At 61.6% G+C, this 57,671-nt stretch carries 41 protein-coding genes (2 of these 41 cut by a window edge); 17 read left to right on the top strand and 24 right to left on the bottom strand.

Annotation, left to right across the window (positions count from 1 at the left end):
- Both C8D82_RS04685 and C8D82_RS04680 read left to right on the top strand, forming a co-directional pair.
- On the top strand, positions 1-102 hold the 3' end of the coding sequence (locus C8D82_RS04685) for a hypothetical protein (RefSeq protein ID WP_116883112.1). It extends 756 nt beyond the left edge of the window; 102 of the gene's 858 nt are visible here — the last part of the coding sequence; its start codon lies beyond the left edge, outside the window; the stop codon is at positions 100-102.
- Entirely contained in the window at positions 99-356 is a 258-nt protein-coding gene (locus C8D82_RS04680) for a PqqD family protein (protein WP_116883111.1), read from the top strand. The genes C8D82_RS04685 and C8D82_RS04680 overlap by 4 nt, the downstream gene beginning before the upstream one ends.
- A gap of 10 nt (positions 357-366) precedes the next feature.
- On the opposite strand, the gene C8D82_RS04675 is transcribed toward C8D82_RS04680, so the two are convergent.
- Genes C8D82_RS04675 through C8D82_RS04665 form a run of 3 tightly spaced genes read right to left on the bottom strand, consistent with a single transcriptional unit; the run spans position 367 to position 4,618 of the window.
- Entirely contained in the window at positions 367-2,841 is a 2,475-nt protein-coding gene (locus C8D82_RS04675; RefSeq protein WP_116883110.1) for a beta-galactosidase, read from the bottom strand.
- 12 nt (positions 2,842-2,853) lie between these two features.
- A complete protein-coding gene (locus C8D82_RS21050; protein ID WP_165832828.1) occupies positions 2,854-3,555 on the bottom strand; it encodes a type II secretion system protein in 702 nt (233 codons plus the stop codon).
- Positions 3,556-3,580: 25 nt separating this feature from the next.
- The gene (locus tag C8D82_RS04665; RefSeq protein WP_116883118.1) at positions 3,581-4,618 is read right to left on the bottom strand and encodes a sialidase family protein; all 1,038 of its coding nucleotides are present in this window, start codon (positions 4,616-4,618) and stop codon (positions 3,581-3,583) included.
- Positions 4,619-4,783: 165 nt separating this feature from the next.
- Here C8D82_RS04665 and C8D82_RS04660 point away from each other — a divergent pair, with 165 nt between their 5' ends.
- The 4 genes from C8D82_RS04660 to C8D82_RS04645 all read left to right on the top strand — a co-directional run bounded on the left by C8D82_RS04660 (position 4,784) and on the right by C8D82_RS04645 (position 10,587).
- The gene (locus C8D82_RS04660) at positions 4,784-5,641 is read left to right on the top strand and encodes a helix-turn-helix transcriptional regulator (protein ID WP_116883109.1); all 858 of its coding nucleotides are present in this window, start codon (positions 4,784-4,786) and stop codon (positions 5,639-5,641) included.
- Positions 5,642-5,766: 125 nt separating this feature from the next.
- Positions 5,767-6,816, top strand: coding sequence for a LacI family DNA-binding transcriptional regulator (locus C8D82_RS04655; protein ID WP_116883108.1), 1,050 nt, complete (start codon positions 5,767-5,769; stop codon positions 6,814-6,816).
- 42 nt (positions 6,817-6,858) lie between these two features.
- Positions 6,859-7,584, top strand: coding sequence for a prepilin-type N-terminal cleavage/methylation domain-containing protein (locus tag C8D82_RS04650; protein ID WP_116883107.1), 726 nt, complete (start codon positions 6,859-6,861; stop codon positions 7,582-7,584).
- A 12-nt stretch (positions 7,585-7,596) separates the two neighbouring features.
- Positions 7,597-10,587, top strand: coding sequence for a 1,4-beta-xylanase (locus C8D82_RS04645; protein ID WP_116883106.1), 2,991 nt, complete (start codon positions 7,597-7,599; stop codon positions 10,585-10,587).
- A 14-nt stretch (positions 10,588-10,601) separates the two neighbouring features.
- Here C8D82_RS04645 and C8D82_RS04640 read toward each other — a convergent pair whose 3' ends face one another.
- The 4 genes from C8D82_RS04640 to C8D82_RS04625 form a co-directional block, all read right to left on the bottom strand.
- Positions 10,602-11,993 carry a glycosyltransferase family 2 protein gene (locus C8D82_RS04640; protein WP_165832827.1) on the bottom strand — a complete coding sequence of 464 codons (1,392 nt, stop codon included), beginning with the start codon at positions 11,991-11,993 and terminating at the stop codon, positions 10,602-10,604.
- A gap of 179 nt (positions 11,994-12,172) precedes the next feature.
- Positions 12,173-15,289, bottom strand: coding sequence for an efflux RND transporter permease subunit (locus C8D82_RS04635; RefSeq protein WP_116883104.1), 3,117 nt, complete (start codon positions 15,287-15,289; stop codon positions 12,173-12,175).
- Between the two features lie 12 nt (positions 15,290-15,301).
- Positions 15,302-16,417, bottom strand: a complete 1,116-nt coding sequence (locus C8D82_RS04630; protein ID WP_116883103.1) for an efflux RND transporter periplasmic adaptor subunit — start codon at positions 16,415-16,417, stop codon at positions 15,302-15,304.
- On the bottom strand, positions 16,414-16,905 hold the full coding sequence (locus tag C8D82_RS04625; RefSeq protein ID WP_116883102.1) for a MarR family winged helix-turn-helix transcriptional regulator: 492 nt from the start codon (positions 16,903-16,905) through the stop codon (positions 16,414-16,416). The genes C8D82_RS04630 and C8D82_RS04625 overlap by 4 nt, the downstream gene beginning before the upstream one ends.
- A gap of 275 nt (positions 16,906-17,180) precedes the next feature.
- On the opposite strand from C8D82_RS04625, the gene C8D82_RS04620 reads away from it, so the two are divergent.
- Positions 17,181-18,239, top strand: a complete 1,059-nt coding sequence (locus C8D82_RS04620) for a Gfo/Idh/MocA family protein (RefSeq protein ID WP_116883101.1) — start codon at positions 17,181-17,183, stop codon at positions 18,237-18,239.
- A 24-nt stretch (positions 18,240-18,263) separates the two neighbouring features.
- A complete protein-coding gene (locus C8D82_RS04615; RefSeq protein WP_116883100.1) occupies positions 18,264-19,049 on the top strand; it encodes a sugar phosphate isomerase/epimerase family protein in 786 nt (261 codons plus the stop codon).
- Positions 19,050-20,851: 1,802 nt separating this feature from the next.
- Here C8D82_RS04615 and C8D82_RS04610 read toward each other — a convergent pair.
- The 10 genes from C8D82_RS04610 to dnaA all read right to left on the bottom strand — a co-directional run bounded on the left by C8D82_RS04610 (position 20,852) and on the right by dnaA (position 37,296).
- Positions 20,852-23,167, bottom strand: coding sequence for a glycoside hydrolase family 95 protein (locus C8D82_RS04610; RefSeq protein ID WP_116883099.1), 2,316 nt, complete (start codon positions 23,165-23,167; stop codon positions 20,852-20,854).
- Positions 23,168-23,281: 114 nt separating this feature from the next.
- Entirely contained in the window at positions 23,282-23,950 is a 669-nt protein-coding gene (locus C8D82_RS04605; RefSeq protein WP_116883098.1) for a hypothetical protein, read from the bottom strand.
- A gap of 59 nt (positions 23,951-24,009) precedes the next feature.
- Positions 24,010-25,584, bottom strand: a complete 1,575-nt coding sequence (locus C8D82_RS04600; RefSeq protein ID WP_116883097.1) for a 3-phosphoglycerate dehydrogenase family protein — start codon at positions 25,582-25,584, stop codon at positions 24,010-24,012.
- 102 nt (positions 25,585-25,686) lie between these two features.
- Complete coding sequence (locus C8D82_RS04595; RefSeq protein ID WP_116883096.1) at positions 25,687-26,538, bottom strand: metallophosphoesterase; 852 nt, start codon at positions 26,536-26,538, stop codon at positions 25,687-25,689.
- Positions 26,535-28,631 carry a GreA/GreB family elongation factor gene (locus C8D82_RS04590; protein ID WP_116883095.1) on the bottom strand — a complete coding sequence of 699 codons (2,097 nt, stop codon included), beginning with the start codon at positions 28,629-28,631 and terminating at the stop codon, positions 26,535-26,537. The genes C8D82_RS04595 and C8D82_RS04590 overlap by 4 nt, the downstream gene beginning before the upstream one ends.
- A 146-nt stretch (positions 28,632-28,777) precedes the next feature.
- Positions 28,778-29,710: a hypothetical protein gene (locus tag C8D82_RS04585; protein ID WP_116883094.1), complete on the bottom strand. Its 933-nt coding sequence runs from the start codon at positions 29,708-29,710 to the stop codon at positions 28,778-28,780.
- A complete protein-coding gene (purT, locus tag C8D82_RS04580) occupies positions 29,707-30,891 on the bottom strand; it encodes a formate-dependent phosphoribosylglycinamide formyltransferase (RefSeq protein WP_116883093.1) in 1,185 nt (394 codons plus the stop codon). Before purT ends, C8D82_RS04585 begins: the two co-directional genes overlap by 4 nt.
- A gap of 27 nt (positions 30,892-30,918) precedes the next feature.
- Positions 30,919-33,450 (bottom strand): BatD family protein, encoded by a 2,532-nt coding sequence (locus C8D82_RS04575; RefSeq protein WP_116883092.1) that lies wholly within the window; start codon positions 33,448-33,450, stop codon positions 30,919-30,921.
- Positions 33,451-33,452: 2 nt separating this feature from the next.
- Entirely contained in the window at positions 33,453-35,804 is a 2,352-nt protein-coding gene (locus tag C8D82_RS04570; protein WP_116883091.1) for a vWA domain-containing protein, read from the bottom strand.
- 109 nt (positions 35,805-35,913) lie between these two features.
- Positions 35,914-37,296 carry a chromosomal replication initiator protein DnaA gene (dnaA, locus tag C8D82_RS04565; protein WP_116883090.1) on the bottom strand — a complete coding sequence of 461 codons (1,383 nt, stop codon included), beginning with the start codon at positions 37,294-37,296 and terminating at the stop codon, positions 35,914-35,916.
- An 804-nt stretch (positions 37,297-38,100) separates the two neighbouring features.
- Between dnaA and C8D82_RS04560 the strand changes: the two genes are divergently transcribed.
- The 5 genes from C8D82_RS04560 to C8D82_RS04540 all read left to right on the top strand — a co-directional run bounded on the left by C8D82_RS04560 (position 38,101) and on the right by C8D82_RS04540 (position 40,835).
- Positions 38,101-38,496 (top strand): Fur family transcriptional regulator, encoded by a 396-nt coding sequence (locus C8D82_RS04560; protein ID WP_116883089.1) that lies wholly within the window; start codon positions 38,101-38,103, stop codon positions 38,494-38,496.
- Positions 38,497-38,508: 12 nt separating this feature from the next.
- Positions 38,509-38,889, top strand: a complete 381-nt coding sequence (locus tag C8D82_RS04555) for a desulfoferrodoxin (RefSeq protein ID WP_116883088.1) — start codon at positions 38,509-38,511, stop codon at positions 38,887-38,889.
- 150 nt (positions 38,890-39,039) lie between these two features.
- Positions 39,040-40,254 (top strand): FprA family A-type flavoprotein, encoded by a 1,215-nt coding sequence (locus tag C8D82_RS04550; RefSeq protein ID WP_116883087.1) that lies wholly within the window; start codon positions 39,040-39,042, stop codon positions 40,252-40,254.
- A 22-nt stretch (positions 40,255-40,276) separates the two neighbouring features.
- The gene (gene rd, locus C8D82_RS04545) at positions 40,277-40,438 is read left to right on the top strand and encodes a rubredoxin (RefSeq protein WP_116883117.1); all 162 of its coding nucleotides are present in this window, start codon (positions 40,277-40,279) and stop codon (positions 40,436-40,438) included.
- Positions 40,439-40,466: 28 nt separating this feature from the next.
- Positions 40,467-40,835, top strand: coding sequence for a DUF3192 domain-containing protein (locus C8D82_RS04540; protein ID WP_116883086.1), 369 nt, complete (start codon positions 40,467-40,469; stop codon positions 40,833-40,835).
- A 743-nt stretch (positions 40,836-41,578) separates the two neighbouring features.
- On the opposite strand, the gene C8D82_RS04535 is transcribed toward C8D82_RS04540, so the two are convergent.
- The 6 genes from C8D82_RS04535 to C8D82_RS04510 all read right to left on the bottom strand — a co-directional run bounded on the left by C8D82_RS04535 (position 41,579) and on the right by C8D82_RS04510 (position 50,624).
- A complete protein-coding gene (locus C8D82_RS04535) occupies positions 41,579-43,573 on the bottom strand; it encodes a hypothetical protein (protein ID WP_116883085.1) in 1,995 nt (664 codons plus the stop codon).
- A gap of 23 nt (positions 43,574-43,596) precedes the next feature.
- Positions 43,597-44,283 (bottom strand): prepilin-type N-terminal cleavage/methylation domain-containing protein, encoded by a 687-nt coding sequence (locus tag C8D82_RS04530; protein ID WP_116883084.1) that lies wholly within the window; start codon positions 44,281-44,283, stop codon positions 43,597-43,599.
- Positions 44,284-44,551: 268 nt separating this feature from the next.
- The gene (locus C8D82_RS04525; protein ID WP_116883083.1) at positions 44,552-45,655 is read right to left on the bottom strand and encodes a substrate-binding domain-containing protein; all 1,104 of its coding nucleotides are present in this window, start codon (positions 45,653-45,655) and stop codon (positions 44,552-44,554) included.
- 166 nt (positions 45,656-45,821) lie between these two features.
- Positions 45,822-48,917, bottom strand: a complete 3,096-nt coding sequence (locus C8D82_RS04520) for a beta-galactosidase (RefSeq protein WP_165832826.1) — start codon at positions 48,915-48,917, stop codon at positions 45,822-45,824.
- 17 nt (positions 48,918-48,934) lie between these two features.
- Positions 48,935-49,621: a prepilin-type N-terminal cleavage/methylation domain-containing protein gene (locus C8D82_RS22070; protein ID WP_116883081.1), complete on the bottom strand. Its 687-nt coding sequence runs from the start codon at positions 49,619-49,621 to the stop codon at positions 48,935-48,937.
- 10 nt (positions 49,622-49,631) lie between these two features.
- Positions 49,632-50,624, bottom strand: coding sequence for a LacI family DNA-binding transcriptional regulator (locus C8D82_RS04510; RefSeq protein WP_116883080.1), 993 nt, complete (start codon positions 50,622-50,624; stop codon positions 49,632-49,634).
- Positions 50,625-50,835: 211 nt separating this feature from the next.
- Between C8D82_RS04510 and C8D82_RS04505 the strand changes: the two genes are divergently transcribed.
- The gene (locus C8D82_RS04505) at positions 50,836-52,893 is read left to right on the top strand and encodes a peptidase U32 family protein (protein ID WP_116883079.1); all 2,058 of its coding nucleotides are present in this window, start codon (positions 50,836-50,838) and stop codon (positions 52,891-52,893) included.
- An 8-nt stretch (positions 52,894-52,901) separates the two neighbouring features.
- Here the strand turns inward: C8D82_RS04505 and C8D82_RS04500 are convergent, their stop codons facing one another.
- A complete protein-coding gene (locus C8D82_RS04500; RefSeq protein ID WP_116883078.1) occupies positions 52,902-54,275 on the bottom strand; it encodes an MFS transporter in 1,374 nt (457 codons plus the stop codon).
- A gap of 204 nt (positions 54,276-54,479) precedes the next feature.
- On the opposite strand from C8D82_RS04500, the gene C8D82_RS04495 reads away from it, so the two are divergent.
- The 3 genes from C8D82_RS04495 to C8D82_RS04485 all read left to right on the top strand — a co-directional run.
- Positions 54,480-55,562 carry a GntR family transcriptional regulator gene (locus tag C8D82_RS04495; RefSeq protein WP_165832825.1) on the top strand — a complete coding sequence of 361 codons (1,083 nt, stop codon included), beginning with the start codon at positions 54,480-54,482 and terminating at the stop codon, positions 55,560-55,562.
- Positions 55,563-55,775: 213 nt separating this feature from the next.
- Positions 55,776-57,038: a hypothetical protein gene (locus C8D82_RS04490; RefSeq protein ID WP_133245057.1), complete on the top strand. Its 1,263-nt coding sequence runs from the start codon at positions 55,776-55,778 to the stop codon at positions 57,036-57,038.
- Positions 57,039-57,066: 28 nt separating this feature from the next.
- Positions 57,067-57,671: the 5' portion of a prepilin-type N-terminal cleavage/methylation domain-containing protein gene (locus tag C8D82_RS04485; RefSeq protein ID WP_116883075.1), read on the top strand. Its footprint extends 100 nt past the window's final position; 605 of the gene's 705 nt are visible here — the first part of the coding sequence; its start codon is at positions 57,067-57,069; its stop codon lies off the right edge, out of view.

Genomic DNA, 57,671 nt, shown 5'->3' with positions numbered 1-57,671 from the left:
AACTGGCGCTTCATCGAAGCACTGGACCGGAAGTTCGCGCCGCGCACGTTGAAGGCCCATTTGCAATATCCGCTGCATGAAACGTTGGAGATGGAACCGTGAAGCCGAAACTGACCGTGATGTTCCGGGAGGAGCCGGACCGCACCGGATTTCTGTTCGATATGGACAGCGGCGCTTCTGTGGTACTGAACCGGACCGGCTGCTTCCTGTGGAAGCTGCTGGAAGCGGGAACTCCGCCCGGAGAACTCCCCGGCAGGCTGGCGGAAGCCTGCGGCGGCGCATTGCCCCCCTCCGCCGCCGCCGAAACCGAAGCCTTCCTGAACAGCCTCCGGCAGGGCGGCTGGATCGGGGAGTAGGGCGGAACCGTCACCGCGCCTCCCGGCGCAGCAGCCGGAAATACATCCCCTTTTCCGGCAAAGTGAAACGGAATTCCGGGCCTCCGCCGAGCGGCTCGCCGGTTTCGGCGTCGGTCATCCGGGCTGCTTCCGGCAACGTGACGGTCAGCGTGCCTCCGTCGGAAGCCGGGACCCAGATGCCGAGGTAGGAGGCGTTGGCGTAGATGTAGGTTTCGTCGCGGCTGGCGTAGCGGTGCACTTTCGCCTGTTTCAGCACCGCTTTCCAGACTTCGGCGGGGGGGCGGGGACCGGACCAGTAGAACCGCCGTTCCCCGGCGGTCAGGCGGTTGACCGCATCCGCCGTGGTGACGGGCACACCGTAGAAGTCATTGGGAACGGTCAGCCGGTTTTCCGCCGACACCATACCGGCGCCGTACAGGAACAGGACGTGGCCGGGAAAGGCGGCCAGCGCTTCGCGGATGGCCGGATTCTGCCGGAACTGCGCCGGAAAGACGAGAAGCCGGTAGCCGCGCTTCACTGCCCGGCCGAGGTCGGAGCTGAGCCGGAAGTCGACCGGGACGCCGAGCCGTTCGATGTCGAAGGAGAGGGCGTCGCGCAGCTCCGCACCCCATTTGCCCGCGTGCAGCGACAGGTCGAACACGCTTTCTTCATCCAGGATGACCGCGACTTCGGCGACGGAGCGCAGGTCGCGGCCCGCCGCTTCGCGGTTGATCTTTTCCGTCGCGGCGGCAAACTCCCGGAAGCGGTCGAAGTGGTACCAGTTGTGCGCGAAGTCGTACCAGTAGCCGCCGACGCCCCAGGTCAGCACCCGCCCGAAATCCCGGCGGTACAGTGTCAGCGTCTGCTCTTCGGCCTGCGCGAATCTGAGGCCGGAATTGGCGTCCGCCTGATACCGCTTCGGATCGGCCAGATGGGTCGGCAGGTCCATCTCCGCGAGGAAGAGCTTGCCGTGCGCCTTGATCGATTCGAGCGGCATGCCGAGCGTGCTGCCGCGGTTGCGGTCGTTGTAGCTGTAGGGGCTGCACAGGGTGTCCACATAAGGGGAGTCCAGCAGCCGCCCGAGCGCGTAGTGTCCGGAGTCGAGCATGTGGTACGGAAAACCGGAGAGGTGGTGCGTGTAGTAGCCGTAAAACACTCCGTACAGCAGCCGGTTGCCGGAGGCCGCCTTGACCGCCCTGCCGAAGTGTTCGATCAGCGACACCGTGAATTCGCTGAAGAACCGGTAGAAGTCGCGGACGTTGCCGGTGTCGGCCGGATTCCGCAGGATGTCGCCAGCCTTGCCTGCCAGCCGTTCCTCACGGGTGGGAATCGCGACCGCGCCGAAACCGGAGAGGGCGGTGTGCCATGCGGCGTTCAGCCTGTCGATGGAACCGTAGCGCTGTTTCAGCCAGGTGCGGTAGGCGTCCAGCATCTGCGGCGAAAAGCCGGGGAATTTCTCCTGATGGTAGCCGAAGTTGTTCCATTCTCCGCAGTTGCCGTAGCCGACCCGGACCATGAAAATCCGGTCGGCGTAGGAGCCGGCCGAGAGCTTGCGCACCGCGGTATCGACGATCTTCGTATAGGCGGAGAGCCATGCTTTCGAGGCGTAGGAGGCGTGCGCCCACGGGCCGCCGAGCAGCGGGATTTCGGTGGAGCCGTCGTCGTAGACGATCGATTCGCCCGGGTTATGCTTCGCCCAGTCGCGCGGCATATAGAGCCACCAGCGCACGAAGATCAGTGCTTCCGGGTCCTGAGCGACGATCGAGGCGACCTGTGAGTTGAGGGTGCGCTCGAATGCCGCGTCGTCGAATTTGCCCTCCTTCCAGAGGCTCCACGGCTGGAATACGATTTCGTACAAATGGCGGCTGGCTTCGCCCAGCTCCCGGACGGTGCGCCGGGCGGTGCCCCAGTTCCAGCCGACATAGCCGAAGATGCCGGGGTAGAGGTTGCCGTTGAGCGCCAGCGTCGGCACGCCGGTCACGCCGTTTTCCGCCACCGCCGCCTCGGGGGGCTGCGGTTTCAGGCCGCGGTCGAAGCCGATCGCGGCGACGTCGTTCAGCGCCGGGAGCGGTTTGCCGTCGGAGCCGGTGAATTCCGCCTGCACCCGGACCGGGACGAGGTTGAATTTCGACTCGCTCTTCATCAGCCGGGCGATGTCGGCGTCGTCGAGGGTCAGAACCAGATTCCGGGCGAGCATCCGGTCCTTTCTGAGCTTCACCGGGACGGCGTCGCCGAGCGGCTGCGCGGAACCGTCCGGGAACAGCAGCCTGAACTTCACCGTCAGTTCGCCGTCGCCGTCCCGGTCGCTGGCGAGCAGCGCAAAGCCGGCGGCGTGGCGGGAGGCGCTCAGGATCGCGGAACTGTCGCCCAGTTCAAGGACCTTGTGTCTGCCGTGGCGGTGGGCGTAATTCATATTGAGATAGGTGTCCGGCTTCATCTCCAGCGTGGCGGCGGCGAGGGAGGACGCCGCGAGTACGGCGGTAAGGAATGATGCGGTCGTTTTCATATTGCGGATACCTCAGGGCCGGAAGGGCCAGTATTTTTTCCAGTTGGCGGAGTCGGTGGTCGAAAAATGGAACTGATGGTGGCGGAGGCTCTCGACGTGGCCGTCGAGCTGCAGCATATTCAGCGTGCCGCCGTGGCGGTAATCCTGGTTCAGGCGGGTGAGCTCGCGGGCATAGTAGTCCGAAGTGACCATCCGGCGTTCGTCGGTCCATTTGTCGGTCATGATGTCGCAGAAGGCGTAGGCGGTCGATGGAGATGAAATGCTGCTGAGCTTCCGGCGCGGATAGTTGCCCGGATTCAGGTCCTTGCCGCCGACTTCGAGCGTGTAGCCGTAGTTGTGACTCCAGTGAAGCGCGGTTCCGGAACTGACCGGCGGCGCGGCGGGGCAAAGTGTGATCTTGGCCTTGCGGTCCTGCGCGTCCTTGCCTTTGACGCGGTTCAGGTATTCATAGCCCCAGTTGCCCGCCTCGACGGCGTACCAGTGAATCCCGTTGCCGTCCCGCCCCCCGGACGAGGTTACCGCCGGCGTGTAGTCGTTGAAGTCGTTCATATAGGCGGCGACGCCCAGCCCGATCTGTTTCAGGTTGCCGGTGCAGGACGCCTTATATGCGGAAGCGCGCGCCTTGTTGAGAGCGGGCAGCAGCATACTCGCCAGAATCGCGATGATCGCTATCACGACCAGCAGCTCAATCAGGGTAAAATACCGTTTTTTCATTTCGTTTCTCCTTTCTTGCGATCCGTTACAGCAGGAACTCGTCCGGGAACATGCTGTAGCCGCGGATTTGTCCTTTGTCCATCGCGTCGTCCACGATGTAATTTACGATATAGAGTTCGCCGTCCGGGAACTGCACCCAGCCGGAATAACCGAGGTCGGATTTCGGGGAGCGGTCGAAGTCGACCGGCAGAATCCGGGCGGACGCCTCCTCGCGCTTTTCGCTCAGCACCGATTCGCGGTCGGTCAGCGCCGCGAAGAAGTTCTGGCACCACGAACCGAGCCAGCCCCGGCCTCCCTGCAGGAAGCGGTAGGTGATCATGATGCGCCCGTCCCGCAGGAAACCGGCGACCGGGCGGTGGCAGCCGGGCAGCGGAAAGTCGGTGATTTCGCCCCAGCTTTCGCCGTTGTCGCGCGACAGGACCTTTTTGCAGTCGTAACCGAGGCCGCTGTTTTCGCGCAGGAACGCGGCCAGCACGCCGCCGCCCAGCGGCAGGATCGAGGCCTCGCAGAGCTGGAACCGGTCCGATCTGGCGACGGTCACGTCGTCGCTCCAGGTTTTGCCGCTGTCGTCGCTGTAGCACAGGAACTGGGCCAGGTTGCCGCCGTCCTCGCGGTGGGCGGAGTAGATCCAGCGGCCGTTTTCAAGTTCGAGCAGCTTGTCCGGCACGATGCCGCGCAGCGGAACCGGGGCCGGGGCGCTCCAGCTTCGGCCGTTGTCGCTTGAGAAGTAGAGCAGATTGACCGCTTCACGGGTGCGGGATTCACCGTTGAGCGGCATCTTGTCGACCGAGACGGCGAGGCGGCCGTCGCGCAGCCGGGTGATCCGGGCGCAGTTATAGTAGTAGTCCCGGTTGCGGGTGCCTTCGGTCAGGGGGCGCTTCGGAGTCCAGGTGCGGCCCCGGTCGAAGGAGTCGGCCAGCATGATCCGGGTGTAATCGCGGTTGCCGTGGTGGGTGCATTCGCTGAAAACGCAGACCAGCCGGCCGTCGGCGGCGAGGGCGGCGTCGGGCCAGGCTTCGTAAAGTTCTGGATCGCGGCTGATGGAAAATTTTTCAATGCTCATGTTGAATTTCTCATTTGGTTCAATCATTGGTTGCTGTTCTAATTATACCGGAAAACGCCCGGAAAAGCAATGATAAAAATTGAATTGCAATAATACTTTTTTAACAGGATGGCTTGACAGCTCCCGGTTCCGGGGATATGTTGTCGCCAAAGGGAGGGACGAGCCTTGATTGCCAGTCTGGAACAGATGACGGAGTTTCTGGAGCGCGCCCGGCAACTGCCGGTGGAGCGGCTCTTTTTCGCCGAACCGCAGCCGGAACCGGAGACATGGATTCATCTGCACCCGTGTTTCCGCTTCATCCAGCCGATGACCGGCGAGAAGGAGGTCCGTTATGCGGCGGGAGGCCGGATCGGGACGCGGCTTTTCCATCCCGGCGAGGTGATCATCGGCCGTCCGGGGGCGTGGATCGACGAACTCTGGAATCACGGGCATGAGATGATTTCGGTGGTGTTTTTCGAGAAGTACGTGCGGGCGCTCTACATCGGCCACGACGGCCTGCGCCCTCCGCAGAAGGGGCCGGATGTCTTTTTCCACACCGTGCGCCCTGCCGATGCCGCGATGCACGCGACGATTCAGGCGCTGCTGGCCGCCGGGAGCGATTCGCGGGCGGCCCGCCTCAATTTGCGGGCGCTGCTGGAGATGGTGCTGGAATTGCTGTACCGGGAGCGCGAAACCTCCATCCCGGAGGAGGAACTGCTCTGGAACCGGGTCTTCGATTATCTGCAGTACACGTTCTGCAACGACATTTCGCGCGAAGATATCGCGGCGGGGGCCGGAATCCATCCGGCACGGCTTTCCCGGCTGGTCCGCAGCCGCACCGGGCTTGCCGTGCGCGAATACCTGAACCGGATGCGGCTTGAATACGCGGTGCAGCTGCTGCGGGAAAGCCGGTTGCCGGTCGAGGAGATCGCGGTGCAGTGCGGCTTCAACTATCCGAGCTACTTCATCCGGCTGTTTCGCCGCCGCTACCGGATTTCGCCGGGAGAGTTCCGGCGGCGGAAAGAAAACGGCTTCACCGGTTGAACGGAAACGGCCGGCCGGCGGTCTATCGTTATTTTTTTGATTTTTTCTTGTATCGCTATTGACTTTTTAATATCGATGTATCATAATTAATAATGTGACGGAAAAGATAACGGGAACGGACCATTATGAATAAATCGGAACAGCTTTATTGCGAACTCAAGGGCCAATTGGTGGCTCGCGCGCCGGGCAGCACTTTCCGGACGGTGCGGTCGATCATGGATGATTTCGACGTGAGCCAGGCGACGGTCAGCAGCGCGATCCAGCGGCTGACCGAGGAAGGATTGCTGCGCAAGAACGGGCGCCGGAGCATGGAGGTCACCGACGCGGTGCTCCGCTACCGCAAGGGTGCGAAACCGGTCTACTGCCTCGCGATTCCGCGCTGGCCGTCGGAATACTACAACATGGTCGAACTCTGCTTCATGGAACAGGCGGAACGGCTCGGCTACGAGCTGGAAATCGTCCATTACGACTGGAAGCAGCGGGTGCCGCGCGAGCTGGAGCTTCCCAAGCTGGACGGTCTGGTGGTGATCACCGGGGTTTCGGACATCACCGGAGATGACGTCAGCTTTCTTGACGCGCTGGATGTGCCTTACGTGATTTTCGGGCGTTTCCTGCCCGGTCTGGCGCTGCATTCGGTCAGCAACGACGAGGAGTACACCGGGGCGGTCGCCGCGCATCATCTGTTTGAACTCGGCCACCGCAAGCTGGCGGTGCTGCATTCCGAACCGGAGGGGGAGGGGATGACGGCGCGCACCAAAGGATTCCGCCAGTTCGCGGAATTGCACGGCTGTTCGGTGGAGGTGATCGAGTGTGGAGTAAGGGCTGGAGACGACGCGGTAAGAAAGAGTTATGAATTTATGAAAAAGCGCTTTTCGGAGAAAGTGCCGGAGTTTTCCGCGCTGTTCGTGCTGAGCGATTCGACGGCATTCGGCATCTATCAGGCCTGCCACGAGTGCGGAATCGCGATTCCGGGGCAACTGGGCGTGGTGACCTGCGGCGAGGCGTGGAACCTTGCCTACCGCGCTCCGGCGCTGACCTCGGTCGGGATCGACCATGCCCGGCTGGTGGAGGAGGCGGTCCGCATTCTGAAGAAAAATGTTCCCGGAAAGTTTGAACACGTGCAGGTGAAAGCCGAACTCACCGTGAGGGCTTCGACCGCGCCGGTCGCGTCCTGATCCGGTTCCGATATTGCAACCCTTAATTTTCAAGGAGGAAACATGAGAAAATTTACATTGATTGAATTGCTGGTGGTGATTGCAATCATCGCCATTCTGGCGGGAATGCTGTTGCCGGCGTTGAACCAGGCGCGGGAGAAAGCGAAGTCGGCGCAGTGCGTCAGCAACCTGAAACAGAGCATGACCGGCCAGCAGCTTTATGCGGACGACAACAAGGGGATGATGGTCTGCTACAGCCACGACCCCAAAGATACCCGCTACGGCTATTTCTGGGCGCGGCTGGCATGGGGCAGGGATGCGGACGGACGCAATACCATCAAGGAGGGCGGCGGCTATATCTCGCCGAAGGTGCTGATGTGTCCGTCATCGAAAAAGAACGGCGACTGGTACAGTACTTACGGCATGTTCAACGATAACTGTACCTGGTCTGAACCAAAGCCGCTGGCGGAGGAGATGGGATACTGCTTTTTCCGGCTTGACGCGGAGAACTCCAACAGTTACCTGCTTCCGGGCAGGATGAAAAAGCCGAGCAGCTTCTTCGTGTTTTCGGATTCGATCATTCCGAGCGGAGCCAATGCCGGGCTGGCCTGTTATGTGTTCCGGGCGCGTGAGGCGATGAACGGCGGCGGCATGTATGCGCAGCATGGCAGTCGCGCCAACGTCGGCCACGCCGACGGCCATGTCGCGTCGTACTCGGGGCCGGAGGCGAACAATTCACCGATGAAGGTGACCTATTTTGTGACTCCGAACCTCTCTCTGATGCCCTGACAGGAGAATAAGATGAAACTTCTGATCTGTGTCATGGTGGCCGCCGGGATATTGGGGAGCGCCTGCGCCGCTCCGCTTCAGAGCATCGAACTCTTTACGCCCGGAAAGGACCGGGCCCGGCTGCTGTTTCACCGGCGGGACAACTCGCTGATCTGCAGCGTTCCGGCCACGGGAGCCGGTATCTCGGTCAATCGGGCGGACGCGCCGGAGGCGGCGTACTTCGACTGTCAGGCGAATCCGGCGCGGGAGGTGCCGGAGTTCACCAAAGCGAATTTCCGGGGAAAGGTGTTCCTGCCGCCGGATCAGCCGGTCAGTTCGTTCAATCTGCGGCTGGCTGATGCCGACGGCGAAGTGTTCCAGTTCCGCGCGGCGTTGCCGAAGGGGGACGGGAAATGGCATGAAATCGTATTTCCGGTCGATGCCTCCCGGCCGGAGGCGGGACGTTGGGGCGGCGGGGAGAAAGCGGACGGCAAACTGACCATGCCGGTGAAGTTCCGGGGCGTGACCGGCGATTTCGGAGCGGCGGCGGGAACGTTCGGAATCGGGCGGGTGGTCTGCGACGTGCTCGACAGCAACGCTCCGGTCGCCCCGGAACTGCTGACCGGGAGCGGTTCGCCGATTCATGTATTGAAGGCGGGCGAGGAGGAAGAGCTGACGTTGCGTCTGCGCAATCCGCGTTCCCGCCGGCTGTCGGGAGTCCTGAAGTGGTCGCTTGCCGGCGTGCGCGGCGAACCGCTGGGAGAGGCGGCGGAGAGGATCAGCCTTGAACCGGGGCGGGAAAAGCGCCTGGTGTTGCCGCGCCCTGCCGTTTTCGGCGTTTACAAGCTGAATGTGGAGCTGACCGACGACGATCCGGCGGTACGCCCGTACCGGAAGGAGATGCGGTTCGCCTATCTGATTCCTGCCGGGCCGACGCCGGAGCGGAACGATGGATTTGTGTTCGGCGTCTGTTCGCATCCGCAGCGGCACGGTATTGAGGAACAGCGCAAAGAGGCGATGGCCGCCGGCTGGTGCGGCGCAAAGGCGCTGCGGGAGGATATTGAATGGTTTCGGGTGCAGCCTGCCGAGGGGCGCTGGGAGTTCGGCTCCTTCGACCGGGTGGTGGAGACCTTCGGGGAGTATGGAGTTGAGGTGATGCCGATCTTCGCCTACTGTACCGGCTGGGCCAGAGCGAAGGAGTGGAAGCCGCTGAAACCGGAGTTCTTCCACCGGGAGCGTCCCGATTACGGCCACTGGCGGAAGTTCGTCGGAACTTTCGCGGCCCGCTACCGGGACAAGGTGCGCTATGCCGAAGTCTGGAACGAGCCGGACCTCTACATGTTTGCGAACTTTCCGGAAAACGAGTACGTGCGGATGCTGGAAACCGCATACGATGAGCTGAAGCGGGTCGCTCCGGCGTGGCAGGTGCTCTGCGGCGGCTTCGCATGTCTGCCGGGACAGTCCGGCAAGGCGGGCAATCCGGCGGTGATGCCTGCGGTGATCCGGTCGGGAAAGTACGATATTTTCGCATTTCACGGCCACGGCCTGTTCGGAGGCTACCGCAACCAGATCGAACGGCTTCCTTCCTACGGCAACCGCAAGCCGTGGTTCGCGAACGAGACGGCGGTTTCATCGATGGTTCACGGCGAGGAGGTGCAGGCGCAGACGCTGTTCCGCAAGCTGATCTACTCGTGGGCGAAAGGGGCGGTCGGTTACAACTGGTACGACCTGCGCAACGACGGCTTCGACCCGGCCAACAATGAGCACAATTTCGGGATGCTGACCAACGATTTCCATCCGAAACCGGTCTATGCCGCCTACAATGCGCTGGCGAATCTCTACCGGGGAGGAAAATTCCTGCGTGAAGCCCGGCTCGGCAAGGACCTGCACGGCTACTGGTTCCGGGGACGTGACGGCGGGCTGCTGCTGGCGGCGTGGAGCGACACCGGGGACGAGCGGATTCTGCCGCTGGCCGTCGCCGGAATCACCGGCCGGGCCGAGACGGTCGACCTGTACGGCAACGCGAAACCGCTCCCGGTGGAGAACGGTGCCGCAACCTTTGAAATCGGGTCGGAACCGGCCACGTTGCGGGTGACCGGGCAGGCCGGCGAAATCAAGGTTGCCGGGGCGCTGGTCCGCCCTGTCGGAGAGCCGGAGATTGCGCCGGGCGGCGAAGCCGTGTTTGAATTTGAGCTGTACAACCCGGAACGCAAGGCGCGGGATTATCGCGTCCGGCTCGCGCCGCCTCCCGGCATTTCTTTGGAAACAAAACCGGAAACCTTCCGGCTTGCGCCCGGCGAAACCCGGAGGATCGGTTTTCCGGTCCGGGCGGAGGCGGGGTTCCGGTCGCTGCCCGGCAAGCAAAAGGAGCTGACGCTCTTTCTGGGGGCCCGGAGCTTCCGTTACCGGATCGGTTCGGTCACCCGGATTCCGGGGAAAGGATACCGCCCGGAGCCGGACTTCATGCTCGATGCCGCCGGACAGGTGCACGCACTGGTTCCCAATTCGCCGGAGACCGCCCGTCTGTTCTGGAAGGGGCCGCGGGATCTGTCGGCGAAGGTGTGGCTCGGTCGCGACGGTGATACGCTGCTGCTGAAGGCGGAAGTCGCGGACGACAGACACGCGCAACCTCATTCCGGCGAAGAAGTCTGGAAAGGGGACAATATCCAGTTCGCATTGGTATTGCCCGGCCAGAAAGGCAATTGGGAACTTGGCCTGACCCGGCTGGAATCCGGGAAGAGCGAAGTCCACGTATGGCATGCGCCGCAGACGTTCAGACCGGAAGCCGCCGCCGCGAAGATCGCGCTGGAAACCTCCCGCGATGAGAAGGCCGGGCTCACCGGTTACGAGGCGCGCATCCCGTTCGCCGCCGTCGGCCTGACGGAAGCTGTGGGACGCACGGGATTCCGGTTCAATCTGCTGGTCAACGACAATGACGGCTTCGGGCGCGAAAGTTTTATCGCACTCGCGCCCGGCCTCGGCGAAAGCAAGGATCCAAGTCGTTACCCGGTTGTGAAATTCTAGTCATATCGGAGATTTCAGATGGCGTGCTGATTGGTTGCAGGCTGTGAGGTGGCGGCGGAATGGCTGGTTTCGCGGCCGCGGGTCATCCATTTGGAGTTGCGGACGGAGACGAGACAGTAGGGCCCGATCCAGAAGAGAAAAACCAGTTTGAAGATGGCGAATGTGTAGGCGAAGATTGCTTCGCTGCCGCCGCGTCGGGTGCTGTAGATGAATGCCGGAATCGTGGACCAGGCGATCATGCCGAGAATGAGGCCCTGCAGAAACGCTTCGGGGGCGGCGCAGGCTGCCGCGAGGGTCAGCGGCAGCAGCAGGACCGGCAGAAAGAGCCACATGGTCTGCATCAGCAGATTGAACTGGATGCCGAGATGGAACCAGCTGAACTTCCGGAAAGCGAACCGGTACATCGAACAGGTTTCGCGGACGTCGCCCCGGCCCCAGCGCAACAGCATTTTGCAGGTGGTGCGGTAACTGGAGGGAATGATGGTGCGGGCGACCGCATTGCGCTGAAAGACGATCCGGTGGTCATCGGCGAGCAAAAAGGTGGCGAGGGCGCGGTCTTCGGCGATATGGGCCGGTTCTCCGAAGAATTTCTGGTCCACCCATTGGTCGAGAAACGGGAGCAGCGCGGCGCGGCGGTAGGCGCTGAGCGCTCCGGGAGTGCAGAATACGGAGCCGAGCACGCTTTGGGCGGAGCGCATGATCTCGAAGCCGAATACGAAGTTCACATCCATCATGCGCGGCAGAATGCCGTCCTGAAGGTTCAATACCCGGATGCTGCCCGCCACTCCGGCGATTTTGGAGTCGGCGAAGGGGGAGTTCAGGAGCCGCAGAGTGTCGGGTTCGACTACGGAATCGCTGTCCACGGTCACGATCACTTCAGCACGGGATTGCCGGATGCCGCGGTACAGGGCATGGCGCTTGCCGCCGTTCTTTTCCAGTTTGACGGGGGTGATGCGCCCTCCCGACCGGGCGGCTGCAAGCTTGATCCAGTACCAGGTGTCGTCGGCGCTGCCGTCGTCGATCGCCAGGATTTCAAGTTTGGCGGCGGGATAGTCGCTTGCGAGGACGCTGTCGAGTGCGTTCAGCACCGATTTTCCTTCGTTGTAGGCCGGGACGATCACGGTGCAGGTCGGCAATTCCCCGTCGGAGAGCGTCCGGCGGGGACGGTACCGCAGGCAGGCGAGAAACATCAGGAATCCATAATAGAAGATATTGATCCCGAGCACTCCCAGGCCGAACAGGGCGAAAAGCCGGATGGAATGGAACGCCTCGAAGCTTTCCAATGAAAAACGGGAAAAGGCGATGACGAGGACCAGCAGGACCAGGAACAGGGTGCTGTATTTGATCAGGGTAATCAGTTGTTGCTTTTCGGAATGGGAAAACCGCTTTTTCTGTTGCTCGTTCATGTCTCTCGGCGTCCTTGCACTAAACACTGTTTTGTTATAACCGGTGTTAATATACCGTCGGGAGATTGCTGTGATATTGCAGTCGCATTGCAATACGGCAATCCGGGGGCAGCTGGCCGGAACGACAAAAAAAGGAACCGGGAAATTCCGGTTCCTTTCGTTGTGGCGAGTGTTGGAAATCAGCAGTTCTTGCCGTGTTTCACCCATTCGCGGAAGCGCTGGAACAATGCGTACAGCGCCGGGATGAAGGTGATGCCGATGATCGTCGCCAGCAACATTCCCGAGAAGGTGGTGATGCCGATCGCACGGCGGCTGCCCGCGCCCGCGCCGGTGGCGATCACCATCGGGTACACGCCGATGATGAAGCTCCACGCGGTCATCAGCACGGCGCGGTACCGCTGCCGCAGGCCGTCCTGCGCGGCGTCGAAGATCGATTTGCCGGCTTCGCGCTCCTGCTTGGAGAATTCCACCATCAGGATCGCATTCTTACTGGAGAGCCCGACCAGCATGATCAAGCCGAGCTGGGCGTAGATGCTGAGCGAAATCCCCCAGGCCCAGACTCCGAGCAGGCCGCCGAGCAGCGCGAACATCACGCTGACCATCACCGGCATCGGAATCGACCAGCTTTCATACTGGGCGACCAGGAAGAGATAGCCGAACACCAGGGCCAGCGCCATCAGCCCGACGATCTTGCCTTCGTTGCCGCGCTCCTGATAGCTCATATCGGTCCAGCTGATGCGGTACTCTTTGGGCAGTTTTTCCTTGACCAGCTGCTCGATCTCCTTCATCAGCGCGCCGGAGCTGACGCCCGGAATTGACTGGGCGTTCACCGAGGCGGACATCGACTGGTTGAAACGCTGGATCTGGCGCGGGCCGACCATGTAGGAGACCTTGGCGATCGAACTCAGGGGAACCATCTTGCCGTTGTCGCTGCGGATCATGATCTGGCTGATGTCGGAGAGGCTGGAGCGCTCTTTGGCCTCCGACTGAATCTTCACCTGGAACGAGTTGCCGTAGATGTTGAAGTCGTTCACATACAAGCTCGCGAGTTTGCTCTGCAGCGTGGTGAAGATGCGGTTGATCGGGATGTTCATCGATTCGGCTTTGGCGCGGTCGATGTCCAGATAGAGCTGCGGCGTGCTCGCCTCGAAGGAGCTGAACGCATACATCACATGCGGCATCACCTGTTTGTTGTTCAGGTTGGCCAGCAGCCCGTTCAGGGTGCTCATCAGCTCCTGCGGCGTCTGGTTTCCGGTGGCCTGCAGCACGAAGCTGACGCCGCCGGTCACGCCGAGACCCATGATCGCGGGCGGCTGGAACACGTTGATTTTGGCCGAAGCGATATCGGCGGTCTCTTTCAGAATCCGCTGCTGGATCGCGGCGATCTGGGTGTCGGGAGTCTGGCGTTCATCCCACGGCTTCAGCGTCACAATGCCGAGGCCGACGTTTTCGCCGTTGCCGCCGATGAACGAGAAGCCGCTGACGATGATCATGTCCTTGACGCCGGGCAGGTTCTTGACCTTGTCGTAGAACTGCTTCATCGCCAGGTCGGTCCGGTGCAGCGTCGCACCCGGAGGAAGCTGCACGTCGACCATCAGCGCGCCCTTGTCCTCGGCGGGCAGGAATTCGCTCTGGGTTTTGTTGTAGCGCCAGTAGGTCGCGGCGAAGACCCCGCAGAAGATCAGGATCGTCAGGATCGCCCGCCGCACGAACAGCTTCGACACCGAAACATAGCCGTTACGGGTGAAGTTCAACACCTTGTTGAAGCCGATGAACAGCGGATTGCGGGTCTCCTGATGGGGGCGCAGCAGCAGCCGGCAGAGCGCCGGGCTGAGGGTCAGCGCGTTGACGGTCGAGATCACCAGCGAGATGCACATCGTCGCGGAGAACTGAAGATAGATGGTTCCGACCATTCCCCCGTAGAAACCGATCGGAGCGTAGATCGCGACGATCACGAGGGTGGTCGCGATGACCGCACCGGTGATCTGCTGCATGCTCTTTTCGACCGCTTGTTTGGGAGGCAGATGTTCCTCCTCGATGATGCGCATACAGTTTTCCACCACCACGATCGCGTCGTCCACCAGCGAACCGATCACCAGAATCAGCGCGAACATCGTCAGGGTGTTGATGGTGAAACCGAGCGGGATCAGGAACACGAACGTACCCATCAGCGATACCGGAATCGTGATGCTCGGGATCAGCGTCGCGCGCCAGTCCTGCAGGAACAAGTAGGTGATGCCGACCACGAGGAGCAGCGTGACGATCAGGGTCTCGACGATTTCTTCCATCGTGATGCGGATGTATTCGGTCGGGTCGTAGCCGATCGTATAACTGACGCCATCCGGGAAATACTGGGAAAGCTCCTCCAGCTTGGCGTTGGCGGCGTTGATCACGGAGAGTGCGTTGGCGTCGCTGTTGCGGTAGATGGCCAGAGCGACATTTTCCTTGCCGTTGTAGGTGCTGTTCGCGGCATAGGTTTCCGCGCCGAGTTCGATGCGGGCCACGTCGCGCAGCCGGGTCAACTGGCCCTTCTTGCCGACCTTGATGATGATGTCGCCGAATTCGTCGACGCTCTGCAGACGCCCGAGGGTGTTGACCTTGAGCTGGATGTAGTCGTTGCTGCTTTCCGCGCCGACGGTGCCGGCGGCGGCCTGGATGTTCTGGGTCTGGATCGCGGAGATGATCTCCTCCGGGGAGATGTTCAAACTGGACATACGCAGCGGATCGAGCCAGATGCGCATACTGTATGCGCGCTCGCCCATGATGCTCGCCTCGCTGATGCCGTTGATGCGGGCCAGCGCATCGCGGACGTTCAGCCGGATGTAGTTGGAAAGCTCCAGCTGCGACAGCGAAGTGCCGTCCGTCATGAAGGAGTACATCGCCAGAATGTCGCTGGAACGCTTCCGTACGGTCACGCCGAGCGCCTTCACCTCCTCCGGCAGCGACGGTTCGGCGCGCTGGACGGCGTTCTGCACGTTGACCTGCGCCATGTCGTCGTTGGTGCCGGATTCAAAGGTGATGGTCAGAGAGTAGTTGCCGGAATTGTCCGATGTCGAGGAGAAGTAGATCATATCCTCGACGCCGTTCACCTCCGCTTCGATGATCGCACCGACCGTTTCGGCGATCACCTGGGCGCTGGCGCCGGGATAGCTGGCGGAAACGTTGATGGTCGGCGGTGCGATTTCGGGATACTCCGCGATCGGCACCTGCGTCAGGCAGAGGACGCCGGCAAGCACCGTCACCACCGAGATTACGATCGACAGCTTGGGTCGATCAATGAATATTTGTGAAATCATATTGCTGACCTCTTAGAAGTTTTCGGGCGCGGGAATCGGACGGACCACCGCGCCGGGCTGGGCCTTGTGGGTGCCGTCGACGATCACGGTTTCGCCTTCTTTGGCTCCCGACTTGAGCAGCTGGAAGCTGCCGTTCATATTGCCGAGTTTCACCTCGCGGCGTTCCACCTTGTTGTCGGGCGTGACGATATAGATGTAGCTTCCCTTGCTTTCGGTCATGATGGCCGAGAGTTTCACTGCCGGATAGTTCTCCTTGTTGAGCCGGGAGAGCTGCACGGTGATCGGAGCGCCCGGAAGCAGCTTGCCCTCCTTGTTCGGGAAAGTCGCCCAGATCATCACTGTGCCGGTGTCGGAGTCGATCTTGTTGTCGATGAACGCCACCGTTCCCTGAGACGGGTAGAGGGTATCGTCGGCGAGCACCAGCCGGATGTCCGCGGTCTTTTTCATCGTCGCGACATCGCTGTCGAACATGCTGCGGAAATCCCGTTCGCTGATCGCGAAGGAGGCGTAAATGGGATCGACCTGCACGATGTCCGCGAGCTTCTCGCTGCTGGGGGTTACGTAGTTGCCCTGCGTGTAGGTCACCTTGCCGATACGGCCGGAGATCGGCGCGTAAACTTTGGTATAGGAAAGGTCGTTGCGGGCGTCAAGCCATGTCGCTTCGGCCTCGGCCAGCTGGGCTTTGGTGGTTTTGTAAAGTTTGTCGGCTTCGTCGAATGCGTTTTTGGCGACGGCGTTGGTCTTGTACAGGCCGCTCTGGCGGTCGTAGTTGATCTTGGCGTATTCCAGTTCGGCCTTGATCTGGTCGACCTTGGCTTTGGCGGCCTGTTCTTTGGCGCGGTAGGTGGTGTCCTCCAGCTCGAAGAGCAGGTCTCCCTTTTTGACGATGTCGCCTTCCTTGAAGTTGATCGAGTTGATGTACCCGGAAACCCGGGCCACGAGGTCGACCTCTTCGATGGCCTCCAGCCGGCCGACGAATTTCTTGCCGTCCACTTCCGGCTGGAGCACGACTTTTTCGACCAGTACGCTGGGAGCGGGCTGGGCGGTCCGGTCAGCGGCAAAGCTGCTGAGCGCGAGGAACCCGGCGGCACTGAAGAGGGCCGCGCGGTACAGGTTGTTTCTGATCATCTTATTTCTGTCTCCAATTGATGGGTTGATATGCTGCGATGGAATTCCTTGAGCACCTCCAGCAGGGAGCTGCGCTCCGTTTCCGGAAGTGCCTCAAGGAAAGCGACTGTTCGTTCGGTGAAATAGCGGCAGCCTTCGGCCACCAGCCGCCGGCACGTGTCGGTGGTCCTGATGCGGACCGCCCGGCGGTCGAGCGGGCACGGGGTGCGTTCCAGAAGCCGTTTGCGGACCAGAACCTCGACCATGGCCGAGGTCGCGCCCGACGAAAGCTGCAGCCGGTCGGCCAGCGCCTTGAGCGTGACTCCTTCCGGCGCATCGATTGTCAAGTGGATTACGGCTTTGATCATGTGCTGCTGGCTGATGGTCAATTCCTGAAACGTCGCCACCTCCTTGCGGGAGTGGCGGGTCAATGCGTGTTCACGCATGTCGTCGACAATCCCGAAAAGGAGCTGCCATGTCTGCAATGCGATGTCCGGTTGAACCTTCATCGGTGCTGTTGTATCCTCAAATCCTGCCGTAAATCATATTTAAAAACCATAAAATACACCCGGAATAATATTTTGCAAATCCTAATTACTTTTAAAATCGAACTTTTTTGTTTTCCGATCCGCCGGTGCGGATCTTTTCCGGGAAATCATCGGTTCCGCACAAAAAATACCGAAAAAACTTTGGAAAAACTCATTTCAGGAGTTATATTACTCCAATCAGATTTGAAACGGTTTCGCGACGAAACTGCAACCCAGTGATATATGAGGAATGGGATATGGCGGAAAAAATTCGAGTTGGAGTATGGGGGCTTGGACGGGCCGGCAACGGAATGCACTTCAGCGAGCTGGCGATGTATCCGGATCAGTTCGAGGTCGTCGCCGGGTGCGATATCGATATCGAGCGCCGGGAAGCGGCGATGAAGAAAAAACACGGCATTCACGTCTATGACAACAGTGCCGACTTCCTGAAGGATCAGGAGGTGGAGCTGGTCACGATCGCAACCCGTTCGCCGGATCACGTGAAGCACGCGATCGAAGCGGCCGAAGCCGGCAAATACGTGATGGTGGAAAAGCCGATCGCCTGTACGCTGGCCGATGCGCTGGAGCTGAAGAAAGCCTCCGAAAAATTTCCGGGTAAGATCTTTATCCGGCACAACCGCCGTTTCGAACCGGCCTTCGTGCACATCCGCGAAATCATCAAATCCGGCAAGCTGGGCGAAATTTTCGAAATCAAGCTCTGCCGCCACAACTTCCAGTGGCGCGCCGACTGGCAGACGCTGCTGGACTTCGGCGGCGGACAGCTGCTGAACTGGGGGCCGCATATCGTCGATCATGCGCTGCAGTTCCTCGAATCGCCGGTCAGGGAGATCTGGAGCGACCTGAAGCTGGTCGCGGCCAAAGGCGATGCGGAGGATCACCTGAAGATCATTCTCAAGGGCGAAAACGGCCGTATCGTCGACCTTGAAATCTCCGGCGGCGTGAGCCTGCCCGATCCGGTCTATGTGGTGCGCGGCAGCCGCGGCTCCCTGGTCAGCTATGACGAAAAGCGACTGAAGCTGAAGTACCTGAATCCGGCGGTTCCGATTCCGGAAATCAAGGCGTCTTCCGCCAATCCGCCGCTGGAAGGCGGCTTCGGGGGACAGGTCGCGCCGGTCTGGGTGGAAGATGAGCTCGGCGTCGCGCCCTCCACCGGCGACCAGACCGAAAAGATCTGGCTGTATTTGTATGAAACGATCCGCAACGGCGCCCCCTATCCGATCACGATCGACCAGGCGGTCGAAGTGGTACGGGTGATCGACAAGGTCAAGCAGGGGCCCATCGACGTCGTCAAGTAACACGGAACCAAGGAGAAAAAAATTATGAAAGCTCCGGACAGTCAAATTGCCGTAACTCTTTACAATCTGCGCGATTATTGCCAGACTGAAAGCGATCTCGACCGCACCCTCGACAAGGTCTGCGCGATCGGCTATCAGGCGGTGCAGGTCTCCGGCACTCCGCTGGCGGCGGATGTGATCAGAAAGCAGCTCGACAAGCACAATCTGTTCTGCTGCGCCACCCATGAAAATCTGCAGACCATCTCCGGCGACGTCGCTCCGCTGATCGACCGTCTCCAGACCCTCGGATGCGATTTCACCGCGCTCGGCGCTCCCCCGGAAGAGTACCGCACCACCGTCGAAGGCGTGGCCAGGCTGGTGAAAATCTTCAACGAGCAGGGCGCGAAGCTGATGGAAAAGGGTATCCGCCTCGGCTACCACAACCATCATTTTGAATTCATCCGTCTGCCCGGCACGAAAAAGACGATGCTGGAAACTTTCTACGACGACACCGATTCCAGGTGTGTCTCCGCCGAAATCGACGTGCACTGGGTGACCCGCGGCGGCGGCAGCCCGGTCCGCTGGATCAGGAAGGTCGCCGGCCGTATGCCGGTGATCCATTTCAAGGATTTCGCGGTGATCGGCAACAATGAGCCCGCCTTCTGCGAAATCGGCGAAGGCAATCTCGACTGGCCCGCCATCATCGAAGCCTGCCGTGAAACCGGCGTGCGCTGGTATTCCATCGAACAGGATGCGCTCTTCCAGAACCGCGATATCTTCGATTCAATCAAAATCTCCTTCGACAATCTCAAGGCGATGGGCGTCAAGTAAGGATGTCCCGATTTTTCTCCGTCCGGCGATGTGCCGGTGCGGATTCAGGCAGTTTTCCGGCAATACCGGAAAACTGCCTGTTTGACTTTACGGTATCAGAGGCCTAGCGGCTCAAATTGCCCGAAGCATCCGGAAAGGCCGGGTGGCCCCGTTGGAGCTTCCGTGCCTTCCGTGGAAGTCCGTGGGCACAATGCTCGTAAGGCCGGGCGGCCGCCTTGGAGTGCGGAGATTCATCTCCGCTTCAAGTCGCACGTGAGTTTTACGGTTGGCTTGTCATTGCAACAAGAGCAGGCAAGCTGCCCGGAGGGTAACAACTTTTGAGCGCAAGCACAGGCAGGCTGCCCGGAGGGTAGCGAGCACCGCACCTCCGGCCTGCGGATGGCTCCGGGGGACGTCGCGCACGTCCCCCGGACCCCCTCGCCGGTGGCGGAGGCCGGTCCGGTTGCAAGGCACTTCCGCTCGCGGGCGCGGCTTTGCCGCTTACTTGTCCGCCTGGGGCGGCCAACCCTTCATCGCCCGCGTTGCGGGCTACGCCAGGGGGGCTTCGCTCACTACGTTCGGCTTCGTCACTACCGTTCCTCGTTACTTGCCGGAGGCAAGTAATTCCCTCACATTCGTTCGCGGCGCTTGCCGCGCTTGTTGTGCGCCGCGTAAAAGGGATTGCGGTCTTATTTGTGCGCCGCGTAAGTAGTTATGCAGGCCGACCGATGCTTTGCCTGTACTGGTTGTTCGCACGCCCCCCGGAGGGGCATTGGCGTGCGTACCCGGCAGCGGCACCTTGCCGCCGCTCGCGGCGCTTGCCGCGCTTGTTGTGCGCCGCGTAAAAGGGATTGCGGCCTTATTTGTGCGCCGCGTAAGTGGTTATGCAGGCCGACCGATGCTTTGCCTGTACTGGTTGTCCGCACGCCCCCCGGAGGGGCATTGGCGTGCGCACCCGGCAGCGGCACCTTGCCGCACGCGCTTGTTGTGCGCCGCGTAAAAGGGATTGCGGCCTTATTTGTGCGCCGTGTAAGTGGTGATGCAGACCGACCGATGCTTTGCCTGTACTGGCTGCCCGCACGCCCCCCGCAGGGGCATTGGCGGGCGCACTAGGCAGCGGCACCTTGCCGCCGTTCGCGGCGCTTGCCGCGCTTGTTGTGCGCCGCGTAAGTGACCTTGCGGCCTTATTTGTGCGCCGCGTAAGTGGTTATGCAGGCCGACTGATGCTTTGCCTGTACTGGTTGTCCGCACGCTCCCCGGAGGGGCATTGGCGTGCGCACCCGGCAGCGGCACCTTGCCGCCGTTCGCGGCGCTTGCCGCGCTTGTTGTGCGCCGCGTAAGTGACCTTGCGGCCTTATTTGTGCGCCGCGTAAAAGGTTTGGGAGAGCCTGCCAAAGCCTTGCCTGTGCCAGCCGCCGCGCAACTCCGAAGGGCGTAGAGCGCGCACCCGGCAGCGGCACTTTGCCGCCGCTTTGCGTTATCGAGCGACGTGAGGAGCGAGGGTGCAGGGGTGCCCCCTGCCGAGGGGTGGTCAAGGCGGGGGCGAGGAGCCCCCGGCCTTGCGACGGCGAAGGAGCGGGTCTGACTCCTCAAAAAAGAGGAGTCAGACGGAAAGCGGACGCTGTCCGGCGGGTCCCCGGCCTCCTGGCCTTATTGGCTCTACTACCGTTTAAGTTCTTAACCCCAAAGTCAAGCAGGGTGTTTTTCGGCAATGCCGAAAAACACCCTGCGCCCGCACCGGCACGTTGCCGGTCTGGGGGGCGGGGGGCGAAGCGCCCCCGCTGGGGTTTCGGGGCAAAGCCCCGGGCCGCCGGAGGCATGATTTACCAGGAAAGGGTGACGGGATTGCCGGCACGCAGTTCAAGGGAACGGCGGTCGCCGGCCCATTGCAGCTCGAAATTGCCGGGAACGGAGGCGGCCAGACGCAGGCTGACCGGTTGGAAATTCCGCCATTTCAGATCGACGGTGAGACCGCCGCGGGCGCGAATGCCGGTGATTTCGCCGTCGGGCCAGGCGGCGGGGAGAGCGGGCAGGAGGTCCAGCAGGATTCTGCCGTCGGCGGTTTTGCGGTGGCTCTGGAACAACATTTCGACGATTCCGGCGGCGACGCCGAAATTGCCGTCGATCTGGAAGGGGGGATGGGCGTCAAAGAGGTTGAGATAGACTCCGCCGCCGTTGTCGTAGTCGGGAACTTCGGCGGGCTCGACGAAACGCAGCAGATTGCCGATCACTTTGCAGGCGCGGTCGCCGTTGCGGAAACGCGCCCATAATGCGACGCGCCAGCCCATTGCCCAGCCGGTGCTGAGGTCGCCGCGCCGTTCCAGTGAAACCTGGCAGGCGCGGTAAAGATCGGCGTTGACATCGGGGGTGAATACCGCGCCGGGATAGACGCCGTACAGATGCGAGACGTGGCGGTGGTGAATTTCGATTTCGGGGAAATCCTCGCCGTATTCGAGCAATTGTCCGTGGGGACCGGTCACGGGGCGGCGCAGCCGGGCGCGCGCCCGGCGGACGGCGGCGACGGTTTCGTCGCCAATTGCGAGAACGGAAGCGGATTCGAGCAGGTTGTCGAAAAGCTCGGCGGTCAATGTGAGGTCCATCGCACTGCCGCCGCAGACGCCGGATTCTTCGCCGGAAACGGGATCGCGGAATACGTTTTCGGGGGAGGTGGAGGGTGATATGGTCAACTCTCCCTCCGGAGTTTCGACCAGATAATCGAGCAGGAATTCCGCCGCCCCGTGCAGGATCGGATAGATTTCACGCAGGAAATCCCGGTCCTGCGTAAACCGGTAATGCTCCACGAGGTGGCTGGTCAGCCAGATGCCGCCGACCGGCCAGTAGCCCCAGCGGGGCCTGCCGGTCGCGGTGGTCGTGAAACGCCAGAGGTCGGTGTTGTGGTGGAGGCACCAGCCGCGGCAGCCGTAGAAATCGCGGGCGACCCGGCGACCCTTTTCCGCCGCTTCACGGATCAGCCGGAACAGTGGCTCGGTACACGCGCCGAGGTTGGCGGTTTCCGCATGCCAATAGTTCATCTCAAGATTGATGTTGGTGGTGTAATTGCAGCCCCACGGCGGCATCAGCAGATGGTTCCAGATTCCCTGCAGGTTGGCCGGTTCGGAGCCGTGCCGCGAACTTGCGATCAACAAATAGCGGCCGTAGTGGTAGAGCAGGGCGGCCAGTGACGGGGCGAATTCTTCGCCGCACTCCCGGAGCCGCCGGTCCGTCGGCAGCTCGTCGCCGGGACGGGACGGCAGGGCCAGAAAGGACTTGGCGAATAACGGCCGATAATCGGCGAGGTGCCGCTGTTTCAGCTCTTCATAACTGAAGCGCGCGGCGTTGTCGAGTGTCCGGCGGCACCTGGTTTCCGGGGAGTCGCCGCGGCTTCCCGGCATGGTGCGGTAGTCGATGAAGTTGCTGTGAATCGCAATCAGCAGCATGGTTGAAGCCGTCTCATGGAGGATCAGCTCCGCTCCGTCGGCCCGGAACGTCCCGTCTGGGGCGACCACCCGGCAGCGGATCTGGTAACGGATGCCCGTTTCGCCGTCGGGGGATTCCCACCTGATCTGGTCATAACGGTTGTAGAAGGGGCAGGTTCCGTCCAGCCACAGTTCGTTTCCGGCGGCTCCGGCGGTGTGGTGCAGCGGAGTGTCCAACCGGAGCCGGAGAGGACCGGAACCGGTGAGCCGGAGGACGATCACCTGATCCGGGAAGCTCGCGAACACCTCGCGGCGGAATGCCGTGTTGTCCAGCAGGAAGTCCGTGACGGCGACGGCGTTTTCAAGGTCGAGCCCGCGCCGGTAGGAAAGGATGGCGCCGCCGGAATCGCCCGTCAGATGCAGTGCTCCCGCCGGCTGGTAGCTCTGGCAGTTGTGGTCGAGGAGATTTTCCTGAATGTAGCGGTCGGCGTCGGAGAAACGGCGGTCGGCGATCAGCCTGCGGGCCCGGGCCACTTTTGCCGGCCCGTTTTCCAGCAGGGATTCATCCGGCAGGCCGGACCAGAGGGTATCCTCGTTGAGTTCGAGCGTTTCTTCCGCCGTTCCGCCGAAGACCATCGCGCCGATCCGGCCGTTGCCGACCGGCAGCGCGCCCTCCCAGTACGGCGCCGGAGAGGTATACCAAAGCTGTTTCGAATAATCCATGATGCGTCTCCCGATATCCTTTCGCTAATGTTATGGAAGGATAGTATGGCCGTTGTTTCGGAAAATGCAAACGGAGGAATTGAAATAACGCGAAAATAACGCAGGTGAGCCGTTTCAGGCGGCCGGAGGCGTTTCCGGCACCAGCTCGCCGTACAGCTTGGAGTAGGCTTCATAAGCCTTGTTGTAGCGCGAGGCGTTGGAGGCGCTGAAACTCTTGCCGGTATAGCCGCGATAGCGGTTGATGCGGGTCTGTGTGCGTTCGAAATAGCTGCGCATCTGGTTGACGACGCTGATCTCGGCTTCGCTCAGCAGCTTTTCGTTACGGGCAAGCTCGTTTTCGTTCGGCGCGATGTCCAGGTCGCGGATCGGGGAACTTTCGTCGCAGAAGAGTTCATCCTCCAACTCGGTGAAGTTCACCAGCGACTGGGCGATATTGTACATCATCAGCAGCAAATGCAGCATCTTCTTCTCGCGCAGTTCGGTATCGGGGCTGGAGAGGGTGATCAGCATCGCCTCCGTATCGTCGGAGGCGCTTTTGAGCAGTGAACTGATCGCGCAGTAAACCCGGCGCCTCCCGAGCTCATCAAGGGCGAACAGGTCGCGGTTGATGAATTCGCGGGCGCGGTCGTATGCCGCGTCCCGCCGTCCCATCAGGGGGGGCAGGTTCATCTTGACCAGGTGATCCGCCTTGCGCGGCTGCTGGTGAGGCGTGCTGGAAGGCCGCAGGTACTCCCACGTTTTCTTGACCCGGTTGATGATGTCGCTGTGCAGGTTCAGGCTCACGGTTCCGCTTTCCGGTTGACCCGTCCGGAGTCGTCTCCGGACGGTGGTTGGCGCCGCTTTTACGGCAGATAGGTGAACTGGAAGGCCTTGCTGGCCTTGACCGCTTCGCGGATCTTCTGGATCAGCATATCCGGCACTTCGACGTTGGTCTTGACGACCGTCAGCGAGAGGCCGGACTTCAGGTCCTGCGGCGCGCGGATGTCGATGATGTTGATGTTCTTTTCGCCGAGGATTCCGGCGATGCGGCCGATCACGCCCGGCTCATCCTTGTATTCGACGAACAGGTGATGGCCGCTCGGTTCAAGATAGAGCTGGTCGAAGTCGTTCAACCGGGAGATCATCAGGTTGTTTTCCGTGATCGTGCCGCGGGCGCCCGCCTTGTAGATCAGGTTGCCACCGACGAAGAGGTCGATGCTCATAGCTTCGCCATAGTGCTTGGTGTTGTCGACTTCGCGGTTGACCAGCTCAATGCCGGTTTCCGCGAGGAAGTGCTCGGCGTCGGCCGGGCCCTGATCCGCCGCGAATTCGGCGGCGATTCCGGCGGCGATCGGCGGAGTCATCCACTTCGCGTATTTGGCGAGCTCTCCGTAGAAGCTGGTTTCGATGCGGTTCGGATTGTTGTCCTTGCCGAGATAGGCGTTGGTCAGGCTGGCCAGCACGTAGGCGAGCTTCTGATACTTGCCGTCGAGGCCGTCCGGCAGCGCCTTGTTGACCACGCAGTTGGTGATGCCCTGTTCAAAATAGGCTATGGTCTGTTCGGCGGCGCGCTTGGCGGCGACGAAATTCGCCTCATGGGTGTTCGCTCCGAGGTGCGGCAGCATGATGTCGGCGATGTCGGCGACGCTCTTTTCGCCGGCGGCGTCCTTGGCGTAGACGTCGTTGCAGAAGACGATCTTCTTTTCCGCCTTGACCGCGCGGAGGTCTTCCTCGTTCAGGATGCCGGCGCGGGCGCAGTTGATCAGCATGGCGCCCGGCTTCATCATTTCGAAAAGGCGGCGGTTGACCATGCCGCGGGTTTCATCGTTTTCCGGAATATGCAGCGAAACGAAATCGGATTCCGCGAAGATGCGGTCCACGGTGGTCAGCTCGACGCCGAGCTTGTCGGCCAGCGCGGGCGAAAGCATCGGATCGTAACCCAGAACCTTCATTTCAAATCCGGCGAGCCGCTTGACGAGGAGCTGGCCGATGTGGCCGAGACCGAGGATGCCGACGGTTTTGCCGGTCAGCTCGCGGCCCATGAACTTGCTCTTTTCCCAGTCGCCCTTGCGCGTGGAGATGTCGGCGGGGATCAGGTGGCGGCTGGCGGCGAGCATCATCGCGACGACCTCTTCGGCGACCGCGTTGGAGTTGGCGCCGGGGGTGTTCATCACGTCGATGTCATGTTTGCGCGCATATTTGATGTCGATCGTATTGAAACCGGCCCCGGCGCGGACGATCAGCTTGAGCTGAGGCAGCAGGTCGATGATTTCCGGCGTGATTTTTTCGCTGCGGACGATCAGCACTTCGGCGTCGGAGTTGGCCTTGACCAGATCGGCGAGCGGAGTGGCGCCGTCGAGCACCACGTTGTATCCGCGGTCGGACAGCATGGTGGCGGCGAATTTGTCCAATTTAGTGGGAATCAATACCTTGCGCATGATGATATCTCCATGATTCAGTTTTTATGGATGTTCCGGCTTATCAGTTATGATTCTTTAATATACCACGCCGGGGGGTGTTTTTCAACCCGGCGGGCGGAATCAGGCGGTGAATTCGATCAGGACCACTTCGCGGCGGCAGTTGAAGCGCCAGCGCAGCGACTGGTTGCTGATGCCGGAGCTGACGATCATGCGCGTCCCGAACTCCTCGCGTTCGAACTGGCCGTAGGAGAGGGCGCAGCCGTACCGGCTTGACGCGTAGATCGGTCCGATGAACGGCAGCCGTATCTGGCCGCCGTGGGTATGGCCGCAGACCGCCAGCGTCACGCCGCGCAGCGAATCGGCGACGTCCATCGCGATGACGGTGTCAGGACGGTGGACCAGAAGAACATTGGTTTTGTCGCCGCTCCAGCGGCGCGGCAGCTGCGGCGCTCCGAGCGCCAGGTCGTCGCAGCCGTAAAAATAGAACACATCGTCGTTCCAGGACTGGTTGCACAGGAATTCGACGCCGCCCTGACGGCAGATGGAAGCCCAGAGGCTCATCGGGATCCAGCTTTTCCCCCGTTCCCAATTGCCGGGAACGGCAAGGGTGACCGGGGCGGCGGAGGAGAGCTTTTTCAGCATGCCCGGGAGGCAGCCCATATCGACCGCGTCGGCGGAAAGATCGCCGCCGAGCAGCAGGTAACCGGGCCGGTATTCCGCGAGGATCCGCAGGATTCCGGCGAGGCGCTCCCGGTCGGGCGCCCGGTCGCGGTAGTGGAGGTCCGCCGCAAACGCCAGCCGCTTTCCAACGGCCGCGGGATGCGGCGCACGGATGCGGTAGGTCACGGCGCTGACCGGCTTATGCCGTTTTACCTCCACGCCGGAATAGCCCTGCAGCAGACGCCAGCGTTCCAGCCGTTCCGGATGGGGAATGGTCAGGGGGAAATAGAGCTGGTGAAGTTCCGAACTCAAGCGTCCAGCTCCGCGACGATTTCCGGGGAGAGCGGCCGGACTGCGATCAGTTTGTATTGGCGGCTGCCGTCGCTGAACTCCGAACCGACCTTCCGGTTCAGGACCGCTTTGCCGAGACGGGTGCGGTAAGAGAGGAACCGGCGTTCCGGATCGCCGTCCCACGCGCCGAGCAACTGGTAGACCTCCTTTTCGCCGTTTTCGTCCTGCAGTTCGATTTCGGAACCGATCACCGCACTGTCCTCGACCCGGACCGATTTCAGCGAAATCGGCTGGATGCGGGTCAGTTCGCGCTCAAGCTCGCCGCGGCGGCGGCTCAGGAAGTTGCGGCGCTCCTTGGCGGCGTCGAATTCCGAGTTTTCCCGGAAGTCGCCGTGGGCCCGCGCCACTTTCAACGCTTCGCGGTTTTCGGGTACCTGTACGTTGATGATATCGTCCAGTTCCGCCATCAGGCGCTTGTGCGACTTGACGCTGGTGTAGTTCGGCTCCTGTTCGACCGGAGCGCCGGTGTCGGTAACGCCGATGCCGGCCTTGAGGATGCGCTGGCCCGCGCCGTTTTCGAGGTAGTCGCGCAACTCCGGCGAAATGCGGGCCAGCTTGACCATCAGGCTCTGGCGTTCGCCGGGGCTCAGGAACAGCGCGCCCTGCAGCACCGCCGCGAACATCATCGCATCCCCGTCGGCCGCTTTGATCAACTGCTTCTGGAAGTCGACGTTGTCGAGCAGCAGCCCGCGCAGCTCGCGCAGGGCCGCGCCCCACGCCTTGGGCAGATCGTCAAAGGAGAGAGCGCGCGAAACGTTTTCGACGTTCACCAGCTCCAGCAGCTCCTCGCTGGGGCGTTTTTTGCGGTTCTTCCAGATCCAGAGCAGGAAGTCGGCGCTGCAGGTCTTGTGTTCGCAGTAGAAGTCGTACAGCATCTCCTCGCTGATCGAAGCGCAGACCGCGTTCAGGGCCTTCAGCGGAATCCGCATCGCGCACTCCGCCTGATACTCTTCCGGAAAGACGACCGCGGTGGCGGCGGCGAGATTTTCGAGATTTTTGGCGGCGAGCTCACCCCAGACGCTCAGGCGGTCGAGCGCGACCTTGCCGGGAGCGGCGGGCCAGAAAAGCGCCTTGTTGAGCAGCGGAATCATCATCTCTTTGAGCTGTTCAGGCGTGGCGCGCGGGGTGATCCGCGCGACGATCGACGCGAGGAGCTTGACCTCGCGGGCGGCGGTGTCCGCTTTCAGGTTTTCAAAGAAGCGGCGGAAATGGGCGGCCTCTTCATCGGAGAACCTGGCCGCGCCGGCTTCTTCGCCGGTCAGCAGCAGATCCATCTCCTTTAAGCTGCGGCCGTCGCAGGAGCGGCGGGAAGAGCCGTTGGAAAGGCTGCCGGTTGCGGATTTCCAATAGCGGTCGAATCCGGCCGGATCGAATTTCCGGGCGCAGCCGGCCTGCGCCATCGCCTGCATCTGCGCTTCAGACACCGGAGTCAGCGCTTTGCGCTGCACGATGGTGCGGAATTCCGGGGCGCTGATCAGGCGGTTGGCGTCGACCAGCCGGAGCAGTTCCGGGCCGGTTCCGAGGATTACCGCATCCTTGAGCACCACGTCGAGCGGAATTGCCGCGGAGCCGCCGATGCCGCCGAAGGTGTTGACGGTCAGTGAGGCGTTGATGTTGTCCACCGTGCCGGCGGTTCCCCAGCGGCTTGCGCCGGGCAGGAAGATGATCACGCCGTTTTTCAGCGCGACCAGCCGCTGCAGCCGGGCGCTGATTTCGGCGAGGGACATGTTTTCGTCGCGGACGCCGAGCGCCTTCATCACCGGGGTGCGGGTCAGGTAGGGCGGCAGCGTCGCCTTGACTCCGGCGATCAGCATCTTGCGGAAGACGGGGGAGTCGGCCATCGGCAGCGCGGCCAGCCCGACGCAGAACGCGCCCTGCGCGTCGTCGAGTTCATCGTTGCCCCACGCTTCCCAGAGTTCATCGAGCTGTGCGATCACCGGGGCCGGAATCGGATTCCCGGCGGTGGCGAGCTGGGCGAGCAGGGCGTCGAGAGTTTTTTTCGAGGGTTTTTCGAGGGCTGAAACGAGCAATTCTTCAAAGACGGCCGAATCCATTCTATATCTCCAAAAGCTGAGCCGCGCGCGGATACCGGGGCGGAACCGCGCAGCGGGCAAATAATTGTATTGCACATAATATATACGCGGCAAAACATTTTTTCAATGGTTTGCCCACCCCGGAACCGTCGGGGGAGAGGGAAATATCAAATAAAGTTTGCCGATGCCGCAATATCCGGTGTTTCTTGATCGCGGCGGCAGAACGTCCGGAACCGGCAGGAACCGCAGCGGCCGCAGGCGGGCGGAAAGTCCCGTTCGTGCAAGGTGCCGTCCGGGCGGACCGCTCCTTGCATTTCGTCCGCATCGGAGCGGATGGACCGGATTGCGGCGCTGAGATTCAGGTTTTTGCCCAGTTCGGCCAGTTCGCCGGTATTCCGGTCGATGGAGAAGCTGCGCACCGCGCCCGGCGGGCAGCGGTGCTGGTTCAGGGCATGGAATTTATGCAGCGTTACAAGCTCGTCCTCCCCGGAGGCGCGGTTGAAATTTTCGACGATCCAGAGCTCCCGGCCGGTTTTCAGTGCGAAAAGGGGCATGCAGTAGCAACTGAGCTCGTTGAGTTTGACTTCCAGCGGCGCGTCGATCCGGCGGCGCTGCACGAACGGAATGCTGTTCCACTCCCGCCAGATGCCGGATTCGAGACGGCGGGCGCCGGATGAGATGCGGTCGGCCAGCTCGGAAGCGACCTCCCCGGCGGAGACTCCGGGCGTGAAAAGTTCATCCAGCATCGGTTTGCGGTGGTCGCGGCGGAACTCCCCCTTGAGCATCGCCGCGAACTCCCGCCGCATCTGCCGGATCGCGAAGTCGGCGAGCGATTCCGCGGGAACCTCCTCGTCCTCCGCTTCGAACCGGCGGTAGAACAGACTGCGCATCGCGGAGTCGAGCAGCGCATTCACATAGCGCGGCACCGTGAACCGCATTTTGAGCTCGTGCAGTTCGCGGCGGACCGGATCGGCGACATCGGTGTCGTGCCCGCCCCGGGCCGCATAGTAGTAATAGAAATAGCGCCGGCGGCAGCTGTTCCAATAGTGCCGCCGCCGGAGTGACCAGCTGAATGGAAAATCCGCCGCGCAGAGGATCACAGTTTGACCGTCACCTTTTTCCGCATGCGCATCACCTTTTCGACGGCCGCTTCGACCGATTCGGCCCGGGCGAGGCAGACGCCGAGACGGCGGTGCCCCTTGAGTTCCGGTTTGCCGAAAAGGCGGATCTGGGTATCCGGTTCTTCGAGCGCCTCGGCGACGCCGTCGAAACTGACCTGCGCGGAGTTGCCGTCGGCGACGATCGCCTTGGAAGCGGAGGGGCCGTGGAACGCCACATTCGGAATCGGCAGCCCGAGGATCGCCCGGGCGTGCAGGTCAAATTCCGACAAATCCTGCGAGATCATCGTGACCATGCCGGTGTCGTGCGGGCGCGGACTCACTTCGCTGAAGATCACCCGGTCGCCGCACACGAACAGTTCCACTCCGAAAATGCCGTAGCCGCCGAGGGCGCCGGTGACCAGCTTCGCAATCCGCTGCGCTTCGGCGATGGCGGCTTTGCTCATCGGCTGCGGCTGCCAGGACTCCTGATAGTCGCCGTCGATCTGATGATGGCCGATCGGTTCAAGGCAGGTGGTGCCGCCGACGTGGCGGACGGTCAGCAGGGTGATCTCGTAATCGAAGTTCACAAAGCCCTCGACGATCACCTTGCCGGCTCCGGCCCGGCCGCCCTCCTGGGCGATCTTCCAGGCCCGGTCGATATCCGCCTCCGACCTGATCACGCTCTGGCCGTGGCCGGAGGAGCTCATGATCGGCTTGACCACGCAGGGGATGCCGACGGCTCCGACGGCTTCGTCGAACTCCGCGCGGGTCGCCGCGAACCGGTAGGGGCTGGTCGGCACGCCGAGTTCCTCGGCGGCGAGGCGGCGGATGCCTTCGCGGTTCATCGTGAGGCGGGCGGCGCGGGCGGTCGGAACCACCCGGTAGCCCTCCTGTTCGAGTTCGACGAGGGTATCGGTGGCGATCGCTTCGACCTCCGGCACGATCCAGTCGGGCCTTTCCTGTTCGATCACACGACGCAACTCACTGCCGTCTAGCATGTTGATCACATGGGAGCGATGCGCGACCTGCATGCCGGGCGCATTCGGATAACGGTCCACCGCGATCACCTCGACGCCGAAGCGCTGCATTGCGATCACCACCTCTTTTCCAAGCTCGCCCGCCCCGCAGAACAGGACTTTGCAGGCGGAAGGAGTCAGCGCGGTACCGATGGAATTCGACATAATTTTCCCCTTGGTTGTCTCCGGCAGTTAGAATACGCCGCCGGGGAATATGATATTGATGCGGCCGGCCGGCGCCCAGCCGTCCCTGCCGTTGACTTTGACCCGGAGCCAGTCGCCCCGCCGTTCGACCACGGTCGCGGCGCTGCCGCCCGGCACCGTCGCCTCGATCCGCCCGGAAGCGGCGGCGGGCAGGGTGCGCAACTCCAGCGAATTGCCGTTCACGATGCCCCGGTCGGGATTGTACGGGCCGTTCGCCTGCGAAACCGCCGCCGTGATTGCCAGTACGAGCACAAGCGCCGCGCCGGCTTCATAAGTGAGCACGGTGGAGGGCCGGAACGAGTGGCGAAGTCCGAGGCCGATGCACATCAGCGCGAAAACCGCCGCGGCAATCGCCCAGTACTGATCCGGGCGCAGCCGGTCGCGGCACCACAGCAGCAGCGCGCCGGGCGAATTGGTCCGGCCGATTTCGGGAAGCGCCAGCTTGCGGTTGACCAGATTGAGGTTTTCGAGCGTCTCCGAATCGCGCGGCGCAAGCAGGTGGGCCTGCTCGAAACAGTAGAGCGCCCGCGGCAGGTCGTTCATCCGGTAGTAGCTTGAACCGATGTTGTAGAGCAGTGCCGGGGAGGGGGCCTGCGGATTCAACTGTTTGCGGTAGTCCTCGACTGCCTGCTTGAACTCACCCTTGTCGAACGCGGCGTTGAAGTCCGCTTCCGCGCCTTGAAGCAGGAAAAAGGCTCCGAGCAGCGCGAACACGCCGACCCGCTTCAGGAGCTTGCAGAGCTTTTCGACGGTTCCGGGCGGGAAGGAGGCCGCCGCCGCATCGGGGCGGAAGCTGGCGAATTCGGTGTTCCGGAAAAGCTGCCTGAGCTCCGGATCGTCGAGATGCTCCGCTACCTCTCCGGCGGTGGCGCCGTGGGGCAGTTTCAGGGCTTCCGCCAGAAACGGAACCGCCTCCTCGCGCAACACGCGCTCCAGCTCGGAGCCGTTCACGGAGCGGAGCCGGCGGAGCAGCTGCGGCAGCCGGTCGCGAAGCTCGCGGCGGCGCAGGTATTCCGGATCGTTGGCGGCGCGCATCCGGCGGCGGTGGCGCAGCTCCAGCAAAAGCCCGGTCACCGGGCCGCCGATCACGCACAACAGGATGAACCACAGCTGATTGCGGATCAGCGGAAGCTGTACGGCAACTCCCGGTCCCGGCTTCTGATAGAAAATCTCCTCGCGGACCGGGGCGGGGGCGGGAACCTCCGGCTCCGCGACGGCGTCCGGTTCCGGCGGCAGCGCGGCTCCGCTGCTGACGGCGGCGGTGGCCGGGCGGTCGCTCTTGGCGACCGGAATTTCCAGATTGAACTCGCGTACCGCATATTCGCCGGTCGCCGGATCGAAGGTCGCGAACTTCAGCTGCTGTTTGCGGACACCCGGCTCCAGCGGGATCAGCGCATACCGGATTGTGATGTGGTTTGTGATCCCCGCCGACTGCTTTTTGACCTCGCCGGGATAGACCCGGAAGCCCGGCAGCGTCAGCTTCGGCACCGCGAGCGTTTCCGGCGAACCGTCGCCGCTGAGGGTAAGGTTGAGGGTAAGCGGTTCGCCGACCATGCCCGAAGCCTGGTCGAACCGGCACTCCAGCTCCCAGCGCCCGAGCAAGCCGAGGTTCAGGACGCCGGCCGGAGCGGGCGGCAACGCCCGGACCGCGATTTCTCCGGGGGAGGCGAAGACCACTTTATACGGGGTTTTGCGGGGACCGCCGCCGAAGAAATCGAAGAAGTCGTCATCGAAAATCGACTGGGGACGGCGGCGTTGCCGCTGCTCCGAAGGCGGCTGGATGCCGACGGTGACGGTCGCTTCCGGCTTCAGTTTGCCGGGGGCGGTGGCGCGGAACGCGGTGGAGAAAATCGCCTCGTGATAGGGACGGTCCTGCAGCGTCGTCCGGGTGGTACGGATGCGGGCGAATTTCCGGTTCTGCTGGTTTTCGTCGGAGTAGTCGTGAAATACTGCATTGCCAAGCCCGGAAAGTTCCGGATACTCCATCAACTCCATCCGCAGTTGCGGAATCGCGAAGAGTTCGAGGGTCAGCGGAATTTCTTCCCCCACATAATAGAAGTCGCGCTTCTCCGGCAGCAGGATGCGGCCGAACAGCGCCTCCTTCATCGACAGGCTTTCGCCGGAACTTTCGGGCAGGGCAGGCTGTTCGCCCGGGGAAAGCACCTTAATTTCGACCGGTTGGGTCTGCGCGGTCTGATTGCCGATCTGCACCTCGAAGGCCGGGATCGTCAGCGTGCCTTCCCGCTGGGGCTGAATCGGGATCGTATAGCTGTAGCTGCCGACTCCGTTCACGATCCGGGTGCTCTGGCTGATGGAGTTGGTGAGCCAGCGGCCGTTTTCGAGGCGTGGAAACGCCAGATTGCGGAGCCCGGGCAGGTTGGTGGTCAGCGTGTAGTGAACCAGTTCGCCCGCCGCCACGCTCTTCGGCGTTACCGAAACATTCACCTCAAGACCGGCGGCATTCGCCAGCAGTGCGGCGCCTGCCGCCACCGATATCAAAAACAGTTTGAACCGATTCATGATTACCAGTCCTTCTCCACGCGGGGTTGACGGCTGCGCTGATGCTGTTTGATCGCGTCGCGCAGACCTTTTTCTTCATCCGCCATCATCTGAAGCAGCTGTTCGGCGGTTTTCTCATCCATCTTGCCGTCTTCCGGTTTGGCTTCCTCGCCCTGTTGTTCTTTCTGATCCTGTTGGCCTTCCTTGCCTTGCTGCTGCTGATCTTTTTGATCCTTGCCTTGCTGCTGATCTTTTTGATCCTTGCCCTGCTGATCCTTTTGGTCCTGACCTTGAGAACCGCCGAGCGCTTTCATCGCCTCTTCAAGGTGTTTCTGCGCCTCGTCGAACTTCTGCTGTTCGCGCGATTCCTTAGCCTTGTCCAGCTCCTGTCTGGCCTGTTCGGCCTGTTTGCTCAGGTTCTGCTGCTGCAACTCATCGGCCTTGTTTTTCAGCTCTTCGGCGCTTTTGCGCGCCTGATCCAAAGCATTTTCTCCGGATTTCTGCTGCTGATCCTGCTTTTGCTGGTCTTTTTGATCCTGACCTTGCTGCTGATCCTGTTTTTGCTGGTCCTTCTGATCCTGACCTTGCTGACCCTGCTGCTGATCCTGCTTTTGCTGATCTTTCTGATCCTGACCCTGCTGCTGATCCTGCTTTTGCTGATCTTTCTGATCCTGACCTTGCTGACCCTGCTGCTGATCCTGCTTTTGCTGATCTTTCTGATCCTGACCCTGCTGACCCTGCTGCTGATCCTGCTTTTGCTGATCTTTCTGATCCTGCTTTTGCTGGTCTTTTTGATTCTGCTGCTGGGCCTGCTGCGTCTGCTGTTGGGCCTGCTGCTGCAGTTTTTTCAGTTCTTCGATCTTTTTCTTCAGCTCTTCGATCTTTTTGCGGTCGTCTGCGAGCTGCTGGAGGTTGTTGGAAGCTTCCGGCACCGCGTTCTGCAACTGCGGAATCTCCAGACTGCGGACGTAAAGCTCTTCGGCGCTCTTGAGGCGGCCTTCCGCTTTTTTCAGCTCTTCCAGCGCCGGATCAAGCTGCTGGGCCTTCACTTTGGCGACGGCCTGTTGTGCGATGGTCCGGGCGTTGCGATGTTCGCCGGTGCCGAGGTTGTAGAGCGAACGGGTCTGAAGGTCCGGCCGGTCCGCCGCGTCGCGGATCACGGTCTCATACAGATTGGCCGCCTTCTCATCACCGGCGATCTGCCGTTCGCGGGCGAGATTATAAAGCTCGGCCGGATCGGACGGGGGTTCTGGTTCGACCGGAATCTCTTTCGGCTGCTGGGCCGGAGCCGTCTCCGGCTTTTCCGGCGCGGCGGCTCCGGCGAGCAGGAAAAGCATCGCCGGAAGCAACAGCAGCGCCGCCGATTTCGGCCGTGAAAAGCGGTATTCAAGCGGGCGCTCCGAAAGCAGAAAGTAGAGCACCAGACAGATTGCCGCCGCGATCAGCGCCAGCGGAAACTTTTCGATCGGCAGCGTACGCTGCGCGCCCTGCTGTTCCGCGGTGTCGAGGCGTTTGATCCGATTTTCAATCACGGCCAGCCCGGTGTCGGTGACGGTGCTGCGCACATAGATGCCGCCGGTCTCCCCGGCCAGCTTCTTCAGGCTGGTTTCGGCCAGTTTCGAGGTGATCAGCTGACCGGAAGCGTCGCGCTTGAGCGTCCCGTCCGCTTCCGGAACGGGCGCCCCCACTTCCGGATCGCCGAGCCCGACGATGAAAAGCGGAATCTGCCGCTTGCGCAGCTCGTCCACCAGCGCCGCGCTGTTGCCGGCGAGCTCATCCCCGTCGGTGAACAGCAAAATGCCCCGGTTTCCGCCGGCCGCCGCCTTGAACGCCTGTTCCGCGACCCGCAGCGCGGCTTCGAGATTGGTGCCGCCCAATGGAACGGTGTCGGTGTTGAGTTCGTCGATATACTGCGTGAAAGCCAGCGAATCCGAAGTCAGCGGACAGGCAAGATACGCCTTGCCCGCGAAAGCGACCAGTCCGAAACGGTCGTTGGGCGCGGATTCCACCAGCTGGCGGAGCAGGAATTTCGCATGTTCGAGCCGGGACGGCGCGATGTCGGTCGCCAGCATGCTTTTCGACACGTCGAAAATCACCATCAGGTCGCGGCCGCGCGGTTCGAACGGCACCAGTTGCGAGCTCCAGAAAGGACGCGCCGCCGCCGCGATCAGGAAAAGCATGGTCAGCAGCAGCAGGAAGATCCGGAACCGCCGTCGCGGCGGGGACAGTTTAACCGCCGCCGGGTCGGTATCGCCGTTGCCGAGCAGAGCCCGGACTTTCTGTTTTCTGCAATGCGATGCGTAGACCGCCAATACGATTACCGCCAGCAGGACCGGCAGCACCAGATAAAACAGTTGTGGTTGGATGAACCTCATCGTTACAGCCTCCTCATTTGCCGTATCACAATCATTACTCCCCAGTAATATCTATCAATATAACCGGATCGTCTCCAATTGTCAAGTTACAGCGCGGGAGACCGGAGGATTAATTGCGCTGCAGCTGGCGTTTCAACTGGGTGACGGAGCGGCGGATCGTCTCGTTGTCCCGGCAGAGTTCCGGCACTTTTTTTTCCGCATGAAGCACCGTGGCATGGTTGCGGCCGAACGCCGCTCCGATTTCGTTGGAGGAGTTGCCGGTCAGTTCCCGGCAGAGGTACATCGCGATCATGCGCGGCTCCGCGATGCCGCGGGTGCGCTTTTCGCCGAGGATGTCGGTGAGCGTCACGCCGAAATGGCCCGCGACCGCCCGCTGAATCGAATCCAGCGAGATATCCCGCGACGCGCTCTCCTGTGCGAGCTGGCTGTGCAGCAGCTCTTCGGCCTGCTCGATGGTCAGCTTGTCGTTGCCGCTGAGCGACGCATAGCTCGCAAGGCGGATGAACGCCCCGTGCAGCCGGCGGACGTTCGAGGAGATGTTCGCCGCGAGAAATTCGAGGAACTCATCTCCGAGCGGCGCCTTGTTCAGCACGTCGTTGCGCCACATGCGCAGGATCGCGAGGCGCGCCTCGAATTCCGGCACGCCGACTTCGGCGGTCATGCCCGATTCGAACCGGGATTCCAGCCGCTTGTCGAGGTCGGAGATTTCGCACGGCTGGCGGTCGGAGGTCAGGATGATCTGCTTGCGCTGGCTGTAGAGTGTGTTGAAGAGATTGAAAAACTCCTCCTGCATCTGGGTTTTCTTGGCCAGGCTGTGCACGTCGTCGACCAGCAGCACGTCCACATCGCGGACCGAGCTGCGGAACTCGCTGAGGCTGCGGTGCTGCTGGAGCAGGTTGTAGAAGTCGTTCAGCAGTTCGTCGCAGGTCGCGTACCGGACCACCGCCTTCGGGTTGCGGCGGCGTACTTCGACCGTGACCGCCTGCAGCAGATGGGTCTTGCCGACGCCGCTGGCGCCGTACAGATAGAGCGGATTGTAGAGGCCCGGCTCTTCGGCGGCGGTTTTGGCGGCGGCGAAAGCGTGGCGGTTTTCGCCGCCGACCACGAAATTTTCAAAGGTGTGCTCGTCCATGCAGCTGCGCGGGCGGCGCGGCTGGACCGGCTCCGCGGCCGGTTCGGAGGGCCGAACCGGAGCGGCGGCCGCAACCGGCCGCGGTTCCGGCTCGATGACCGGTTCGTGGCCGGGTTCGAGCGCGTAGTCGAAGTCGCTGCCGTCGATCTCTTCGAGCGCCTGGATGATCAGGTCGTCGTACTGGTCGGTGATGATGCTGCCGAAAAAATCGTCGGAAACGCCGAGCTTGAGCATCCGCCCTTCCAATGAGAGCGGCGTCAGTTTCTGGAACCACTGGCGGTACAGGTGTTCGTTCTGTGTTTTCAAACGGCCCGCGGCGATCGCCCAGACGTCGGCCGCGCTCATGTTTTTCGCATCCATCCTAACTGCAATCCTGATTTTGTGCCGAGTTTGTTTTAGAAGCCTCCGCCCTCCCTGCCGGCGGCTTTTAAAAGAAACTCAACGATTCTGTTTTCGACAAAAAAATCCCCACATGCGGCGGCGGTTCTCTCCGTCGCCGTATTTCGGGCCGCCTAAGTTATTAACAACAAGCCGGTGCTCTTTTACTTACGACTTTTTTCCGGGCCGGAAAGGGCTTGGACGGCCCCCGGGACTCCTGTCGGTGCTATCTGCCTGATGCAAGCCTACTTTACGCTGATTTCAGCTCAAAATCCGGATTTTTTCCGAACAAATTCCTTCAATTCCGGTCGGGTTTTTGCGCTATCTTCTGCAATTACGCATACAATGCGGCACTTACGAAAAATCCGGCCGGGATCGCCCGAAGTTATCAACAACTTATTAACAACCACGCCTCTCTTTGCCCGGGGCGCAACACTACACAATTTAGTCTGGATACTGCAATATTTCAAATGGAAAAAACCATCTTTTTAACAAAAAAAATGCGAAATGCCTCTTGACAAAAAGCGGGATATGAGGTATGCGCGAACGGAAATTTATCAAAGGTTTTTTGGCTTTTGCTTTTCCGGGACTTGACAACTCCGCGATTTGATTTATAGTTATTACTATGAATGAGGAATTTTGAGGATTGCGATTGCCGTGCAGGCAGCCTCTGCTGTTTTCGTTAAGATTCGTGGAACCGTCCCTTGAAAGGTATGGTTTCGCGGCTATATTAATGAGTAATAATAATGATTATCAATTAATAATGGCGAAATCGGAGAGTGGAGTATGAACCGTACCGCACAGCGGGATGCTATTTTGAAACAGCTGCGGGCTGTGAAGACCCATCCCACCGCAGACGAATTGTACGCCGGATTGCGTGTGAATATGCCGCAGATCAGTCTCGGCACGGTATACCGCAATCTTGAGCAGATGTCCCAGGCCGGTCTGATCCGGAAGCTGGAGACCGCCGGCAAGCAGAAGCGTTTTGACGGCGATATTTCGGAGCATTTCCATATGCGCTGCCGGGTTTGCGGCGCGGTTGTGGATATTGAGAGTGAAAAGCTCAGGGGATTGAGTGCGATGATCAGGAAATTGCTGCCGGAACTCGGCTGCGATTCCTTTAATCTGGAATTGAGCGGCTGCTGCGGCGGCTGCAAAGAAGAAACCATGGTGACAAACTGAGGAGGAGAAACTATGAGTACGAAAGCGATGGAAGTTTACAAGTGCGATCTCTGCGGCATGATCGTGGAGGTGTTCAAAGCGGGCAGCTGTCCGCCGTCCTGCTGCGGGCAGACCATGACGCTGCAGACTGAGAATACGGTCGACGCCGCCAGGGAAAAGCACGTGCCGGTGGTCGAAGTGCAGGGCTCGGGAATTCTGGTCAAAGTCGGTTCGGTGCCGCATCCGATGGAGCCGGATCATTATATCGAGTGGATCGAAGTGATCAACGGCGCCTACGTGAACCGTTATCAGCTGAAGCCGGGGGAACCGCCGCAGGCGGCGTTCTACGTGCCGATGCAGCCCGGTCTGGTCGTGCGCGCCTATTGCAATAAGCACGGCCTCTGGAAGAACTGAGCTTTTTCCGGGCATTATTTTTGAAAAAATACGCCGGACTGGGTTTGAAGAGACCGGTTCCGGCGTTATATTTCATTAAAAAACAAGAATCCGTCGGCCGGTTTCCGGCCGATGTTCTGGAAGCACAGAGTTTAGCTACGAGGTGAGTGAATGCAGGATTTCTTTAAAGCGGAAAAGGTCGCCGATAACGTCTACTGGGTCGGCGCCGTCGATTGGAACGTACGCAATTTTCACGGTTATAAAACCGGGCGCGGCAGCACCTATAACGCTTTTCTGGTGATCGATGAGAAGGTGACTTTGATCGACACGGTCAAAGCGCCGTTTCTGCATGAGATGCTGGCGCGGATCAGTTCTGTGATCGACCCGTCCAAAATCGACTATATCGTGTCAAACCACTCCGAGCCGGATCACTCCGGGGCGCTGGCCATGACCATCGAGGCCGTGAAGCCGGAAAAGGTTTTCGCTTCCCCGATGGGCGAAAAGGCGCTGAAGGCCTATTACGGCGATCTCGGCGTCACCGTGGTCAAAACCGGGGAGTCGATCAGCCTCGGCAAATCGGCGGTCTCCTTCGTCGAAACCAAGATGCTGCATTGGCCGGACAGCATGGTCACGTATCTGGACAGCGCGAAGATGCTCTTTTCGCAGGATGCGTTCGGCATGCATCTGGCGGGCAGCAGACTGTGGGCCGACGAATACGACCGATCCGTGCTGGAGCATGAGGCGCGGAAGTATTTCGCGAATATCCTGAACCTTCAGGCCGCAAAGGTACTGGATCTGCTGAAGGCGCTGCCGACGTTGAATCTCGATATCCGGACGGTGGCGCCGGACCACGGTCCGCTGTGGCGCCGCCCGGAAGACATCAAGTGGATTCTCGACCTCTATTTCGACTGCGCGACGCAGGCGCCGCGCCCGTATGCGCTGGTCGCTTATTCGACCATGTGGCACTCGACGGAGAAGCTGGCCAACACGATCGCCGACGGCATCCGTTCGACCGGCGTGGAAGTCAAGGTGGCGGATCTCGCGGTCAACGACCGCAGCGCGATCATGACCGACGTGGCGAAGGCCGGCGCGGTTGCCTTCGGCGCGCCGACGATGAACAATCAGATGTTCCCGGCGATGGCGGATGTGCTGACCTATGTGAAGGGGCTGCGGCCGCAGAACAAGATCGGTCTTGCGTTCGGTTCGTTCGGCTGGAGCGGCGAGGGAGCCAAACAGATTGCCGCCGAATTGACCGCGATGGGAATCGAGCAGCCGGTCGAGCCTTTCTTTCAGGTGAAGTACATGCCGACTGAAGCGGATTTGCAGAAAGCCTTCGATTGCGGAGTGAAGCTGGGTCAGGAACTCCTGGCCCGGATCGGTAAATAAAACCAGAAAAGGAGAAATGAAAATGAAGAAGTATGTATGTGATGTCTGCGGCTACGTGTATGATCCCGCCGTCGGCGATCCGGACAACGGCGTCGCTCCCGGCACCGCCTTTGAAGACATTCCGGATACCTGGGTCTGCCCGGAATGCGGAGCGGGCAAGGACAGTTTCTCGGTGCAGGACTGACGTAATTCGCCCACTTTGAGGATTGACGATGAAGATTTGGAAAAAGGCGGCGCTCGGGCTGTTCGCCGCGGCGGCATGCATGGCGCTTCTGGCCGGATGCAGGACGCCGTGGGGCGAAATCAGCGACAACGTCGATAATTCGAAGCAGCTTCGGGTCGGAATGACCAAGGAGCAGGTGCTTCAGGTGATGGGAGAGCCGCTCACGGATGAATCCTATTGCCAGCCGGATGTCTGGTTCTATTATTGGAATACGATCTGGCACGACGGGCTTGTCACTGAGGATGAGTGCATTCCGCTGGTGTTCAAAGACGGAAAGCTGGCCGGATGGGGAAATCCCTTCTACACCAGATTCCGCATCGAACGGCGCACCACCACCAAATCCATCGACGATCGTTAAAACAAAAAATCCCCGGTAGTCTCAACTTCCGGGGATTTTTTATGCCTCGCCGCTGCGTTATTCGGGGATTTCGCCTTTGGCGACCAAGGCGCTTCGCCCTTGGAACCCGACCGGCAAGGTGCCGGTGCCGGGTACTTAGAGCCGGGAAAACCGTTCCGGTTTCCCCTCCGGGAGGGGGAGGCTCCGGTAGAGACAGGCATGGTTGTACAGGAGCGGCACACCGCTTCGGTCGGCGCAAAGCCCGCTTTTTTGCGGGCTTTAGGCACTCCCTGCGCCTGCTGCCGCCGGAGGTCACGCTCGGAACCTCCAGATGCTGACCGGATGATGTGAAATTACACTCATGGAGGCTGAACTCTACCTGTCCTTTCATACAGGTAAAGTTTAGTAAGGCTCGTATTCAAAGATATGCTTGCCTGTGATATGGCAATTGCATTGTTGCCTGACCTTGTCTTACCTATGCGAAAGATCAGCTCTCAACAGCCTCCATCATGGTATCTGTCTATTACCTATCAGCATCTGGAGGTTCTGCGCGTGACCTCCGGCGGCAGCAGGCGCAGGGAGTGCCGCTCCTGTACAACCATGCCTGTCTCCATCAGGGCTCCCCCACCCGGAGGGGAAACCGGAACGGTTTTCCCGGCTCTCAAGTATTCGGCACCGGCACCTTGCCGGTCGGGGTGCAGGGGCGAAGCGCCCTGCTCGCTCCAAAGGAGTGAAATTCCCGATACCGGATGGGTGAGAGGGGATTATTTGAGCACCACCAGATTGTAAAAACTTGGATCATACGGGCGGCTGCCGAGGCCGCCGCCCCAGTGCAGGAAGCCCTTGCGCCCTGCGCCGTCGTTGTCGTTCACCAGGATGGAGAAGAGGAAGCTCCTGCCGGGCCGCAGCTCGCCCGCGCCGAGACTGGAGGCGGGAATGGTCAGGCGATAGGTGTGCCAACGCGCCGTTCCCTCGCGTTTTCCCTCGCGCACCGTGATTTTCACATCCGTGGCGATTCCCGGCCGGCGTCCGGCGAATGGGGTTCGCCAACAGGCTTCCGGGCCGTGGCCGGTCAGGGCGAAATCCAGTTCGACCCGTTCGAGCGGGGAACCGCCTTCGCGGTCGAAATGGAAGCCGGTCTGGATTCCGTCGCTGCCCCAGCCGCGTTCGGCGCTGGGGGCGAGGCGGAAGTGGTCGTCCACCGTCCGCACGGTCAGATAGAGGTGGTCGCGGTCGTAATGGAATTCAAAGGCGGCGTCGAGGTCCTTGTCGCCCTGATAACCGGGATCGGCAAATTTGAAGTAATTGCCCCGTTTCGGCAGCGATACGGCGGCGGCTTTCTCGCCTTTCGGCACCGCGACTGCGATATCGGGCGGAAGCCGGTAGTCGCTTCTTCCCGCTGGAGGAGCGGGGCGTTCAACCGTTCCGGCCAGCCTGACATCGGTGAAATCACCGGTCATCAGAAGCGGCATTTCGTCGATGGTGATCTCCCGGCGCGCCGGATCGAACTTCGCTTTGCGGTCGGCAACCCAGTCGCGCCTGCCCCACGCCAGCGGCTGCGGCGGCTGACCGGGACGGCGCATTTTAAAGGTTCCGGTGCTGCCGGGGCCCTTTTCCCAGACGAGCCCGGAGCGGCGGCCGCCGGTGCTCCACATCGCCTGCGTTTCCCTGCCGTCGTGGCGGAACCGCAGTATCCAGACCGACGGATCGCCCGTATCGAGCCGGCCGAGAAATTCGCCTTTGCGGACGAGGGGGGCCAGGTCGCGCATCACGGCGGCCGCCGGTTTGGGCGTGCCGTCGGCGTTGAACAGCCCGAAATTGTGTTCCCGTTCCGTGATGTCCCAGCCGTCGTCCTGCAGATCGTACCACCATAACCCCCGCAGGTTCGGTACCGTGCGTGCCAGCAGCATCAGCCGCGCAAGGTAGACGGCGCACTCTCCGGCGGTGCGTCCGTGGGGGCCGGTGAAGGAGGGATAACCCATTTCGGTGACGAAAACGGGCTTGCTGTCGCCGTTGTTGTATTTCCTGATCATTTCATCCAGTTTCAGCATGCGCCGCTGCCATGCCTCGGGAGTGGCGGCTTCCCCGCGCTGCTGAAAGTTGTAGGTGTGAATGGAGAGGATGTCGCAGTGATCGGCTATGCCGAGCTGCAGCAGCTTTTCAAAGTATTCGTCGCCGGTGCAGACCGAGCCGGAGACGACCGTCGCGTCGGGATCGGCCTGCTTCAGCGCAGGGTAGGCGGCTTTCAGGAGGTTGATATAGCTTTCGGCATCGCCCCGGCCGCGTTTGGCGGGGTTCATGCCGCAGCCGCCGTCCCATTCGTTCCAGACCTGATAGAACGGAACGCCCCGGCCGCGCAAGCCGGCCGCGACCTGTCCGGCGTAGCGGGCGTAAGCTGCCACCGCCTCGGCGCTGCGCGGATAACTGCCGCCATCGTAGAAGTGGTTGTTGTAGGCGAGGATTCCCAGCACCGGGAGCCCGTTGGCTCTGGCCGTGTCGGCGATGCGCCGGAAAAGGCTTGGAGCGGTCACGATGCCGCGCCGCCGTTCCGCGAGCTTCCACGGCAGGTCCTCCCGGATGGCGTTCAGGTTGCAATCCCGGGCCAGCTTGAGATTGACGTCGAGTATCCCCTTGTCCTGCGTGAAGTGGACGGTCGCGCCGAGCAGGAACTCCTCCGCCTCCGCCGCCCGGCCCGTGAACGGCACGATGGCGGCGGCCAGGAGCAGGGCGGATGTGTATTGCCGGATTGTGGTCGTCATCGAATTTTCTCCTGATTGTTCGGTTATCGGATCACATAGTTGAATTCCGCGTCCGCGGTGATTTCGACGGGACTCCAGTGCCCGACGTGGTTGTCGCCGAAAAGCACATTCGCGCGGCCGTTGTGGCGGATGCCGATCCCCTTCGCGGTGCCGGAGGTCAGCAACTGCCCCGAACCGGTCGGGATGAAGTAGACTTCATCGTAGCTGCTCTGAACCACCGCCACGGCGGAGTCGGCTCCCAGCAGCGTTTTACTGTCCACATATTGCTCCCGGCGGGAGTAGAATACCTCGCCGGTCTTGGAGGAAGTCACTCCCGCCCCCTTCCAGGCGGCCGATCCCTGCTGCAGCCCGTAGCTGTTGGTGCCGTCCGCCGCCGCCCGCCCGGCGGGAAGGGTGTCCGCCGGACAGTTGGCGAAGTTCCGTTTGCCGGTTCCGGGCGGCTCCATGTAGCCCAGCTCGCCGAGCAGGTTCCACCAGGTCCGGCGCCAGGCCGCCGTCGGATATTGGGCCTTTGCCGGCATCACCCAGCCGCCGTGATCCGCGGAATACTGGGTGAACAGAAGGCCGCACTGTTTCAGGTTGCTGACACATGAAATGCTTCGCGCCTTGTCCCGCGCCTTGTTGAGGGCCGGCAGCAGCATCGCCGCCAGAATCGCGATGATTGCTATTACCACAAGCAACTCAATCAAGGTAAAAATATATCTTTTCATTTTTTCCCTCCGTCGTCCATCATATCTGGTTTGTTGATCATAAAGGCTACGGTTCCAATCTGATGTTATGTTTGCTTACCCGGCCCGATGCCGTCCAAGGTCAGCCTTGGAGTGCGGAGCCCGAAAGGCTTGCTCCCGCTGAGCGGGAGTAAGCTTCATCTCCGCTTTCAAGTCTCGCGTGATCATGTAATGATACATAAATTTCATTTACCTTTCCATGCCATTATAGTTTATTATGGCTGATGTAAGCAGCAATGGAAACATCTGCTTACAAAAATTCCCGGATTTTCCTGACCGAACCCCGGTCGAACAGGCGGGGGGCCAGTTCGAGCACGGCGGGAGCGCACCTGCCGTGAATGCGGTCGAGCAGGTGATGCACCATACACTCGGCCAGCTCGGTGAAGTCGACGCCGACCGCCGTCAGCGGCGGATTGCTCCGGTCAAGCTGCGTCAGGTTGTCGATGACGATGCAGCTGAGGTCGCCGGGGATGTTGAGGCCATGAGCGTGCAGCGCCTCAAGGACGCCCGGAGCGGCTCCGGCGGTGTCGATCAGGAGGCCGGTGAAATCGCAGGGGGCGCGGTTCAGCCGGGCGTCCAGCAGTTCCGCCGCGCACTCGGGAGGATATTCGCCGTTTTCGGCGTGGCAGTCCAGCATTTCCACCGCCGCGCCGCCAAAGGCGGCTTCCTGCCGGAAGCTGTCGGCCCGCCGGCGCGAGCATTGGCGGGGGGGCATGCTGCGGATCATCGCGAGACGCCGGTGTCCGCGTTCGAGGAAGTGCCGCGCGGCGAGGATGCCGTTCATGTATTCCTGCTGGGTCAGGTAGCTGATGCGGTCGTTTTCGAAGCCGTCGCCGCAGAGCAGGACCGGCGGGCGAAGCGTCAGCAGCCACCGGTACTCCCGCTCGCTCCAGTTGCGGGTGGCGCCGCCGAGGATCACCGCGTCGGCCGCTTCCAGGGAACACCCGGTAAAGTCGTTGCGCTGATAATCATAGGGATGCGGCAGCAGCCGGAAAGCGCCGGTGCGTTCTTCCTGCTCCCGGAGCGCCCGCAGCCAGTCGGCGTGGAAGGCGCTCGGATAGTCGTGGTGGAAAAACAGGATCACCGGCTTGCGCTCCCGCGCGGAAAGGCGGCTGAAGGAGCCGATCCGTTCGCGCAGCTCCAGCGCCCCTTCCGCCCGCAGAAGCTCCAGTGCGGCCATGACCACGCGCAGATTGGCGCCGAACCGCTTCCGGATTTCGCCGTGACTCAGGAAGCGCCGCCCCGCGGGATAGAGTTCCAGCTCCGCGCGCAGCCGCTTCGCGAGCGCCGCCGCCTGTTCTCCGACCGGCTTTCCCATCTTACCGGAACCGGGTTCCGGCGGTGGTGAGCTCATATTCTCCGGCAGACGGCACGGAACGGCGGAAATTCATATCACTCATAATCGGCTCCCTCGCGGTTGTAAAACGGTTTCCGGCATTTATGATACACGCCGTCCGCCCCGCTGTCAAGGAGACCTTGGGAAAGAAGGGCGGCGAAATCCGTCCGCCGGAAGCGCCGGTTTACGGGCGGGCAACCTCGATCAGCCGGACTTCAAAGGGGGCGAGTTCAAATTCCCCGTCGAGTGCGGCATCGGCATGGTTCCAGAGGTCCTTGCCGGTGATCCGCAGCGGTGTCCGGCCGTCCCGCAGCCGGACTTTCTGGACTTTGCCCTTCAGGTTGACGATCGACAAATACTGCGGAGTGCCGTCCGGGGCAGCCGGCAGGCGGCATTCGACCTCGCGGTTCGGAGTGGAACCGCTCCATGCGACCGGCCCGGACATCAGGGCCGCGTCCCCCTCCCAGCCGGGAACCGTGACGACCGTTCCCTTGCCATAGCGGGCGACTCCGGCGGCGGTCACGGCTTTGCGGAAACCGGCGGGCAGGTCGAGCTTTCCGCCGCTGTAGTCGGACCATTCTCCCGGCGCCTGCAGATAAAGCGTGCCGCCGCCGGCAACCCACGCCGCGAACGTCCGGGCGGTCTCCGCCGGGATATGGCGGATCGAACCGGCGGCGACGAGTTTCACCTTGGCCAGATTTTCCGGCGTGACGGTCTGCGGGTACAGGAAACGGACGCCGGAGGGATTGATCCTGAGCCGGTCGTAGGCGGCGTTGAGCAAAGCCGGATACTCCTTTTCACGCAGCAGCTGGTCGTTTTTGTCGTAGTAGAGCCGCACCGCGCCGCCGTCGAGCTGTCGGAACCGGACCAGAACCGGATATAGCATGCGCAGCTTGAGGGAAGTCCGGCCGATCGCGTTCAGGGCGACCGGATAGCGGGAGAAGGATTCGGCGTGCCCGTACCCTTTGCTGTCCCACTGTGCGCGCTGGCCGCGCCAGATGTTGCCGGATTGCAGCCCGCGGCTGACTCCCTGGAACATCCGCATCGCGAGGAACGGCGCGTCGGAGGTGTGTTCCGCGCGGATGAAGTGCCATTCGTGGTTGGTGACCGGATAGCCGGGAAAGAGGCTCCTCAGGTGATCCAGCCACAGCTCGTTGGCGGAGTCCGAACCCGCGACGTTCTGTCCGAGTGCGATGTTGTCCGCCTCGTCGAGCATCTCGTATCCGAGGTTGCCCATCAGCTTGACCCAGACCTGCTTGCCGGGCAGCGCGTCGAGCAGCCGGTCCTTCAGGAAGCCGTAGAAAAGGCTGACTTCGCGGCTCAGGTATTCGGCCCAGTCCACCCGGGCCTGCGGGGGAGCCTGCGGCGAAAGCGCGTCGCGGAGCGTCACATCGCCGACGGCGGCGTACCGCGTCCCCCACGCCCGGTTCAACGCGGCGGCGGTCTGGTACTTCTCTTGCAGGCGGCCGATGAAACCGCGCTCAAACTCCTTTGAACCGGATTTGACGGTGTAGCTGGGTTCGTTGGCGGTGCCGAGGCTGACCAGGTGCGGTTTTTCCAGCAGGAACGGGAGGATGTTGCCGTACATGCGGCGGAACGCCTCCTTCGCCTCCGGGGCCAGTACGTTCCAGTCGAAGTTGTTGTGCCCGGCGTAGGGGCTGCGCGCGTTTTTGAGGTCGCCGGGGATGTGCTTGCAGTAGTGCGAGGAGAGCAGCAGATTGGCGGCCAGTTTGTTGGCGTGGCTGCGTTCCAGATAGTAGTTGAGGCGGGCGGCCTCTCCCCGGAAACTCCGGGGCGCGCCGTGGATCAGGTCGGGATGCGTTTTCAGTTCCATGTTCTTTTTCGCGTCGAAGTTCAGCCAGCGGTCCATGTCGGTCTCGACCACCAGCGAATTGAAGCCGAGTTTCGCGGCGTATTCGCTCCAGTCGAGTGCGGGCATTCCGGTCAGCGGTCCGATCAGCAGGATCGGCTTGCCGTGCTGGGTGATCACTCCGTCGCGGACGGCGAGGGGAGCCGCCGGGTCGTAAGGCGCGAGAGGCGGTTCACGGAGCGTCCCGGCGCGGTATGCGGCCAGCTCCGCTTCGAGCGTGTCGAGCAGACGTTCCACATCGGCCAGCTCGGCGAGGGCGATGCCGAACTCTTTCTGCCGGTTGAAGTCGTCGGGGATGAAGTGGTTCAAGAACAGCTCCGCGGTGGTCCGGGTCACTTCGGGTAGCTGCGCGGCAACGCCGGATTCGCGCAATGAGCCCAGTTCGCCGGTCAGCGTGCCGAGGCGTGTCAGGAGCTGGCGGCGCTGCTTGTCCATCGCGGCGGCGGAAAAGAGCGTCAGCGGCATCGGTTCAGCGTTCTGCGCGATCACCTTGCCCGCCGCGTCGCGGATTGTGGTTTCCAGCCGGTAATCGCCGGGGGCGAACTGCTCCGCAAACCGGGGAATCCGGATCCGGAGCGTGGTGTACGGCGTTCCGAGCGTGACCGGCTGCGTGAAGCTCTTGTCGCCGCACCGGAGTTCCAGCGTCGCCTCCACGGTGCGTTCGACCGCCAGCTCAATGTTGTATTCGAGGTCGGCATCATCCGCCATTTCGAGCGAATGCGGGTTGATCAGGAAGCCGTTTTCGAGCGGCGCTCCGGTTTTCATGCGGGTCGACCACTCCGCCGTGGCCGGATGCGGCGCGGGCAGGAAGCGGATCGCGCCGATGATCATCGACAATTCCTGCTGGTGCGGGACCGCGTCGGCGCGGGCGTTGAAGTCGAAGCGGAGGCTGTCCACGGATTTGCGGCTTTTCTTGACCGGAATCCGCACCGTGTGCCAGCGGTTCGGCTCCAGATTCTTCACGACATCCGACCAGGAGCAGGGGAGCTGGCCGAATCCCTTCGAGGTGCCGAAGCGGGCGACCACACCGAACGGAAACTTCTGCAGCGGATAGATTTCAAACTCGATCTCATCCGCGCCGACGATGTTCAGCTCCGGCGAAAGCATCGACTGCCACGCGACCCAGCCGGGCGCTTTTGGATTCTTTTTGTCGATTTTCACCGAAAACATCAGCGCGCGCTGGCCGGGACGACCCGGCGCATCGACCTCGCTAACCCGCAGCCGGTGTCCGCCGGTGCTGCCGATCCTGGCCCAGTCGGCGGCGCTGCTCATGTCGAGCAGGTATTCGGGGTAGACTTTTTTCCCGCGCAGATATGCCGCTTTTTCGCTGACCTGCGTATCCACGGTCAGCCCGGCGGCGGAACAGATGCCGCACAACAGCAGTGCGGCGGCGATTCTGGTGACGGACATGTCAAAGGCTCCTTTGTTCAGTAACCGCAGGTCGAGAGGCGTTTCAGGATGGTCGTCGCGTTGGGAAACGAGGTGTTCTTTCCTTCCGCGATCATGCCGGCAAGCGTGGCGCCGCCGCCGATCGAACTCGAACCGTTCCGGTAGACGGCGATGTGGCCGTCGGCAAAGGCGACATTCCACTGCAGGCCGTGCGGCATGCTGTAAAGTTTGCTGTCGGTCGCGATATCGTACACCATCGCCAGCTTTTCCTTCTGCATGAAGCCGATGCGGGGCCGAAAGTTCCATTTTGAATTGGCCCATACCGGCAGGCTGTCGTATCCTGCGATGCGGTTGGAGGTGCGCGGCAGGTTTTTCACGGAATCATAGGTGCGGATTTTCTGGGCGGGACAGTAGAGCACGGCTTCATTCAGGTAGCCCTCGATCAGCAGCCCCAGGTTGGTGTAGGATTTCTTGTTGCCGGAGTTGCCGCGGTGGGTGTAGCGGCTGTTGGGAGGCGTCGCGCTCAGTGGAGAATTCGGCATGTATTCGCCGTTGTCGCCGCCGTAGGCGTGGATGCCGACCGCGATCTGCTTGAGGTTGTTCTTGCATTTGGTCATGATCACTTTTTCCCGCGCGCTGTTCAGCGCAGGCAGCAGCAACGCCGCCAGAATCGCGATGATCGCTACAACGACGAGCAGCTCAATCAATGTGAAATTTCGTTTCATGGTTTCTCCTTTATGCCGGAATGCCGGTTGAATTGCGGACGATCAGTTGCGGATGGATCACGCGGGGCTGGAGCGGCTGCGCTTCGCCGTCGAGCTTGCGCAGCAGTCCTTCGACGGTATATCGGGCGATCTCCCCGAATGGAATCTGGACCGAAGTGAGCAGCGGATAGACCGAAATCGCCTGCGGCGTGTCGTCGTAGCCGATCACGGAGAGCTGCTCCGGAATCCGCAGCCCCAGCGCATAGGCGCGCTGGTAGGCGCCGAGGGCCATCTGGTCGTTGGCGGCGAAAATCGCGGTGACTCCCTGTTCAAGCAGCTGCGCGGCGGCGCGGCGGCCGCCGTCGATGGTGTCGTCGCCGTCGGCGAACAAAGCCGGATCGGGAGTTTCCCCGATGGAGGCCAGAAAGCTCCGGCAGCCGTCCAGCACCGGATCGGCGGCGTTCATCCGCCGCCGCCGGGAGCTGATGCAGCCGATCCGGCGGTGGCCGAGGCCGCGCAGGTATTCAAACGCCTGCCGCGCCCCCTCCTCATAGTCGATGTACACCGGCGCGGAAGCCTGCCGCAGGTGTGTGACCAGCGGCAGCGACGGCGCGATCAGTTCCGCTTCGTCGGAAGAGAGCTGCGGCAGCATATTGATCACGCCGTCCACCATGCCGGACGCGAATTTTTCGAGCAGCCGCGTCCCCTTGGCCCGGTCAAGCCCGGCGATGCCGAGCACGATTTCATAGCCCCGGCTGCCGAGCTCCTGCTCCATGCCTTCGAGCAGGATGCCGGTGGCGGCGTTGCGGCACTGGTCCACCAGAATCCCGACCAGCCCGGTGCGGTTCTGTTTCATCGCCCCCGCGAAGTAGTTGGGGCGGTAGTTGAGTTCGCGGATCGCCCGGAGCACCCGGCCGCGCACCTCCTCGCCGACCGGACGGCGTCCGCTCAGCGTGTGCGAAACCGTGGTCACGGAAACCCCCGCCGCGCGGGCGACATCGGTAATTTTGGCTTTGGCCGGCATCTCTGTCTGACTCTCCTGAAAAATGTGATGCAAAATATTTGGCAAAACGTTTTGTCAATAATATTATACCAAAAACGAACGCCGATGTCAAGAGGGAAACGAAAAAAACAGCCGATATTTTTCCGTAATCGGGAAACGGCTTGCGGCGGGCCGGTTGCGGTGGTATGTTATCAGGGGAAAATCAACCGCAACGACAGGAGCCGTCCGCCGTATGGACAAACAATCTGCCGTGCCGGAGCTGCTGGCTCCCGCCGGAAATCTGGAAACCGCGCTGGCCGCATTCGACGCCGGAGCCGACGCCGTTTACGGCGGGCTCGCCAAATTCAACGCCCGCGAACGGGCCGCCAACTTTTCCGCCGCCGACCTCGGGCGGCTGCTTGATTATGCGCACAGCCGGGGACGCCGGGTCTACCTGACGTTCAACACGCTGCTGAAGGAGTCCGAACTCGGCGAGGCGGCGGAGTTTCTGGCGGAGCTGGCCAAACTCCGTCCCGACGCGCTGATCGTGCAGGACCTGGCGGTGATCCGGCTCTGCCGGAGTTACTTCCCCGAACTGGTGTTGCACGCCTCCACCCAGATGGGAATTCACAATTCGGCCGGAATCGCCGCCGCCGCCCGCCGGGGAATCGCGCGGGTGATCCTCGAACGGCAGGTCACGCTTGAGGAACTGCGTGCGATGGCTGAAAGTTCACCGGTGGAGCTGGAGGTGTTCGTGCACGGCTCGCTCTGCTGCTCGCTGTCGGGGCGCTGTCTGCTCTCCTCGGCGCTGGGCGGCTGGAGCGGCAACCGGGGCAAATGCAAACAGCCCTGCCGCCGCCGCTACCGGGCGGAAGGGGCGGAGGGCTTCCTGCTTTCGCCGCGTGACCTGTCGGCTGTTTCGCTGATCCCGGAATTCAGGCGGCTCGGCATCGCTTCGCTGAAGGTGGAGGGGCGGCTGCGTTCTCCCGACTACGTATGGAAGACCGTGCGCGCCTACCGGATGCTGCTGGACGGGCCGCCGGAGCCGGGGCCGGAGCTTGTCGCCGAAGCCGAACAGTTGCTCCGCTCCACCGCGACCCGGCGGCCTTCGCTCGGATTCTATGTGAAGCGGGAGTATCCGGCGCTGATCGACGCCGGGCGGCTCGGCGCATTCGGCAACGTGGTCGGGAGCGTGACGAAACGGGTCCGCAACGGGCTCTGTATCCATACCTCCGACCGGCTCCACCTCGGTGACCGGCTGCGGCTGGTGCCGCCGGACGGCGGGGAGGGGGAGAGCTTTACTTTGATCAATCTGGAAGTGCAGCGCAGACCGGCGGTGAAGGTGCGCGCCGATACCGACTGCTTTATTCCGGGCGACTTTCCGGCGCAGGCGGGTTTCCTGCTCTACAAGATCGGGGAGAACGGTTACGATTTCAGCCGTCAGGCCGCAAGCCTGCCCGCCGGGCGCTTTCCGGTGGCGGTGCGGCTGACGATTTCCGCTTCGGAGTGGCGCGGTGAAATCGCGGAACTGCCCGGCGAGGTGTGGAGCCGCCCGGTGGAGTTTCAGCCCGCGGAGCGCAAGCCCTTCGCCGCCGCCGAAGCCGAAACCGCTTTCGCCTCCGGCGTGCCGGAGCCGTGGAGCGCGGGCCGGGTCGAAGCCGCGGTGGCCGGTTCGTTTTTCGTGCCCGCCAGCGTGCTGAAGGAGCTGCGCCGGGAGTTCTGGAGCTGGGCGGCACAGCGGCTGAAGCTCGAAGAACGTCATTCCCACCTGGCGGAGGCGCTGGCCCGTTTTTACTTCGACTACCGGGCGCTGCCGGGTGCGGCGCCGGAACCGCCCGCGCCCGCGCCGGAATTCACGGTGTCGGCGTTCATCCCGGAGCGGGAGCTGGACGCTGCCCGGCAGACGATCCGCCGGGCGTGGGAGTCCGGCGTGCGCCGTTTCCGGATTGGCGGCATTCACGGCTTTGAACTGCTGAGGCCGTATCCGGGGGCGGAACTCGTCACGATGTTTCCGCTTCAGGTCCCGAACAGCATGGCGGCGTTGTTCCTGAAAGAGGAGGGGGCCGTCGCCGCCGAACCGGCCGTGGAGCTGGACCGCGACGCGCTGGAGCAATTGGAACGTAAATCGCCGCTGCCGCTGGAGCCGCACCGGGAACGGGTCCCGCTGCTGGTGACCCGCGCGCCGCTCCCCGCCGGCGGCTGGCGCGACGAGCGCGGCAACGGCTTTGAAGTGAAGTTCGACCCGGCGACCGGATTGACCGAGCTTTACTCCGCCGTCGCCGTCTCCTTCCTGCTGAACGACTGGAAGTAGGAAGCGGGTCAGTCAACGGCCGGACGGTTCTGCACCGTCGGGGCGACGTAGCCCCGGCGGCCGCCGCTGCGGCTCCAGTAGCGGTAGACCTTGAGCAGCGCGATCAGCCCGAGCGTGGTGAACAGCAGGTCCCAGATGAAGATGTACCGGTAGCCCAGAAAGTCGATGAAGACCCCGCCGCCGAAGTTCGCGAAGATCAGGAATACCGAGACCACCATCGCGTTGGCCGAGGAAAACTGGCCGTAGCTGGCGGCCGGCAGCAGCGACACGAACATCGGCAGTTTGCTGGCATTCTGGATCACATATACGATTGCGATCAGGATTGCGACGATGAAAAACGTGATGTAATCCTGCACGAAGAAGAAGCCGAAGAGATTGGCGGCGATCACCAGCATTGCGCCGGCGATATAGGTCCGCAGCGGATGGAGCCAGTCCACCAGGAAGCCCATCGGGATCAGCAGAAAGAAGGAGATCACCGCGTTGACGCTCATGATGTTGCCGTATTGTTCCAGAGAGAGCCCGAGTTCGTTTTTGGAAAAGAGCAGATTGAACATGGTGCGGCAGACGGTCGAGGCGTCGTTGCAGGCCATCGCGAGGAAGAACCAGCGGTAGAAGCTCAGGCTGAAGCACTCCCGGAAGTAGGTTTTGACCGGATTGCCTTTCGGCGGTTCCGGCGGCGGGTACTGTCCCTCCTTGACCAGCAGGCACATCAGGCCGAAGGCGGTCAGGTAGATCAGCGCCACGACGGTGAAGATCCAGGGCATGTGAAGGTCGGCGTGCTTGATGATGTAGCCGTTGAAGATGAAGCCGGCGACGGTGCCGACCATGCGGAACAGCGCCATGAAGCGCCCCATGAACTGTTTGGGCACCACGTCCGCGAAGATGTAGTAGAAGATCGAGGCCACGAACATGTTGAAGCATTGGAAGCCGACCGCGAATACGATGATGCAGCCGATGGTCACCGCCGCCGCCGACACGTTGCCGCCGAATACCGTCCGCTGCAGGAAAGTGCCGATCGCGTCGCTCCAGCCGAGCAGGATCAGGAACAGCGTCACGAAGGGACTCGCGAACAGCAAATAGGGGATGCGGCGGCCCCAGCGGGTGCGGGTTCGGTCGCTGCGGGTGCTGACGATCGGATTGATCACGAAATTCAGCGCGGCGGGAATGCTGCCGACCACCAGGCCGATCAGCCAGTTCGGGGCGTCATGGTTGTTCAGGAACAGCGGCAGCAGCGACGGGATCAGCATCTCCATCAGCGTGAAGCAGAAATCCCCCCACAGCATCCAGATGAAAAGATTAACCAGCCCGAACAGAGAATACTTCAACGTTCCGACCGTATAATAGGTCCGGCCGTTTTCCACGATCGTTCCGCCGCTGCTCATGATGTATCCCCCCCATCGTTATCGTAATAATACCCGGAGTCCATTTGAAAATTATTTATTGGACAATGTCCATTATACGATGAAAAAGAGAGAAAGTCAAGAGGAAAAACGAAAAAAATATAAAATAATTGGGCAATGTCCAAAATTGAGTTGACTTTTTCGGGAAAGGGGGTATTGTGTAATTGGAAAAAACAGGAGGTGAGGATGGCGACGCCGCGAAAAAACAATAAGACCAATGGAAGCCGCACCCAGCTGCGCGAGGAGATTCTGAACGGCCATTATCTGGCCGGCACCTATTTGCCTTCGGCGCGGGAGCTGGCGAAATCGCTGAATGTTTCCAAGAGCTCCGTGCACAATATCCTGAAGCTGCTGCAGGAGGAGGGGCTGATCCAGATCTATCCGAACTGCGGGGCGCTGGTGCTGGAAAACGGCGCGAGCCGGAATATGCTCAAGCGTTTTTTCGTGCGCCCTTCCGATTTCGGCACATTCCGCTATCTGCCGGTTTCCATGGAGCTGCTGGCCGGGATCGCGGCCGGGGCGGAAAAGAAAAACTGCGAGATGCTGGCTTCGTTTTCCGATTCCGGCCGGATGACCGACGAGATCATCGCCCACTGCATGAACGGCCTGATCCAGGGGATGATCTATCTGCAGTGCGACAACTTCGACGGGTTGATCGCGCCGCTGGAGAAGGCGGCGGTTCCGTATGTGATCGCCGCCGACAACCGGGGGCACGAGGGGGCGCTGCGCACCTATGTCGACTACCGCGCGGCGGCGCGTAACGCGGTGCGCTTCCTGATCGGCAGGGGGCACCGCCGGATCGGCATTGTGACCGGGGCGGTCCGGGATTATCTGTACGCCGAGATGCTGGCCGGATTCCGGGGGGCGCTGGCGGAGGAGGATGTGCCGCTGAATCCGGCCTGGGTGCTCTCCGGCCTCGGTTACGAGCAGAGCGCGGACCAGGTGGGCGTGCTGATGAACTTCCTGAAGCAGCCGGAGCTGCCGACCGCGATCTTCACGGTGCGCGACTACCGGGCCGGCTGGCTGTTCGAGGCCGCCGGAAGGCTCGGAATCGGGATTCCCGGGCAGCTTTCGGTGCTTTCTTTCGACAATCATTCATGGCGCGGTGCGGAAGTCTCCGGCCTGACGACGTTCGCGGAGCCGCTCCGGGAACAGGGCGAGACGGCGGTGGAGCTGCTGCGGCAGTGGGTCGCCTCCGGGAAACGCCCGGAATCCGTCGAGCTGAAACCGGAACTGGTCGAACGCGCCAGCGTGGCGGCGCTGCCGTAAAGCCGAAGCGCCCGGCCGTGGATCCCGGTGCGGATCGGCGTGCTTTCTGCTGTCGGAACTACGGTTGAACTGATATTTTTGGACACCGAACAAAAAATCAGAAAAAATCATCGGAATTTCGATTTGCCCTATTGACTTTTCAATCGGAATCGCGTATAATTGTAATCAGAAAATGGACAGTGTCCAAAATGTTGGAATAATGAAAGGGATCGCATGATGCGGATGATTCTGAAACTGATGCTTCTGCCGCTTCTCTGCCTGCCGGCGACGGGGACGGAAAGCTTTTTGGCTCCCGGCTTCGATTCGGGACGCGGGTTGCCGGAGGACCGGATCTATCCGCAGGGGCGGATTTTCCCGTTCTCCGGTTTCTCTCCGGCGGATACGGCGGCGATGAAGCAGGCCGGTTACACGATGGCCGGGCCGGTCTACAGCGAGTACCAGATCCGCAACCTGACTGCCGATGCGGAGCGCGAAGGGCTGTTTATGATCTACCCGGTCCAGCCGGAGGCGGACGGCGTCAGGCTGACCAAAAAACTGCTGGATGCGCCGGATTTCAATGCGAAGCCTTATTTGAAAAGCATCGCCGCACAGGTGAAGAAGAATGCGGTAAACCGGCGGATCGCGTGGTGGTATCTCGGGCCGGAGGAACTGCGGCCGTGGCGGAAGCGCGATATGGCTTTTCTGAAAGCGGCGGCTGAAACGATCCGCGAAAATGATCCGGAGCGGCGCCCGGTGTGGCTCTATCTGCCGAACCACTATACGAAAGAGCAGATGATTCCGTTCGCCGAAGCTCTCGGCGTGGTGGGCAAGGGAATGTATCCGACCCAGTTGAAAAAGGAGGATGAACGGGTCTGGTGCCGCTGGTCCGCCGAGAGTGAAGCGCAGGCGGTGGCGGAGACCGGTGCGAAGGCGGTTCCGATCGCGGTGCCGGAGATGTTCCGGCAGCCGGAAGCGAAGCATCTGGACATTCTGGAGAAGCTGGTGCGCCACGACGTATATCTGTCGCTGGTGTCGGGGGCGAAAGGCGTGGTGGTGTTCTCGCTGGCGAAGCGCCCCGGCTTCGACGCATACGACCGTTACTTCGACGCCTATGCGCAAATCGCGCGGGAGCTGGCCGGCGAAAAGAAGCTCGGGGAACTCTTCCTGTTCGGCAAACGGCTGGACCGGCTGAAGGTCGAGGTGGTCTCCGGTCCGGCGGCGGTCGCGGTCGATGTGGGGATCAACAACAAAAAGGACGTGCGCGAATACCCGTCCGTGGCATTCGCCGAGATCGGATACCGTGACCGGCGGACGCTGTTTCTGGTGAATTCGGCCCCGGAGGCCGCCGTGAAGGTGCGGGTTTCGGGACTGCCCGAGGGAAAAGTCGGGGTGGCCGACTTGATTTCCGGGCGGAATGCGGTTACTGTGGATCACGGCGGGTTCGAGGTTGAACTGCAGCCGTATGAAGTGAAATGCCTCCGATTTGTTGCCGAGTAAGAACAATCAAACCAGGGAGAGAAATGCCATGAAGAGAAGAAATTTCACCTTAATTGAGCTGCTCGTCGTGATCGCGATCATCGCGATTCTCGCCGGGATGCTGCTGCCGGCGCTGAACAACGCCCGGATGCGGGCCCGTGCGATCAACTGCGTCAGCAACCTGAAGCAGCTCAGCATGGGCGCGGTCGGATATATGGACGACAACCGGATGTACTTCCCGGCGGGCCAGAGCTACCAGCAGGGCGGCGCCAACAGCTACGCATGGAATTATGCGCTGTGGAAGGGAGCGTACATTCCGAAATTCAACAAGGTATTCTTCTGCCCGGATGCGATGCCGACCCAGACGGCGGCGGATGAGAATTCATGGCGCAAGACCTACGGTGGCGTCTACACCGCCGACCAGAAGCCGGTCAGCCTGGCGAAGTCCGATTACCAGAAGGTCGGCGCCTCCAGAATCGGAATGCTGGGATGCGCCCGGAATCCGGGGGACGCGGACAACAGCAACGCATTCCGCATGGTGACCAATGTGACCACGAACGGTTACGGGTATCCCTATCTGGTTCACAGCGGTCGCGGCAATATGGTGTTCTTCGACGGCCATGTCGGTTCGATCGACCACGGCGCGGCGAACTC

The organism is Victivallis vadensis (assembly GCF_003096415.1).
In the GTDB taxonomy this organism is placed as follows: domain Bacteria; phylum Verrucomicrobiota; class Lentisphaeria; order Victivallales; family Victivallaceae; genus Victivallis; species Victivallis vadensis.
Note: the sequence above shows the minus strand (reverse complement) of the source record. Positions and strands in the feature narration are given on the sequence as shown.

Bases quoted from the DNA above. Each gene is read 5' to 3' on its own strand.
- C8D82_RS04500 (WP_116883078.1), bottom strand. From the start codon at position 54,275: ATGAGCAGCGGCGGAACGATCGTGGAAAACGGCCGGACCTATTATACG.
- C8D82_RS04550 (WP_116883087.1), top strand. From the start codon at position 39,040: ATGCAGGATTTCTTTAAAGCGGAAAAGGTCGCCGATAACGTCTACTGG.
- C8D82_RS22070 (WP_116883081.1), bottom strand. From the start codon at position 49,621: ATGAAACGAAATTTCACATTGATTGAGCTGCTCGTCGTTGTAGCGATC.
- C8D82_RS04555 (WP_116883088.1), top strand. From the start codon at position 38,509: ATGAGTACGAAAGCGATGGAAGTTTACAAGTGCGATCTCTGCGGCATG.
- C8D82_RS04490 (WP_133245057.1), top strand. From the start codon at position 55,776: ATGATGCGGATGATTCTGAAACTGATGCTTCTGCCGCTTCTCTGCCTG.
- C8D82_RS04520 (WP_165832826.1), bottom strand. From the start codon at position 48,917: ATGTCCGTCACCAGAATCGCCGCCGCACTGCTGTTGTGCGGCATCTGT.
- C8D82_RS04600 (WP_116883097.1), bottom strand. From the start codon at position 25,584: ATGCGCAAGGTATTGATTCCCACTAAATTGGACAAATTCGCCGCCACC.
- C8D82_RS04675 (WP_116883110.1), bottom strand. From the start codon at position 2,841: ATGAAAACGACCGCATCATTCCTTACCGCCGTACTCGCGGCGTCCTCC.
- C8D82_RS04590 (WP_116883095.1), bottom strand. From the start codon at position 28,631: ATGGATTCGGCCGTCTTTGAAGAATTGCTCGTTTCAGCCCTCGAAAAA.
- C8D82_RS04505 (WP_116883079.1), top strand. From the start codon at position 50,836: ATGGACAAACAATCTGCCGTGCCGGAGCTGCTGGCTCCCGCCGGAAAT.
- C8D82_RS04655 (WP_116883108.1), top strand. From the start codon at position 5,767: ATGAATAAATCGGAACAGCTTTATTGCGAACTCAAGGGCCAATTGGTG.
- C8D82_RS04635 (WP_116883104.1), bottom strand. From the start codon at position 15,289: ATGATTTCACAAATATTCATTGATCGACCCAAGCTGTCGATCGTAATC.
- C8D82_RS04630 (WP_116883103.1), bottom strand. From the start codon at position 16,417: ATGATCAGAAACAACCTGTACCGCGCGGCCCTCTTCAGTGCCGCCGGG.
- C8D82_RS04610 (WP_116883099.1), bottom strand. From the start codon at position 23,167: ATGGATTATTCGAAACAGCTTTGGTATACCTCTCCGGCGCCGTACTGG.
- C8D82_RS04525 (WP_116883083.1), bottom strand. From the start codon at position 45,655: ATGAGCTCACCACCGCCGGAACCCGGTTCCGGTAAGATGGGAAAGCCG.
- C8D82_RS04510 (WP_116883080.1), bottom strand. From the start codon at position 50,624: ATGCCGGCCAAAGCCAAAATTACCGATGTCGCCCGCGCGGCGGGGGTT.
- C8D82_RS04650 (WP_116883107.1), top strand. From the start codon at position 6,859: ATGAGAAAATTTACATTGATTGAATTGCTGGTGGTGATTGCAATCATC.
- C8D82_RS04535 (WP_116883085.1), bottom strand. From the start codon at position 43,573: ATGACGACCACAATCCGGCAATACACATCCGCCCTGCTCCTGGCCGCC.
- C8D82_RS04495 (WP_165832825.1), top strand. From the start codon at position 54,480: ATGGCGACGCCGCGAAAAAACAATAAGACCAATGGAAGCCGCACCCAG.
- rd (WP_116883117.1), top strand. From the start codon at position 40,277: ATGAAGAAGTATGTATGTGATGTCTGCGGCTACGTGTATGATCCCGCC.
- C8D82_RS04645 (WP_116883106.1), top strand. From the start codon at position 7,597: ATGAAACTTCTGATCTGTGTCATGGTGGCCGCCGGGATATTGGGGAGC.
- C8D82_RS04540 (WP_116883086.1), top strand. From the start codon at position 40,467: ATGAAGATTTGGAAAAAGGCGGCGCTCGGGCTGTTCGCCGCGGCGGCA.
- C8D82_RS04620 (WP_116883101.1), top strand. From the start codon at position 17,181: ATGGCGGAAAAAATTCGAGTTGGAGTATGGGGGCTTGGACGGGCCGGC.
- C8D82_RS04570 (WP_116883091.1), bottom strand. From the start codon at position 35,804: ATGAGGTTCATCCAACCACAACTGTTTTATCTGGTGCTGCCGGTCCTG.
- purT (WP_116883093.1), bottom strand. From the start codon at position 30,891: ATGTCGAATTCCATCGGTACCGCGCTGACTCCTTCCGCCTGCAAAGTC.
- C8D82_RS04530 (WP_116883084.1), bottom strand. From the start codon at position 44,283: ATGAAAAGATATATTTTTACCTTGATTGAGTTGCTTGTGGTAATAGCA.
- C8D82_RS04625 (WP_116883102.1), bottom strand. From the start codon at position 16,905: ATGAAGGTTCAACCGGACATCGCATTGCAGACATGGCAGCTCCTTTTC.
- C8D82_RS04560 (WP_116883089.1), top strand. From the start codon at position 38,101: ATGAACCGTACCGCACAGCGGGATGCTATTTTGAAACAGCTGCGGGCT.
- C8D82_RS21050 (WP_165832828.1), bottom strand. From the start codon at position 3,555: ATGAAAAAACGGTATTTTACCCTGATTGAGCTGCTGGTCGTGATAGCG.
- C8D82_RS04640 (WP_165832827.1), bottom strand. From the start codon at position 11,993: ATGAACGAGCAACAGAAAAAGCGGTTTTCCCATTCCGAAAAGCAACAA.
- dnaA (WP_116883090.1), bottom strand. From the start codon at position 37,296: ATGGATGCGAAAAACATGAGCGCGGCCGACGTCTGGGCGATCGCCGCG.
- C8D82_RS04575 (WP_116883092.1), bottom strand. From the start codon at position 33,450: ATGAATCGGTTCAAACTGTTTTTGATATCGGTGGCGGCAGGCGCCGCA.
- C8D82_RS04665 (WP_116883118.1), bottom strand. From the start codon at position 4,618: ATGAGCATTGAAAAATTTTCCATCAGCCGCGATCCAGAACTTTACGAA.
- C8D82_RS04615 (WP_116883100.1), top strand. From the start codon at position 18,264: ATGAAAGCTCCGGACAGTCAAATTGCCGTAACTCTTTACAATCTGCGC.